This is a genomic window from Nonomuraea sp. NPDC048882, assembly GCF_040649755.1.
Taxonomy (GTDB): Bacteria; Actinomycetota; Actinomycetes; order Streptosporangiales; family Streptosporangiaceae; genus Nonomuraea; species Nonomuraea maheshkhaliensis.
The window spans coordinates 1-57,671 of sequence record NZ_JBEZGB010000030.1 but is presented as its reverse complement, the minus strand read 5'-3'; the positions used below and the strand labels follow the sequence as shown (position 1 = coordinate 57,671).

The following is a 57,671-nucleotide window of genomic DNA, read 5'->3' as shown; positions in this document are numbered from 1 at the left end:
CGGCCTTGCCATAGAACGCCGTCAGCGCACCGGTGGAGGTCAGGGATCGCACCAGGTCGGCGGCCAGGTCGGGGGTCTTCGTCCATTTCGCGACCGCGTAGCCGATGCCGCCGTCGTACGGGAGGCTCGGAACGGCCCCGTCGGTGACGACCGGCGCCCGCATGACCCCGATCTTGTCGGGCGGCAGGAACTCCTTGAAGTCGTTCCAGTGCCCGATATCCGACATGAGGCCGATGATGTGAGCGGCCTTACCGGTCTCGAAGACGCGGAACACGTCGCTGAACATCGCGGTGGAGTTGGCGCCGTCGTTGTTGAGCCCCTTGTCACCGACGTCCTTCCACAGCTCGAAGATCCGCTTCACGCCGGGAGAGTTCCAGTCGCGCTTGCCGGCGATCCAGTCGTCGTACTCCTTGGGGGTGAGGACACCGGATCCGAGGCCTGACAGGAAGAACTGGATGCCGAAGCCCTCTTTGTTGCCGAGCGCGAAGCAGGCGGCCCCGGTCGCCTTCTTGACGGCGGCACAGCCGCTGACGAACTCGCTCCATGTCTTGGGCGGGGCGGCCGGGTCGAGGCCAGCCCGCTCGTACAGCGCCTTGTTGTAGTAGATCGGGTGGCCCTGCAGGGTCACCGGCGCGGCGTAGACCTTGCCGTCCTTGCTGAAGGCGTCCCAGCCCGCCAGCCGGCTCTTGTCCTGGGCCACGTACGGGTCCAGCGGGAGGAGCGCGTCGGCCCGGTCGCGGATCTGCCCCCCTCCGTTGAAGAGCATGACGTCGGGCCCCTTGCCGGTCTGGATCGCCGTGCCGAGCAGGGTGTAGTACTGGTCGAACGGCTGGGCGACGAACTCGACGGTGACGCCCGGGTGCCGCTTGGCGAAGTCCGCCCTGGCCTGCTCGATGTAGGTGGCGGCGGCCGCCTCCCCGGACTTCCAGTCCCAGACCACCAGCTTCTGCTGCGGTTGCGACGCCTGTCCGGACGGTGACTCCGTCCGGGTGGCGCTTCCGCAGCCCGCCACGGTCAGTGCCACGGCCATCAGAGCCGACCATAACGTTCGCTGCTGCATCGTTGCCCACCTTCCGGGAGCGGCCACCGGATCCGGCCGACTCGGGCAAACATAATTCGTATGACGTCTGACGGCAAGAGAGTCTCGCGTATACTGCTTGCCGGGTCAGCGGAGGCGAAATGACGGCATCGCGGGAATCGATCGGCAGTGTCCCGGCGCAACCGGCCTGGGTACGCCGCCCGGCGAGTCTGGCCAGAGCGGTGACGGCCGAGCTGGTGGAACGCATCGTGCGCGGTGTGCACCCGCCGGGCACCTCGCTGCCGCCCGAGCCCGCCCTGTGCGAGGCGTTCGCCGTGAGCCGCACCGTCGTGCGCGAGGCGGTGAAGATCCTCCAGGAGAAGGGGCTGGTGCAGGTCCGCCAGGGCTCCGGCACCATGGTGACCCCGCCGGCGACGTGGGACATGCTCGACGAGCTCGTCCTCACCGCGACCATCGCCGAGGACGAGAGCCTGGCGATCCTCGACGACCTCGTCGTCACGCGGCGCGTGCTGGAGTCCGACATGGCCAACGTCGCCGCCCGCCTGGCCGGGCCCGACACCATCGACCGGCTGCGCACCCTGGTCGATGGGATGGACGAACTCGTGGACGACCCGGTCACGTACGCCGAGAGCGACCGCGCCTTCCACGACACGATCATGCGGGCGTCGGGCAACCGCATCGCGCGTGGCGTCGTGCGGTCGCTGGAAGGCCAGGTCGTCAACACCGCCCGTTACCTGGGCCGGACCGAGCGGGCCCTGTGCGTGGCCTCGAACCAGGGCCACCGCCGCATCTACGAGCGCGTCGCCGCCCACGATCCCGAGGGCGCCGCCGAGGCGATGTTCCAGCACATCACCGAGGCCTGGATCGTGCGCCGCGACGGCACGGCCGACCCCGTCCGCCTGCGGCGCTAGCACGATCGTCCCCGGCGCACCGGCGTGAAGGCCCGACCGACCGTCAGGAGATGATGGTCCACTGGTTGTTGGTGCTGCTGTTCGGCGCCCACATCGCCACGGTGGAGCCGGCGGCGCCGTTGCCCATCCCGTCGAGAGCGGTCCCGGTGCCCCGGTTGATGATCTGATACCGCCCTTGTGTCACCGCGTTGAGCCGCCACTGCTGGTTGTCGCCGCCGTTCCAGGGCGCCTGCCGCGCGCTCGCGCCGTTCGCGGTGGCGCCCCAGCTGTCGATGACCATGCCGTTGGTGCGGTTGACGATGCGGTACCAGCCGCCGCCCAGGTCGAGGAGCTGCCACTGCAGGTTGGTGCTGCCGTCGTAGGTCCACTGCTTGAGCACCGAACCGGCGGCGACGTTGCCGCCGCTGTCCAGGACGAGGCCGGTGGTGACGTTGGCGATGCGGACGTAGGCGGCGGGTGCGGCGGTCACCGTGACGCGGTAGGCGCGGCCGGCCGTGCCGATCAGGGTGACGACGTCCGGCTCGGGGCGGGTGACCGTGACGGCGCCGCCGGTCGTGGTGTCGGTCACCTGGACGGTTCCGGCGAACGAGCGGCTGCGGACATTGACCGTCGCGTCCCGGTCGAAGCCGATGACGACGTCGGTGGCCGCGCCGGACCTCCAGGTCGCGTCCACGGTGTGGCCGCCGCGTCCGCGCAGGCCCCGCACCGTGCCGGCCGGCCAGGCGGACGGCAGGGCCGGCAGCACGTGCAGCTCGCCGGTGTGGCTCTGCAGCAGCATCTCGGCGATGCCGGACGTGGCGCCGAAGTTGCCGTCGATCTGGAACGGGGGATGCAGGTCGAACAGGTTGGGCGCGAGCCGGTCCGTCCGGACCAGGAGGCGGAGCAGCGCGTGCGCCCGGCTTCCCTCCTCCAGGCGCGCCCAGTAGTTGATCTTCCAGGCGAGTGACCAGCCGGTGCCGTCGTCGCCGCGTAGTTCGAGGGTGCGCCGGGCGGCGGTGTGCAGGGCCGGGGTGCCGCGTCTGGTGATCTGGTTGCTCGGGTGCAGGCCGTAGAGGTGGGAGACGTGCCGGTGGTTGGTCTCGGGCTCGATCCAGTCGTACAGCCACTCCTGGATGTTGCCGCGCGAGCCGATCTTCATCGGCGGCAGCCGGTCGCGGGCAGCCAGGACCTGCGTCCTGAAGCCGGCGTCGGTGCCGAGCTTCTGAGCGGCCTTGGCGCAGCCGTCGAACAGGTCGCGCAGGATCTGGTTGTCCATCGTGGGCCCGGCGCAGACGCTGGCGTCCTGGTGATGGCCCAGCTCCGGTGAGTTCGACGGGTTCGTGACCAGGTAGCCGAGATTCGGTTCGCGTACGAGGGTGTCGAGGAAGAACTGCGCGGCGCCCTTCATGGCCGGGTAGTACCGCCGGAGGAAGTCGAGGTCGCCGGTGAAGGTGTAGTGGTCCCAGATCAGGGTGGCCAGCCAGGCGCCGCCGGTCTGCCACATGCCCCAGAACGCGCCGTCCACGACCGACGTCCCCCGCCAGGCGTCGGTGTTGTGGTGGGTCATCCAGCCGCCGGCGTCGTACTGCGCCCGGGCCGTGCGGGCGCCGCTGACCGTGAGGTCCTCGATCATCGCGAAGACCGGCTCGTAGCATTCCGCCAGGTTCGTGGTGTCGGCCGGCCAGTAGTTCATCGGCAGGTTGGCGTTGATCGTGTACTTGGAGTCCCACGCCGGCGTCAGCGAGTCGTTCCAGATGCCCTGCAGGTTGGCCGGTTGGGTGCCGGGCCGGGAGGAGGAGATCAGCAGGTAACGGCCGAACTGGAACAGCAGCGCGGAGAACTGCGGGTCGTCGGTGCTCGCGTGCTGCGCGATCCGTACGTCGGTCGGCTGGTCGGCGGCCGCGGTACGGCCGAGGTCGAGCGTCGTGCGCTCGAACAGCCGCCGGTAGTCGGCGACGTGCCGCTCGCGCAGGTCGTCGTAGGCCCGGCCGGCCGCGGCGTCGAGATGGCGCCGGGCGATGGCCTGGTGGTCGCCGCCGACGTCGCGCCAGTCGACGCGGCTGGAGCCGATGGAGATCAGCACGGTCACGCTGTCGGCGTCGCGGACCTGCAGCGTCCCGCCGGAACTGCTGACGCCGCCGCCCTCGGCGACGGCCCGGGCCAGGGCGAGGAACCTGACGGAGCCGGTTACGCCCTCCATGTCTCCGGAGACGCCCTCGAGCGCCACGGTGGACCCGTCCGGGCTGGTACGCGTCGTGCGCTGAGGGCTGCCGAACGTCGCGGAGAACGTGATCGAGCCGGGCCTGTCGGCGGTCAGGCGGATGGCGATAACCTGGTCGGGCGCGCTCGCGAGTGCCTCGCGCCGGTAGCGCACACCGTTGCGCAGGTAGGACACGGCCGTGGTGGCCGTGGTCAGGTCCAGATGGCGGCGGTACTCCGAGACGCCGCCGGCGCCGCCGAACGTCAGGCGCAGGTCGCCGACGGTCTGGTAGGCCAGTTGGCCGGCCGGGGCGCCGAGCATGTTCTGGTCGATCAGGGCCTGGGCCTGGGCCCACTGGTTCTGGAATACCAGCTCCCTGATCCGCCCCAGCGCCGCTGCGCCTCGGGGGTTGCTCTGGTCGTACGGCCCGCCCGCCCAGACGGTGTCCTCGTTGAGCTGCAGCCGCTCGGTGTCGGTGCCGCCGAACACCATGGCGCCCAGGCGGCCGTTGCCGATCGGCAGCGCTCTCAGCCAGTCCGTACCGGCGCTCTCGTCGTACCACAGGGCCAGGTCGCCGGCGGCGCGCACCTCCGCAGGGGGCGCCGGGGCGGCCCGGGCGGCGGCCGTCCAGGACAGCGGCACCATCGCGGCTCCGGCACCGGCCGCGCCGAACCTCAGCACTTGTCTTCGCGATAAATCCGACATAACGCTCTCGTTCTCCGCACGGGCGTGCGGGCTCTGGACGGGCGTGCGGGCTCTGGACGAGTGGTGCGGGATGTCGCGGCCGACTTCCTGGAGGAAGGTAAAGGCCTCTGACGCGACTCGTCAACCAGGCGCGGCCGGAAAATTAACTAAGATCATCGAGTTCGCACCAACGCTCCCCGGCCCCCGCCGCCCGCGCCGCAGAACGCGCCTCGCGGTATCGCACCCCGCACCCGGCGGGTGCCTTTCACCACGTCAGGCCTACTGCGGCAGCATTCAGGACCAGTCCAGCGGGAAGAGCTCAACCCGCCTCGCCGGCCACCGCGTCGCCCGTCCGGCCGGGCGGCCCCGCCGATGCGAGCACGACTCCTCCGCAACGTAACTTCGAATTCTTCGCAAGTTATCTCTTGCCAACCGATAACTCCTGTGAAACTTTCACTTGCACGGGCAGTGCGCCGTGATATCCCCGGAGACGAGAAACTCCAGGCAGGACGGGCGTTCCCGCGAGTTCCGCGGCGCAACCCGGGTCGGCAGGGGCTTCCCCTCGTTGACGTCAGGCCGGACCGTCGGATGTACTCCGCCACAACGCCCTCACCGGAGGAGACCCCCGTACCCCTGCAACCCGGAATGTTAGCGCTAACATCACATTGGGAAGCCAAGGAGTCCGCATGTCCTTGAGCCGCCGCCGGCTTCTGCAGGCCGCGGGCGCGACCGCAGCGCTCTCGGCCACCGGCCAGTCGACCGGCATGTCCCCCGCCCTGGCCGCGATCCCCTGGGCCAGATCAGACCTCGGCGTGTCGGCCTACGAGTTCGACCTCGGCCAGGTCCGGCTGGCCTCCGGCCGCCTCCTGGACAATCAGAACCGCACACTGAGCTACCTGCGCTTCGTCGACGTCGACCGGCTCCTGTACGTCTTCCGCGCCAACCACCGGCTGTCCACCGGCGGCGCGGCGGCCAACGGCGGCTGGGACGCGCCCACCTTCCCGTTCCGTTCCCACATGCAGGGCCACTTCCTGACGGCGTGGGCGCAGGCGTACGCGGTGCTCGGCGACACCACCTGCCGGGACAAGGCCACCCACATGGTGGCCGAGCTGGCGAAATGCCAGGCCAACAACGGCGCCGCCGGGTTCACCAGCGGTTACCTGTCCGGCTTTCCCGAGTCGGACATCACCGCCGTGGAGAACCGCACGCTGAGCAACGGCAACGTGCCGTACTACTGCGTCCACAAGACCATGGCCGGGCTGCTGGACGTCTGGCGGCTGATCGGCAACACGCAGGCCAGGACCGTGCTGCTGGCCCTGGCCGGATGGGTGGACACCCGCACGTCCCGGCTGAGCACGAGCCAGATGCAGGCCATGCTCGGCACCGAGTTCGGCGGCATGAACGCGGTGCTGACGGACCTGTACCAGATGACCGGCGACTCCCGCTGGCTGGCCACTGCCCGGCGGTTCGACCACGCGGCCGTGTTCGACCCGCTGGCCGCGGGCCAGGACCGGCTCGACGGCCTGCACGCCAACACGCAGGTGCCCAAATGGATCGGGGCGGCCCGCGAGTACAAGGCGACGGGCACGACCCGCTACCGGGACATCGCCGTCAACGCCTGGTCCATCACCGTCGGCGCGCACACGTACGCGAACGGCTCCAACAGCCGGGCCGAGCACTTCCGCGCCCCCAACGCGATCGCCGGCCATCTGACCAGGGACACCGGCGAGGCGTGCAACACCTACAACATGCTCAAGCTGACCCGGGAGCTGTGGCTGCTGTCACCCGGGCGGGCCGACTACTTCGACTACTACGAGAACGCCCTGTTCAACCACCTCCTCGGCCAGCAGCGCCCGGCCGACGCGCACGGGCACGTCACCTACTTCACCCCGCTCAACCCCGGCGGGCGCCGCGGCGTCGGCCCGGCCTGGGGCGGCGGCACCTGGAGCACGGACTACAACTCCTTCTGGTGCTGCCAGGGCACCGGGATCGAGACCAACACCAAGCTGATGGACTCGATCTACTTCCACGACGGCACCACCCTGTTCGTGAATCTGTTCGTGCCCTCCACGCTCGACTGGAGCGGTCGCGGCATCACGATCACCCAGACGACCTCCTATCCCGCGAGTGACACCACGTCGCTGCGGGTCACCGGCAACGTGAGCGGGTCGTGGTCGATGCGCGTCCGCATCCCGGCCTGGACGCAGGACGCGACGATCAGCGTCAACGGCGTCCAGCAGAGCATCGCCACGACACCGGGCACGTACGCCGACCTCACCCGGTCGTGGACGGCAGGCGACACCGTGACCGTACGGCTGCCCATGCGGGTGGTCATGAAGGCCGCCAACGACAATCCGGATCTGCAGGCCGTCACCTACGGCCCGCTCGTGTTGTCGGGCGACTACGGCGACACCGCCCTGTCGGCGGCCCCCGTCCTGACCCCTTCCTCGATCTCCCGGACCAGCGCCTCCGCCCTGACTTTCACGGCCACGGCAGGCGGGGCGCAGGTGCGGCTGGAGCCGTTCTACGACGCCCACGACCACAACTACGTCGTCTACTGGAACACTCGCGGCAGGTCCGACGCGGGCGCGGCGAGCTTCCGGCTGGTCAACACGGCCAGCGGCCTGGTACTCGGCATCGAGAGCATGTCCACCGCCGACGGGGGCCCGGCCCTGCAGTGGACCGACAACGGCACCGCCGACCACGACTGGATCCCGGTCGTCGACGGCGGCGCCCTGCGCTTCCGCAACGCCCACAGCGGCAAGGTGCTCGGCGTCGAGAACATGTCGACGGCCGACGACGCCCGTGTGCTCCAGTGGGGCGACACCGGCACCGCCGACCACCGCTGGACGGTCACCGACACCGGCGACGGCTCCGTCAAGATCCGCAACGCGCACAGCGGCAAGCTGCTCGGCGTCCGGAGCGGCTCGACGGCCAACGGCGCCCAAGTGGTGCAGGATGCCGACAACGGCAGCCCGGACAACCAGTGGCGTTTCATGCCGAACGGCGCGCGCCGCCTGCAGAACGTGGGCACCGGCATGGTGCTCGGCGTCACCGGCATGTCCACGGCCGACGGCGCGCTCGTCGTCCAGTGGGGCGACAGCGGTACCACCGACCACCTGTGGACGGCGGTCACCGACGCCGGCGGCTACCTGCGGCTGCGTAACTCCCACAGCCAGAAGGTGCTGGGCGTGGAGAACATGGGCACCGCCGGCGGCTCGCGCGTCGTGCAGTGGGCCGACAACGGCACCGCCGACCACCGCTGGCGGCTGCGCTACGGGACGGGCGCCGCCTTCCGCGTCCAGTGCGCCAACGGTGGCCGGGTCCTCGGCCTGGCCGGCGCAGCGCAGGGCGCGCAGGTCGTGCTCGCCGACGACAACGGGGCCGACACCAATCTCTGGAGGTTTCTGTGAGGCGCCTGCTCGCGATCCTGTCGTCCCTGCTCATCGTCGGGGTGTTCCTCCCGCCTCAGGCGTCGGCCGCGACGGTCGACACGAACGCCTGGTACGTCCTCGTCAACCGCAACAGCGGCAAGGCGCTGGACGTCTACAACCTGGCCACCAACGACGGCGCCCGCATCACCCAATGGAGCCGCAACAACCAGAACCAGCAGCAGTGGCAGTTCGTCGACTCCGGCGGCGGCTACTACCGCGTCAAATCCCGCCACTCCGGCAAGGTCCTCGACGTCTCCGGCTTCTCCACCACCAACGGCGGCGCCATCGTCCAATGGGCCGACCTCAACGGCACCAACCAGCAATGGCGACTCGCCGACAGCAGCGACGGCCACGTCAGACTCATCTCCCGCCACAGCGGCAAAGCCCTCGAAGTCCAAGGCGCCGCCACCACCGACAACGCCAACATCGTCCAGTACGACGACTGGGGCGGCGCCAACCAGCAATGGCAACTCGTCCGCGTGGACGGCGGCGGCAGCAGCGGCTTCAGCAACCCGGTCGTCTGGCAGGACTTCGCCGACGGCGACATCATCCGGGTCGGCGACGCCTACTACTACTCGGCCTCCACGATGCACTACTCGCCGGGCGCGCCGATCCTGCGCTCGTACAACCTGGTCGACTGGGAGTACGCCGGCCACTCGGTGCCGAGGCTCGACTTCGGGTCGGGCGCGTACGACCTCAACGGCGGCCGGGCGTACGTGAAGGGCATCTGGGCCTCGACCCTGAACTACCGGCCCAGCACCAGCACGTACTACTGGATCGGCTGCGTCGAGTTCAACCGCACCTACGTCTACACCGCCTCCGCCGTGGACGGCACCTGGACCAAGCGCTCGCAGATCAACAACTGCTACTACGACGCCGGCCTGCTGATCGACAACGACGACACCATGTACGTCGCCTACGGCAACGGCACCATCAGCGTCGCCCAACTCTCGGCCGACGGGCTCGGCCAGGTGCGGGCCCAGCAGGTGTTCCAGACCCCGAGCAGCGTCGGCACCCTGGAGGGCGCCCGGTTCTACAAGCGGAACGGCTACTACTACATCTGGCTGACCCGCCCCGCCAACGGCCAGTACGTGCTCCGCTCCACCTCGCCGTGGGGCCCGTACGAGATGCGCCAGGTCCTGCTGAACCTGCCCGGCCCCATCTCCGGCGGCGGCGTCCCGCACCAGGGCGGGCTCGTCCAGACGCAGAACGGCGACTGGTACTACATGTCGTTCGTGGACGCCTACCCAGGCGGCCGCGTGCCCGCCCTCGCACCGATCACCTGGACCGGCGACTGGCCCACCCTCCAGACCGTCAACGGCGGCTGGGGAGCCACCTACCCCAAGCCGAACATCCAGACCAGCCGCACCGTCGCCTCCATGACCGGCCCCGACACCTTCACCTCGGGCAGTCTCGGCCACCGATGGGAGTGGAACCACAACCCCGACACCAGCCGCTTCTCCACCGGTAACGGCCTGCGCCTGCAGACCGCGACCGTCACCGGCGACCTCTACAACGCCCGGAACACGCTGACCCACCGCATCCAGGGCCCGTCGTCCACGGCCACGATCGAACTCGACTACACCCAGATGGGCAACGGCGACCGCGCCGGGCTGGCCATGCTGCGCGACCAGTCGGCCTGGATCGGCGTCAAACGCGACAACGGCGTCAACCGGGTCGTCATGACCAACGGCCTGACCATGAACAGCTCGTGGCAGACCACCGGCACCGGCACCGAGGCGGCGAGCGCGACCGTCTCGGGCGGCCGGATCTGGCTGCGGGCGACCGCCGACATCCGGCCGGGGTCCGGCCGGCAAGCCCGCTTCTCCTACAGCACCGACGGCAGCACGTTCGTGAGTCTCGGCCCGGCGTTCACATTGAACAACGCCTGGCAGTTCTTCATGGGCTACCGCTTCGGGATCTTCAACTACGCCACCCAGTCCCTCGGCGGCGCGATCACCGTGCGCCGCTTCGACCTCACCACTCCCTGACCGAAAGGCACAGCCGTGAGATTCAGATTCCCGACCGTCCTGGCGGCGGTGGCCACCTTACTGGCGAGCCTGCTCATCGCCACGCAACCCGCCGGCGCCGCCACCGTCGACACGAACGCCTGGTACGTCCTCGTCAACCGCAACAGCGGCAAGGCGCTGGATGTCTACAACCTGGCCACCAACGACGGCGCCCGCATCACCCAATGGAGCCGCAACAACCAGAACCAGCAGCAGTGGCAGTTCGTCGACTCCGGCGGCGGCTACTACCGCGTCAAATCCCGCCACTCCGGCAAGGTCCTCGACGTCTCCGGCTTCTCCACCACCAACGGCGGCGCCATCGTCCAATGGGCCGACCTCAACGGCACCAACCAGCAATGGCGACTCGCCGACAGCAGCGACGGCCACGTCAGACTCATCTCCCGCCACAGCGGCAAAGCCCTCGAAGTCCAAGGCGCCGCCACCACCGACAACGCCAACATCGTCCAGTACGACGACTGGGGCGGCGCCAACCAGCAATGGCAACTCGTCCGCGTGGACGGCGGCGGCAGCGACCCCGGCACGTGCGACCTTCCGTCGTCCTACCGCTGGTCGTCGACCGGCGTGCTGGCGAACCCGCGGTCGGGCTGGGTCTCGCTCAAGGACTTCACCGTCGCCCCCTACAACGGCCGCCATCTCGTGTACGCCACCACCCACGACACGGGCACCCGGTGGGGCTCGATGAACTTCGGCCTGTTCGGCAACTGGTCGGAGATGGCCTCGGCGAGCCAGAACGCGATGTCCAACGCCACGGTCGCACCCACGTTGTTCTACTTCGCGCCGCGGAACATCTGGGTGCTGGCCTACCAGTGGGGCAGCACCGCCTTCTCGTACCGCACCTCCAGCGACCCCACCAACCCGAACGGCTGGTCGGCACAGCAGACGCTCTTCTCCGGCACCATCTCCGGCTCCGGCACGGGCCCCATCGACCAGACGGTCATCGGTGACAGCACGAACATGTACCTGTTCTTCGCCGGCGACAACGGCAAGATCTACCGGGCCAGCATGCCGATCGGGAACTTCCCCGGCAGCTTCGGCAGCACCTCGACCGTGATCATGAGTGACAGCACGAACAACCTGTTCGAGGCCGTCCAGGTCTACAAGCTCCAGGGCCTGAACAAGTACCTGATGATCGTCGAGGCGATCGGTTCGCAGGGCCGCTACTTCCGCTCGTTCACCGCCACCAGCCTGAACGGCTCCTGGACGCCGCAGGCCGCCACCGAGTCGAACCCCTTCGCCGGCAAGGCCAACAGCGGCGCCACCTGGACCAACGACATCAGCCACGGCGAGCTCATCCGGACCAGCGCCGACCAGACCTTCACCGTCGACCCCTGCAACCTGCAACTGCTCTACCAGGGCCGCAGCCCCGGCTCCGGCGGCGACTACGGCCTGCTGCCCTACCGGCCGGGCCTGCTGACGCTGCAACGATGACGGCCTGACCCGTTCCGCCCTGGTCCATCAGCGAACCGGGTCCTGGACACGGCGTCTGGGAGCTTCAGCCGTGTCCAGGACCCACGCCCCCCACTGAGGAGAGACATCGATGACCAGCAGGAGACGAACGCGCTTCTCCCTCGCCCTGACCACGATGCTGACCCTGACGGCAGCGGCCGTCGCGGTCGGCCCGTCCCTGCCGGCGCAGGCGCTGGAGAACGGCGTGGGCCGCACCCCGCCGATGGGCTGGAACACCTGGAACACCTTTGGGTGCAACATCAGCGAGACGCTGATCAAGCAGACGGCCGACGCGATCGTCAGCTCCGGCATGCGCGACCTGGGCTACCAGTACGTCGTGGTCGACGACTGCTGGTTCGACCCCAACCGCGACTCATCCGGAAACCTCCAGGCCAACCTGTCCCGGTTCCCGAGCGGCATGAAGGCGCTCGGCGACTACCTGCACGCCAGGAACCTGAAGTTCGGCCTCTACCAGGCGCCGCTGGACCGGACCTGCGCCCAGTACTTCGGCTCCTACCCGGGCGCGACCGGCAGTTTCGGCCACGAGGTCCAGGACGCCCGGCAGTTCGCCGCCTGGGGCGTCGACTACCTCAAGTACGACTGGTGTTCCCCCACCGGCACCATCGACGACCAGGTGCGCACCTTCGCGAAGATGCGCGACGCGCTGGCCGCCACCGGTCGGCCGATCCTCTACAGCATCAACCCCAACAGCATCCACGAGAAGACCGGCCCGCAGCGCGACTGGGGCGACGTCGCCAACATCTGGCGCACGACCGAGGACATCACCAACGCCTGGAACACAGGGCAGACCAACGGGTACCCGATGGGCATCCAGAACATCGTCAATGTCAACGTCCCGCTCGCCGGCCGCGCCCGGCCGGGGCAGTTCAACGACCCCGACATGATGGTCGTCGGCCGGGGCAACATGAACGACACCGAGATGCGCAGTCACTTCGCCCTCTGGGCCGTCATGGCCGCCCCGCTCATCGCCGGCAACGACGTCCGCAACATGGACAACGCCACCTCGGCGATCCTCAAGAACACGAACCTCGTCGCCATCAACCAGGACCCGCTCGGTCTGCAGGCCACCCAGGTCAGCAATGACGGCACCCGCCGCGTCCTGGCCAAACGGCTGAACAACGGCGACGTCGCGGTCGCCCTGTTCAACCAGGGCGGCAGCACCACCACGATCAGCACCACCGCCTCCGCCATCGGCCTGACCGGCGGCCCGTTCACGCTCCGTGATGCCTGGACGAACGCCGTCACCACGACGACCGGCGCCATCTCGGCGAGCGTCCCCGCACACGGCACCGCCGTGTACCGGGTCAGCGGCGGCACCCCCGCCCCGTCCGCCACCCGCCTCCAGGGCGCCGGCTCCGGCCGGTGCCTCGACGTGACCGGCGCCTCCCAGGCCAACGGCACCCAGGTGGTCATCTGGGACTGCCACCAGCAGACCAACCAGCAATGGACGAGCACGGCCGCCGGTGAACTGCGCGTCTACGGCACCAAGTGCCTGGACGTCGACAACGCCGGCACCGCCGACGGCAGCGGCGTCATCATCTGGGACTGCAACGGCCAGAGCAACCAGAAATGGCGCTTCAACACGGACGGCAGCATCACCGCGGTCGGCGCGAACAAGTGCCTGGACGTAGCGGGCAACGCCACGGCCAACGGCACCAGACTGCAAATCTGGACCTGCACAGGCGCCGCCAACCAACGCTGGTCCCGGACGTAGAGACCGCCCGCAGGCGAAGTGGGCCGGTAGCTCCTTCATCAACGGTAGGTACCGTGATGGTCCTCCGGAGATCAGCTGTCCGCCGAACCGGGCCAATGCCGCGTCGGAGGTGACAGCAGTTCTTGGAAGAGGCTGAGCGGCACCGGCCCACGGTGCAGAACGTGTGGCACGTCGCCCCAAGGCAGCAGCGGTTCGTCTGAGCCGAGGTTTCGGAGCCGCTCAAGAGCGCGGTTGGTCACCTCGGAGACCGCCCGCAGCGTGGCGGTGGTCAGCGGGAGGTAGTCGTCTTCGCTGCCGGGATCGGCGGTCCGGGCTCCCGGTGTGACACGCATGAGCCGGATGCAGCATCGCGCCGGGTCAAGCTGCGAGGCGTCGAGTGTCCAGAGCGGCACGTCGCCCATGCGCCGCCCGAACTCCGTACCGCGTCGAACAACACCGTGGGGTCGAGCGGCGAAAGGAAGACCACATCAGCCCCAGCTGTCGAGCTGTTCATCGTCGTCGTGGCCGCCTCCATTGCCATCCAGCTGCGGACCGCCCGCCTCGGCCGAACCTGACCGGGCTTCAGAGGGTGAGTTCGCGCAGGTGGGTGATCTCCCTGGCGGTGGTGACCCCCTCCATCCGGGCCAGCGGGTCCGCGTCGGAGAGGGTGCCGAAGGACAGCCGGGTGAGGTCTTCGATCCGCCGGATCGGCACCTGGTACGTCTTGTAGGCGCCGTAGGAGAACTCCCCGGGAGCGGCTTCCAGGCCGTCGATGAGGTGGTCCTGGCTGAGCAGGTAGCCGGTGGCCGACAGCTCGCCGTCGTGTTTGACCATCGCCACGACCTTCCAGTACTGGCGGGGCAGCTGGACGCCTCGGTACGGGTCGTCATCGGCCGCCAGGGCCGGGCCGGTGAAGACGCTGACCTTCAGGTCGCGGTTGTCGGCGTTGTCCAGGATGTAGTCCTCCAGGCCGGCCCAGGTGGTCTGGTTCTGGTTGAAGTCCTTGTGCTGCGGCGTGCAGTTGGTGAAGTGGAAGGTGTCGTCGTTGCCGCCTTTGGCGACCGCGAGGCTGGCTCCCCACGCGGGGTCCAGGCGGCGGACCAGGTGGCCCCGGTCGAGGGGGTTGTCGCGGTAGACGTCCTCGCCGGTCTGCTGGCTGTCGGGCAGGCGCGGGTCGAAGATCCAGCGGTCGGGGTCGCGGCGGATGCGCAGGCTGGTCGGGCCGTCAATGTTGACCGCGGTGAAGAAGGCCAGCCGCCGCTGCCGGTTCATCACCACGCTGAAGTGGTGGTAGTTCAGCACGTGCGACTGCCCGTCGCCGGCCTGCCGGGTGACTGCCGCCAGCGAGAGGAGATCGGGGGGCAGCGTGGGCAGCGCGACCCGATGCCCGCCCGGCAGGAAGTCCGGGTCGTAACCGCGGCGACCGGAATAGTCCGGATCTATCTGGATCGCCTCCGGCGCCGCCATGGACGGGCCGTCCACGGCGATCGGCCCGGCGAGGTGAACGGTGACGGGGGCGGTCAAGGTGAGCGTCAACGGCGCCTGCCCCAGCGCCGGCTCGGCCGGCCGGCTGAGCGAGCCGTTCATCGAGCCGTTCATCGAGCCGTTGGTCGAAGCGGGCGGAGCCGATGGAGCCGACGGAGCCGACGGGAGGGGCATGCGTTCGGCGAGCAACCGGTCGAGCAGGGCTCGCTGCTCCGGCGGGAACGGCTGGCGGCGCAGGACGTCCAGCAGGCGGCTGATGCGCACCCCTTCGTTGATGAACCCGCCGAACTCGTCGTGCTCAGGCGCGGGAACGGCGGCGTGGTGCAGGGCCACGAGCTCCCACTGGTCGTTGAAGACCGGCGAGCCGGATGAGCCGGGCTCGGTGTCGGTCTGGTAGTGCAGGAACGACTCCAGGACGTCCACGATCCGGTTCTCCCGCAGCGCGACCTGCTTCTTCTCCCCGCCCGGATGCTGGATGATCGTGACGAAGTCGCCGACGATGGCCTTGCCCTCAGGAGCCACCAGCCGGTTGAACCCGAACCTGGCCAGCTCTGCCGGGGCGGCCTTCACCGCCACCAGCGCGAAGTCCAGCTCCCGGTCGGCGAAGAAGAACCGGCCCGGATCCAGCGGGAATGCCTGCAGCGGCCGTGGGCTGCCGTCGACGCCGTCCTGGTAGTCGAACTCGATGCTGCTGCTGCCCGCCGTACCGGCATCGCCCAGTACGTGGTGGTTGGTGAGCAGCAGTTCGGGGCAGACCAGCGATCCGGTGCCGTACCCGTCCAGCCGCCCGCGCTCGTCGCGTACGACCACCCGCCCGACCGCTCGCGCCGCCGCCGCCCCGCCTTCGAGGTAACCGACCGGAAGCAGGTCGTTGGTCTGGATGATCCGCTCCAGCACCGCCACCGCCGCGCTCACGGCGGCCGGGTCCGCGGCGGTGAGCGCGGCGGGATCGATCGGGTGGACGTCACGGTAGTGGTGGCTGAGCCGATCGATGCGGGTGGCCACCCGTACCGGCTCATCTGCCCGGGCGATCCCGCCCGGCTCGGCGAGCAGGGCGGTCTGCCGCCGGCGCTGCTCGGTCCTGCGGGCCACCCGCGCCGCCGCGTCCTCCCGCACCCCGGCGGGCGCTCCATCGATCACTACCATGCCCTGCCCCTGTCCCCCGATGCACGGCCGGCGCTTCCCGGCCGCGGGCGTTATGCCCCGGCCAAGGTCATGGAAGTCTCCCCAACCCCTCTGACCTGCATATATATCCCATCTCACAGGTAGGCGAGTGCTTCCCTGACGGTGAGGCGGGAGGCGCGGGCAGCGGCGGCGTCGGTGGCCAGCGCCGCGCCGAGGAGGGCGAGCACGACCCAGATCACCGCCCCGAGAGCCGAGATCCGGAACGGGATGGGCACGTTCATGAACAGGTTGCCCAGCCCGGCGCCGAGCAGCCAGGTGAGCACGACCGCCGGCACGACCGCGGCCACGCACCCGGCGACCGCCAGGAGGAGCCCCTCTGCGGCGACGATCCGGCGTACGGTGCGCGGCCGGGCCCCGATGGCGTGCATGATGCCGAACTCGCCGCTGCGCTTCCGCTCGGTGAGCATCGCCGACGACTCGGCGTAGGAGACCCGCCTGCCTTCCAGGTTGTAGGCGCGGGTGCGCTCTTCGAGGGCTTTGTTGTAGACGAGGCGGACGCAGCCGAACGTCCGGGCAAGCTCTCCGGCCTGCTCGGGGGTCGGGTAGAAGCGGTACTTGTAGGCCCGCTTCACGATCTGCGCCACGCCTGGCATCCTACCGAACGATCAAGGAAAATTCGCGCACTTGTTCGATGCGGCGGTTCAGCTGGCGGCAAATCGCCTGTTCCTGCCCTGCCCCGCAGGGGGCCGATTCCTCCCCGCCTGAAGGCGTGGGTTTCCTCGGAGGTTTCTGATGAAACTCGGTCTCCGCGACCGCGTCCAGGCCGTGAGCTTCGCCTACGAGACCGGCATCAACCGCCCACGGCCGTAGGCTCCGCGCAAGCGTGCGTCGGGACGGAGCCTGCGCCGGCGTGCGGCGGGCGCGGGGCCTCGTCCGGACGTAGCGCCACGCGTACACCGGGAGTCACAGCCGCGCGGAAGGCGGCGTCCAGCTCGGCGGGCGAGGCGCCGGTCTCGCCGTCCACCCACGCCCGCATCAGCCCCATGAACGCCCCCACCACGCAGACCACCAGCAGGTCGAGCCCCGGCGACGGACGGGCGCCCGCGGCGACGAGCTCGTCCCTGACGACGGCGGCGAGCAGCTCCTCACCCCGCGCCTGCACCAACCCGCCGCTGCGCCGGCCCAGCAGCGCCCGCACCAGCCGTTCCTGCTCCCGCACGTGCTCGAACATCGGCCGGCTGAACGCGAACAGCTCCTCCGCCTCCCGCGCCGCCGGCAGCCGATGCAGGAAGGCCAGCTCGCCGAGGTTGCTGAACAGCACGTCCTGCTTGTCGGTGAAGTGCGCGTAGAAGGTGGAGCGGCCGACGTCCGCGCGGACGATGATGTCGGTGACGGTCACCGCGTCGTAGCCCTTCTCCAGGATCAGCTCCACCAGCGCCTGCTGAACGAGCCGCCGCGTGCGTCGCACCCTCCGGTCTCCGGACACTTTCCCACCCTCTGTTCGGTACGGCACACCACGTCCGATCTGCTCGTTGACCGCGCTCTACGGGGAACGCATGCTTCATACCGAACACATCGTACGGAAACGGAGCCAACCACCATGGGACTCGGCAAGCTGCTGCACGGCCACCACGAACATGCCGACGAGGGCGGCACCATCGACCGGCCGCGCGCCTACGACGCCTTCGCCACGATCGGTTTCCTCGGCGCCCGCCGCGCCACCTTCACCCGCCTGGCCACCGCCGCCCGGCCCCACGCCGGCGACCGCGTCCTCGACGTCGGCTGCGGCACCGGCTACCTCACCCGCATCCTCTCCCCCGTGGTCACACCCACCGGCCACGTCACCGGCCTCGACCCGTCGCCCGCGATGATCGACCACGCCCGCGGCCGCGCCTCGGCGAACTGCACGTATGTCGTCGGGGAGGGCCAGAGCCTGCCGTTCCCTGACGGCTCGTTCGACCTGGTGGTCTCCAGCCTGGCCGTGCACCACATGCCCGCCGGCGCCAGGCCCGAGGCGCTGCGGCAGATGTTCCGCGTGCTGCGCCCGGGCGGACGCCTGCTCATCGCCGAGTTCCGCCCACCGGTGAACCCGCTCGCCCGGCGCGTCATCGGCCTGCTCTCCGGCCCCGCCATGCGCCACGACCCACGGGACCTGCTCGGCACCATGATCCCCGACGCCGGCTTCCAGGTGGAGGCCGAAGGCGAACTCCCCCACCTGCTCTACTACGTCCGCGCGACCCGCCCGCAGTGACCGGCCCGCAGTGACCGGCCCGCTGCGCGAGCTCCATCGAGCCACGAATGTTCCTGGACCCCGAGCGGGCTACAGCTCCCGGGCCGTGATCTGGGCCGCGGCTTCGAGCAGGCGTTTGGCTGTGCGTTCGACCTCCAGGTCCACCATCGACACGATGCCGAGGCTGGCGTCCAGCGGGTGGCCGTCGCTGTCGTACAGCGGCACCGCGACGCCCACCGCGCCCGGGGTCAAGGTGCCGCGGGAGACCGCGTAGCCGAGCTCGCGGGCCTCGACCACCGCAGGCGGGTCGCCGGCCTGGGCGGGGCGGGAGAGCATGATGGCCAGGCCGCTGGCCCCCTGGTCGAGGGGGTGGCGGGCGCCGCTGCGCTGGGAGAGGTGGAAGATGGCGTCGGGTGGCTCGACGACCGCCAGGACGACGGCGTCGGCTCCCTCCGCCACGACGCACTGCGTGGTGGCACCGAGCTCTTCTGCCAGAGTGCGCAGGTAGGGGACGACGGCACGGCGGAGCTGCGGGTTGGCCTGCCTGGCGAGCTGGATCACGCCCAGCCCGAGCCGGTAGCGCCCCGAGCTGCCCTCCGCGGCCAGGCGGTGCAGGCGCAGCGTGGTGAGCAGGCGGTAGACGGCCTGCCGGTGCATGCCCAGCGACGTGGCCAGCTCGGCGACGGTCATGTCGCGGTCTTCGGAGGCGAGCAGCTCCAGCAGCCGCAGGCCCCGATCCAGGGTCTGCGAGCCACTGCCCTGACTCCCGCCCTCGCCGGCGCGATCACCAGTGCTCACGTCAAGCCATCCCTACCGCCGTCGGTGCCACGGACATCTGCTGTGTCTGCATGGAGCCGGCCTGATCTCACTTCGAGCGTCAACTTCCACCTACCCGGTCGGCTGCCGCGTTGCGTCCAGCGATCCGGCCGAATGCCAGGCACTCGGCGATGCTGCCACCGCCGGTCGGATAGAGCAGGCCGTGTAGTGATCCTAGCTCTCCGGCGGAGTAGAGATGGCTGATCGAACCTCCCCGTATCGACGCGACCCGAGCGTTCGCGTCACGGCGTGGACCGCCGACGGTGTGGGACCCGCCGGGCCAGAGCGGGACCGCGTAGTAGCGGTCGCCGCCGAGGGGGGTCAGCGTGACGGGATCGCGGCCGAAGTCGGCGTCGAGGCCGTTCGCGCAGTGCTCGTTGTAGCGCGCTACGGTCTGCTCCAGCACGGCGGCGTCGAGGCCGCAGACTTCGGCCAGCTCCTTGACGGAGCCGGCCGATCGGATCCAGCCTTTGCGCAGCTCGGCGACGTTGTCCTTGCTCCAGGTGTAGTCGCCGACCGGCCCGGCCGGGCCCGAGTACGTCGGGACGAGCGTCGCCCGTTCGAAACGCTCCTGGTCGAAGATCCACCAGGTGGGGATCCTCGGGTACGTGAGCGAGTCGGCGTCCATCGCCAGCAGCTCCAGGTTGGCGGCGTGCTGGCGGCCGGGCTCGCGGATGAAACGCCGGGCCGTGCCGTCCACGAAGATCGAACCGGGCGCTCGCTCGTCCCCCGGCCCGAACCGGCCAGAGCCCCACAGGTCGATGCCCGTTCCTCCGGTGTAGCCGTCGCCGGGGAACCTGGCCACGAAATGCCCCGGCCAGACGTTCATGTGCCACAGCTCCGCGCCGGCCTCGATCGCCATGGTGATGCCGTCGCCGGTGTTGTGCTCGGTGCCGTAGAAGTGCGCGGGGGTGATCGGGAGGTACTGCGTCTTGAGTCGTTCGCTGGACTCGTAGCCGCCGACGGCCAGGATGACGCCGCGGCGTACCCCGATCCGCTCAATCCCGCTGTCATGCTCGGTCTCCACGCCGATGACCGCGCCCGTCGCGTCCGTGAGGAGCCATCGGGCCGCGGTCCCGTACCGGACCTCGATGGCGCGCTCGGCGATCAGGCCGCGCAGGAAGCCGTGCATCGGGCAGCCGGTGTAGCCCTCCGGCTCGCCCGCGGGCCGCGCCTTGTAGACCCTGATCGACTCGTGGCCGGGCAGCGACGGGTGCTCGCCGCGGATGTCCATCTTCACGTAATCGCCGCCGTGCCGGTCGAGCCAGGCCGGGTTGGCCGCCGTCTCCTCGGCCCAGGCGCGGATCAGGGCGGGATCGACCGTGGACAGCTCGCCGTTGACCGCGTACATCGCCGACAGATACTCCACCGCGCCGTCCACGTCCTCGGGCACGAGGAAGAAGCCGGCGGCGTAGCGGCTGTTGGGCCGGTGCCCCGCGGCCTGCTGCTTCTCGACGACGAGCACCTCGGCACCCGCGTCGTGGGCGGTCACCGCGGCGACCGCGCCGGCGTCGCCCAGGCCGAGCACGACGACGTCGACGGTCCGGTCAAAGGGACCGGTGTAGTGCATGGCGACCTCCAGGACCGGGTTTCATGCCTTGCCGGTGAGTCCGAACAGCCGGGCCGCGTTCTCCTTGAGGATCTTCGGCCGGACCTCGTCGCGGATGCCGATCTTGGCGAAGTCGGCCAGCCAGCGCTCCGGGGTGATCATCGGGAAGTCGGACCCGAAGAGCACCTTGTTCTTGAGCAGCGTGTTCGCGTACTGGATGAGCTGCGGCGGGAAGTACTTCGGCGACCAGCCGGACAGGTCGATGTAGACCTCCGGCTTGTGCATGGCGACCGCGAGCGCCTCGTCCTGCCAGGGGAACGACGGGTGCGCCAGGATGATCTTCAGGTCGGGGAACTCGGCGGCCACGTCGTCGATGTGCATCGGGTTGGAGTACTTCAACCGCAGCCCGCCGCCGCCCGGCGTGCCCGCCCCGGCTCCGGTCTGGCCGGTGTGGAACAGCGCGACCAGCCCGTGCTCGGCGATGACCTCGTACAGCGGATAGGCCATCCGGTCGTTCGGGAAGAAGCCCTGCGAGGTGGGGTGGAACTTGAAGCCGCGCACCCCGTGCTCCTCGATCAGCCGCCGGGCCTCGCGCACGCCCGCCGCGCCCCGGTGCGGGTCGATGCTGGCGAACGGGATGAGCACGTCGGCGTGCAGAGCCGCCTGCTCGGCGATCTCCTGGTTGCCCGGCACCTGCTCCCGCCCGCTGACGTGCATGGAGTCGACGCCGAAGACGATCGCGGCCATGTTCCGCTCGCGGTAGTACTCGGCGATCATCGGGACGGTGAACTTCCTGACCTCGCCGGCCTTGAAGTAGTCGGCCATCGCGGCGAACCGGTCGTTGCCGTCGCCGGGCTCCTGGGCCTCGTGGACGGACGTGTGCACGTGGGTGTGCACGTCGACCGCGTCCAGCGAGGTGACGTCGATGGTCATCGCTCTCCCTCGCCTTCGTCGATCCTCATCGCTCCTCCGCGCTCCGCCTCGTCGATGATCGCGGTGGCGGTGCCGGACAGCACCTCCACGCCGTCGGCGTTCACCGCCGTGAGGGTGAGCTCGGCGCGCCGCTGCCCGTCGACCGTCTGGACGTCGGTGACGACCGCCGTCGCGGTGATGGTGTCGCCGGGCCAGACGGGGGCCTTGAACCTGGCACGGTAGCGCCGTACGTTCTCGTGCCCGAACCAGTCGGTCAGCACCCGGCCGGCCAGGCCCATGGTGAGCATCCCGTGGGACATCACGGTCGGATGCCCGGCGATCTCGGTGGCGAACGGCTCGTCGGTGTGCAGCGGGTTGTAGTCGCCGGAGGCGCCGGCGTACATGACGATCTGGGTGCGCTTGAGGTCCGTCACGACGACCTGGGACACCTGATCGCCTGCCTTCACCGTCATGAGGGTTCCTCCTGGGTGATGCGCACCGAGACCGAGGTGGAGCGGGCCACCAGGTTGCCGTCGGCGTCGTGGAAGTCGACGTGCCGCTCGGCGAAGTTCAGCACGCCGGCCCGGCCGCTCTTGTGCCAGGTGCGGCCCTGCCACTTGCGGGCCGTCAGCGTCTCGCCGACGCGGATCGGGCGGAAATACTCGAACTCCTGCTCCGCGTGCAGGCCGCCGGTTCCGCCCGACGAGCGGCCCGCGTCGGCTCCTGAGCCGTTCCAGGGCTCGCCGGGCTTCATGCGCAGCGGCCAGTCCGGGTCGAACTGGGAGAAGGCGATCGGGAAGGTGGGCACGACCACGTCCGCGTCCTCCCCCACGGCGCGGGCGAACGCCCGCACGTGGCCCTGCTCGATCGGGAAGGGAACATCAGTCACTGCGTCGCCTCCTTGGTGGCCGGGCGCAGGTGGCCGACGGCCAGCTCCCGCGCGGACGGCCGGTTGATCTTGCCGGCCGGGCTGCGGGGGATGGCCTCGACCCGGACGATGGCGCGCGGGCGTTTGTACCCGGCCAGCCGCTCGCCCACGTGCCGGCTCAGCTCTTCGTCCTCGACCTCGGCGAGCGCGTCCGCCGGCGCGACGACGGCGACCACGATCTGCCCCCAGCGCGGGTCGGGCACGCCGACGACCACGGCCTCGGAGACGCTCGGGTGGGTCACCAGCGCCTCCTCGACCTCCTCGGGGAAGACCTTCTCGCCGCCGGTGTTGATCACGCCGTCGCCGCGGCCGAGCAGGATCAGCCTGCCGTCCGCGTCCAGCGAGGCGAGGTCGCCGGGCACCGCGTACCGGACGCCGTCGATGGTCCGCCAGACCCTGGCGGTCCGCTCCGGGTCCTTGAGGTAGCCGACCGGCTGCGGCCCGGCGCTGGCCAGGACCCCGACCTGCCCGGTGCCGGGCTTGATGTCCTGGTCGTTCTCGTCCAGGATCCGGGCGACGGGGGCCAGCGTGAACCGTCCGTCGGCCACGTCGGCCTCCGAGCGGGCCAGCGCCTGGCCGAAGGGCCCGCCCTCGGAGGCCGAGATGTTGTCGATCAGGGTCATCCCGCCGCGCCGCAGCAGCTCCCGCTTGACCTCGGCGCTCCAGATGACGCCCGAGCTGGTCATCGAGCGCAGGCTGCCGATGTCGTACGGCCGCCCCGCCCGCTCGGCGGCGGCCAGCGCGTCCACCAGCGGACGGCCGAACGCGTCCCCCACGATCACCATCTCGGTGACCGCGCGCCGCTCGACGGTCCGCCACACCTCGTCCGCGTCGAGGGAGCGCGAGGTGCAGAAGCAGATCGTCCCTCCGGCCAGCAGGGTGCGCAGCGCGTGGAACAGGCCGGTGCCGTGCATGAGCGGCGACATCGGCAGCACGACCGGCGTGCCGCCCTTCTCGCGCAGCTCGCGGACCCGCGTGCGCACCTCGTCCGGTGTCCGCGGCGGTTCGAGCCCGGCCTGGCGGAAGACGCCGCGCAGGATGCCGAGCAGGCCGTCACGGTCCCAGATGACACCTTTGGGGCGCCCTGTCGTGCCCCCGGTGAGCAGGATGATGCCGTGCGGCGAGCCGGCGGCGGCGTCGCGGTGGACCGGCTCGTGCTCGACGGCCCGCTCGAACGGCACGACCGGCGCGTCCGGCTCCGCCTCGGCGCCGACCTCCAGCAGCAGGCGGTCGCCCGGCACCTCGCGAACGTGGGCGGCCAGGCTCGTGTCGTGCACGAACGCCGCCGCGTCGGTGTAGTCGAGCACGTAACGCAGCTCGGGGGCGCGGTAGCGGTAGTTGATGTTGACCGGCCGCGCGCCCAGCTTGAACGCCGCGACGATGGTCTCCAGGTACGCGAAGGAGTTGTACAGGCCGATGGCGACGGTCGAGCCGGGACCGACCCCGCGCGCGGCCAGCGCCCCGGCCAGCCGCGCCGCGCGACCGTCCAGCTCGGCGTAGCTGACGGCGCCGTCGCCCTGGATCATGGCGGGCCGATCGCCCGCCGCCTGCGCCGCGGCGCGCAGGGCGGTCGCGACGCTCATCTTCAGCTCGGCGGGTTCGGGCAGGTCGTTCGGCTCGTGAGCCATCCGGTCTCCTTCGATGCGGTACGCGGCCAGCCGCTCATCCGGCGCGGGGTGGGAGGTCATGGGTCCGTACATTGGAGATCATCGCAGCGTCCATCATCCAGTCGCGCGCCCGCTGCGGAGCCGCCGCGATCTCCGACATCTGGCGCTGGTACTTGCGCCGCTCCACCTCGTCCTGCTCGGCCATGGCGGTGGTGGTGCGGTGGGTGAGCTCCTTGACCGCCTCGATGGCGGCCTTGCGTCTGCGGTGCGCCCAGGCGTCCAGCACGTCCGTACCGGCCTCGCCGGTCAGCACCGCGCCGAGCTGGATGGACAGGTCGAACGCGTCGTGGATGCCGCCGTTGAGCCCCATGCCGCCCATCGGGCTGTTGACGTGGGCGGCGTCGCCCAGCAGCAGCACCCGGCCGTGGCGGAAGGCGTCGGCCACGCGCTGGTGCACCGAGTAGATCTTCCGCTCGCGCAGCGGCAGCTCGGGGTGGTCGCCGAACAGGCCGCGCAGCCGTTCGGCCACGTACTTGTCGGAGACCGCCTCGTCGCTGGTGACGTGGGGCGGCACCGAGATGACGACCCGCCACAGGTCGGGCACCCGCAGCACCAGCAGGTGCTCCTCGGGGTCGGCGATGTAGTTGACGTCGCAGATGCCGGGCAGCAGGGTCTCCACCGGGTAGTCGATGCTCAGCACGAGATACCGGTGATCGTAGGTGAGCCCTTCGAACGGCGTGCCCAGCGCCTTGCGGATGGTGCTGCGCGCCCCGTCGGCGCCGAGCACCCAGCGGGCCGCGACCCGCTCCCCGGCGGCGGTGGTCAGCGCGGCCTCGCCGTCGCTCTGGCTCACGCCGACGACGCCGGTCCCTAGCCGGATGTCGACCTGACCGTGCCGCTCCTCGATGGCGTCCTTGATGATCTGGGTGTACTTGTACTGTTCGAGCTGCAGCCTGAACGGGTACGCGGTCTCGTCGGCCAGCAGCCCGAAGTCGAACTCCGCGATCAGCCCGTCGCGCCGGTCGCGCACCTGGTACTTCCTGGCCACGATGCCGCTCGACAACATCGTGCCGACGACGCCGAGGTCGCGGGCGATCTCGATGGTGGGCGGGTGGAACGTGGAGGCCCGCCACTCGGTGCTGAGCCGCTCGCTCTCCTCCAGGACGACGACCGTCGCGCCGCGCCGGGCCAGGGCGAGCGCGGCGGTGAGCCCGACAGGGCCGGCGCCGACCACGGCCACGTCGTGAACGGCCATCATCGGCTCCACTCGGCGAGGTGGTCGCACATGGTCCTGGCCAGGTCGGAGCGGCCCTGGAAGTAGTGGTCCGCGCCCTTGATCTCGACCAGCTCGCGGCGGTCGTGGGCGACGGCCTCGTACATGGTGCGGGCGTGGCTGGGGAAGGCCGCGCAGTCCGCCGACCCGTAGACGACCATGACCGGCGCCTTGACGTTGGGAAGGGCGCGGTAGGCGTTGGCCCGGCTGCGGTCGTAGCTCCACTGGCTCAGCCAGGAGCGCAGGCTGGTGAGGTGGCCCAGCGACGCCGGCTGGAAGTTGGCCACCCACGGGGAGCCCCACAGGGTGCCGGTCTTCCTGTCGGACGGGTCGAGGGCCAGGTCCAGGAAGCGCGGGTCGGCGGCGGTGCCGTGGACGACGAAGGGCAAGTCGTCGGGCGCCTCCTTCCGGCCGTCCTGCGACTCCCTGGTGTGCTCGCGCAGCGCCTCGATCTGCTCGGCGGCCCAAGCGGTGATCCGGCGGTTGCGTTCGATCTGGGCGGCGCGGTAACGCTCGACGAACTCCTCGCCGTACGCGGGCCCGTTGGCCGGGTCGAACATGTCGAGCGAGCGGTCGCGGTCGAAGGGCCGCTGCTCGTCGGTGATGGCCGGGTCGAGCCCTTCGGTGTAGACGATCGCCCGGCCGGGGTGCGCCATGGCCATCACGATCTTGTCGGCCGGGATCAGATCGGCACCGGTCAGGTCCACGGGGTCCCCGGCCGGCGTGTGGGTGATGGTGGGGTGCTCGGCCTGCTCCTGGTAGAGCGCGGCCAGGCCGCCGCCGCCGGAGTTGCCGACCAGGACCACCCGCTCGTAGCCCAGCTCGCGCAGGCGCCGGATCGCCGCGCCGACGTCCAGGACGCAGTTCTCCATGATCAGCGCGGAGTCGTTGCCGACGTACCGGGTGGCCAGGCCGACCGCGGCCACGCCTCGGGAGGCCAGCTCCTCCAGCGCGTAGTGGCCGATGAAGTTGGAGGCGGGGTGCACGATCAGCACGGCGGTCGTCGGCTGCCGCCGGTCGTCCTTCCAGAGGGTGGCCCAGATCTTCCCGCTCATCCGGGCGACGCCGGAGTTGATGTCCAGGCGTCCGCCTTGGGACATCGGGATGGGCAGTAGTTCGCGGGACAGCACGGGCGGCTCCTGATCAGCGCGAGTAGGGCAGGTGGTGGGTCGGCGACGAGCGCGCTACCCGCGTGCGGTCCACTTCCGCAGCGTCTCGACGCCCGCTTTCGCGTCGTCGTCGTTCAGCTCGCGGGTCTGGTACGTCAGCTCGATCCGCACGCCGTTGGGGTCGAAGATGTAGAGGGACTCCCAGACGCCGTCATGGTCGACGATGCCCACGGTCTCCACGCCCTTGGCGGCGAAGTGCGCCTTCCACTCGTGCAGCTCCTCCATCGAGTCGACGTTGAGCGCGATGTGCCGCACCCACGACGGCACCGAGTCGGGGCCGGGGTCGGGCATGTCGTCGACCTCGAAGAAGGCGATGGCGCTCCCGTCGCCCAGCCCGAAGAAGGTGTGCAGGTACGGCGTCCTGGCGCCGTTCGACGGGACCTCGTCGAGCTGGATCGCGGTGAGCAGCTCACACTTCAGCACCTCGGTGTAGAAGTCGTGCGTCGCTTGGGAGTTCCAGGTCGGATAGGCGATGTGGTTGAGCGAGCGCGGAGTGCGGAGATCGGCTGTGGCCATCATCTGATCCTGTCTGTGTCAATTATCGGACAAACAGTCCGAAATTTGAGTTGATTGTCGGTTGGTGGATGTCTGCTTGTCAACTGCCCTGAGGATCGGACGTTCAGATGACCACCACGCTGCGCAGCGCCTTTCCGGCCAGCAGCCGGTCGAAGCCCTCCTGCGCGTCGGTCAGGCCGAGCGATCCGGAGACGTACTCGTCCAGCGGGAGGCGGCCGTCCAGGTAGAGGCTCGCCAGGAGGGGCAGGTCACGGGAGGCGACGCAGTCTCCCCAGATGGAGACCCTGATCGAGCCCGCGTTCAGGAACAGCCGGCGCAGCGGCAGCTCGACCGTGTCGCCCTGCCGGGGCGCGCCGACGATCACCAGCCGCGAGCCGGGCCCGCGCAGCCCGTCGGCCGTGGCGAAGGTGGCGGGGCCGCCGACCGCGTCCAGGACGACGTCAGCGCCCGCGCCGCCGGTCAGCTCCCGCACCCGTTCGCTCAGGTCCTCGCCGAACGCGTCGATCACGTGGGTGGCGCCGAAGCGCGCGGCGACGTCTAGCTTGTCCGGGTTGGTGTCCACGGCGATGATCCGCCGCGCGCCCGCGTACGCGGCCCCGGCGACGGCCGCGATCCCCACACCGCCGCACCCGATCACCACCACGTCGTCGGCCGGGCCGACCCGCGCGGTGTTCACGGCGGCACCGAACCCGCTGGGCACGCCGCAGCCGAGCAGCGCGGCGATCTTCGGCGGAACCCTCGGGTCGATGACGATCGCCTGCCTGGCGGGCACGATGACCCGTTCGGCCAGGCCGCCGACGCCGAGCACGGGGGTCGCGGCGGCGCCGTCGCCGAGGCCCACCTTCGGCCGGCGCGGCAGCCTCGACGGACACGCCTCCGGCCGTCCCGCGAGGCAGTGACGGCACTCGCCGCAGGCCACCATGGGCGCGACGACCACGCTGTCCCCCACCGCGACGCCCGTCGCGTCCGGCCCCAGGGCCTCGATCACGCCGGCCACCTCGTGCCCGACCAGGTACGGGAAGTCCGTCCCCGAGGTGCCGTGCATGAAGTGCACGTCGCTGTGGCACAACCCGCAGGCGCTCACCCTGATCAGCACCTCGTCGCCGGTCGGCGCGCGCAGGGGGATGTCCTCGAAACTCAGCGGGCCGAGCGGCTGCCGGACGACGGCGCCTCGGTAGTGTGCTGCGGGCATGGGCGGCTCCTCCAGATCGGTGCGGGTCAGATCGGTGCGGGTAGCAGGGTTCGGGTCAGTACCAGCGGGGCGCGTCGGCGGCGGCGGTGTCCACGATCACCGTCTTGAGCTCCGTGTAGGCCTCGTGGCCCACCCGGCCGAGCTCCCGGCCCACCCCTGACAGGCCGACGCCGCCGATCGGGGCGTCCAGCGCCAGCGCCCCGTAGGAGTTGATCCAGAAGTAGCCCGACCGCACGGCTCTGGCGGTGGTCAGCGCGCGGTCCAGGTCACGGGTCCAGCAGCCGCCCACCAGCCCGAACGGCGAGTCGTTGGCCAGGTCGACCGCCTGCCGGGCGCCGCTGAAGCGCTGCACGGTGAGCACCGGCCCGAAGACCTCGTCGTAGACGATGTCGGGCACCCGCGACAGCCCGGCGGGGATCTCCAGCACGGTCGGCGCGACGAAGGCGCCATCGGGGTGGACGCCGGGCGGCCGGTCCCCGCCGGCCAGGACCCGGACCCCCTGGCCGACCGCCTTGTCGATCATCGCCCGCACCCTGGCGGCCTCCTCGGCCGAGATCAGCGCGCCGAGCTGGGTATCGGCCGCGAACGGATCACCGACCCTGATCGAGCGCGCCACCTCGACCACCCGCGCGGTGAACGCGTCCGCGACCGGCTCCTCGACCAGCAGCCGCGAGCCGGAGAAACATCGCTGCCCGGCGTTGCGGAAGACTCCGCCGACGGTGGCGTGCAGGGCGGACTCAAGGTCGGCGTCCGCGTAGACGATGTTCGCCGACTTCCCGCCCAGCTCCAGCAGCACGCGCTTCATCCCGTACGCCGCCGAGCCCATCACCCGCCGGCCGACCGCCGTACTGCCGGTGAACGACACCATGCTCACCCCGGGATGCTCGACCAGCCGGCGGCCGACGTCCCCCGTGCCCTGCACCACCTGGACCAGCCCGGCGGGCAGGCCGGCGGCCGTGAGGATCTCGGCGAACACGGGCACCGCCAGCGGGCTCAGCTCGGGCGCCTTGATCACGATCGCGTTGCCCGCGGCCAGCGCCGGCCCCGCCTTCTGCGCCGCGAACATGAACGTGGTGTTGAACGGGATGACCGCCGCCACCACCCCCACCGGCTCGCGGAACGTCATGCGCAGGGTGGACCCGTCGGCCGGCAGCGTGACGCCTTCGAGCGTGGCCGCCCATCCGGCCGCGGCGCGCAGGTGGGCCGCGGCGACGAAGACGTCCCCGCGCGCCTCGGCCGGTGTCTTGCCGTTGTCCAGCGCGACGAGGTGGATCAGCCGCCGCGCCTGCGCCTCGATGAGGTCGGCCGCCGCGCGCAGGATCCGCGCCCGCTCGTGCGGGGAGGTGCGCGCCCAGTCCGGCTGGGCCGCGGCGGCGCCGGCGACGGCCTCGTCCACGAAGGCGTCGGTGGCCGCCTCGACCGTCGCGATCACCGAGCCGTCACCGGGGTGGCAGGTCGTGAACGTAGCCCCGCCGCCACCGCGCAGGGCTCCGGCGAGGAAGCTGTGCGTGGGCGGGAGGTCCGCGACGGCGATGTGATCGGACAGGTCTGGGCTCATGGAGCAACCTCCTTGGCAATGCCCGAGCGACCAGCGCTCTTTACCTCGCCTACGCGCCAACGCTACCATCAGTATTCACATATAGGACTCATAGTCCGATAAATGGAACTCCTAACGTCAGGAGACCCTCGTGGAATTCACCCACCTCGGCCGCAGCGGCCTGACGGTGAGCCGGCTTGTCCTCGGCACGGACAACTTCGGCACGCAGACGACCGAGGAGGACGCGTTCGCGATCATGGATCGGGCCCACGAGCTGGGCATCAACCTGATCGACACGTCCGACGTGTACGGCTGGCAGTTCGGCGAGGGCCTGACCGAGCAGATCATCGGCCGCTGGCTGGCCACCGGCGGAGGGCGCCGCGAGCGCACCGTGCTGGCCACCAAGCTCTACGGCCGCATGTCCACGTGGCCGAACGACGCGGGCCTGTCCGCCCTGCACATCCGGCGCGCCTGCGAGGCGTCGCTGCGGCGGCTGCAGACGGACCACATCGACCTGTACCAGATGCACCACATCGACAGATCGACCCCCTGGGAGGAGATCTGGGAGGCGATGGACGTGCTCAAGACCCAGGGCAAGATCGTGTACGTGGGCTCGTCCAACCACCCCGCCTGGCACATCGCCGGCGGGCAGGAGAGGGCCGCCCGGCGCGGCCACACCGGCCTGGTCAGCGAACAGACCATCTACAACCTGCTCGAACGGACTGCCGAGCTGGAGGTCCTGCCCGCCTGCGCGCACTACGGCGTCGGCTTCATGCCGTGGTCGCCGCTCGACGCGGGCCTGCTCGGCGGCATCCTGCGCAAGGAACGGGAGAACGCGATGGGCACGCCGCTGCCCGGCGCGAAGGTGGCCACGCACCGCGGCAAGCGGCTGATCAAGCTGGACCGGCACCGCGCCCAGATCCAGGAGTACGAGGACCTGTGCGACGAGCTCGGCCACAGCCCCGCGGACGTGGCCATGGCCTGGCTGCTGAGCCGGCCCGGCGTGACCGCGCCGATCATCGGGCCGCGCACGCTGGCGCAGCTCGACGCGGCCACCCGCGCCTTCGAGGTAAGCCTGGACGACAAGACGCTGGAGCGGCTGGACACCATCTTCCCCGGCCCTGGACCGGCGCCGGAAGCCTACGCCTGGTAGGCCCCCGGCCTGGGGCTCAGCGAAACGTCTGCTGGAGCCCCAGCAGCCGCCGGGCGCCCAGCTTGTCCAGGTATCCGAGGTGGTCGTCCACCGAGTACACGTACTTCTCCAGGTACTCCTTGGTCCGGTCCTGGGCCGCGAGATCCCGGTACTCCACAAGCTGCTCCCGGTCGTAGCCGTAGTGACCCGGCGAGGACAGCGGGTGCGAGCCGTACGGCGCGTGGGCGACGCACTCGACGATCGCGCCGGGGATGGACACCAGGCGCGGATCGGGGGCCGGGGCGTACTCGTCCAGGATCTCGTCCGAGCTGATGATGACGTGGTCGCTCGCCTTGGCCATCACGTCCTCGAAGCGCCGCTGGCCGAAGATCTGCGCGTTGCCCTTCCTGTCGGTGACCTGGGCGTGGAACAGCCCGTAGTCCGCGCGCAGGGCGGGGATCGTGGTCACCGTGTTGCCGGTGTACGGGTCCGTCGTGGTCCTGATGCCGTCGTTGACCTTGGGCAGGTCGGTGCCCTCGTAGAGGGCGGGCAGCGGCAGGAACGGCAGTTTGCTGGCCCCCGCGCGGAAGCCGTAGACGATCCACGCCTCGTCCGCCTCGACGATCTCGATGGCCTTCCCCTCGGCGGCCCGCCGGTAGTTCGGCGCCATGCCGAGGAACTCCAGCCCCACGTACGACACGTGCAGCCGCCGGACGCAGCCGGCCGCGATCAGCATGTCCACCGGCGCGCCCGCGCTCGGCGTCGGGATCAGCTCCAGGTCCTTCACCCCGCGCCGGATCAGCGCGTTGACCAGCGCCATCGGGCCGTTGTGCGAGTGCACGCCGCCCAGCGCGATCGTGGCTCCGTCCGGGATGCCGGCGACCGCCTCCTCCGGGGTCGTCACCTTGCTCGCGCTCATCGCCTGAGTCCCTCACCCTCGCTGGTCGTCGCCTCTCCGAGCAGGCGCGTACCGGTGACGCGCTTGAGCTCGGCCCTTCTGATCTTGCCGCCCTCGTCGACCGGCAGCCCGGTCACGAACTCCACCTCGCGCGGCCGCTTGTACCCGGCCAGCCGCTCGGCGCAGTAGTCGAGGACCTGCTGCTCGGTCAGGTCCGCGCCGGGCACCCGCTGCACGAGCGCCTTCACCGACTCCCCGAACCGCTCGTGCGGGACGCCGATCACGGCCGCGCGCTCGACGCCCGGGCAGGCCTGCAGCACGGCCTCGACCTCGCCGGCGTACACGTTCTGCGCACCCGAGCGGATGACGCCCTGCGCGCGGTCGGCGAGGTAGATGTAGCCGCGCTCGTCGCGCCAGGCCATGTCGCCGAGCCGGAGCCAGCCGTCCTTGAGCACGGCGCGGGTCGCCTCGGGCTGGCTCCAGTAGCCGGAGAACACGCTGGCCGCCCTGATCCGCATCTCGCCGGTCTCCCGTACGGCTGCCTCCCTGTCCTCCGCGTCGAAGATCTTGACGTCGGCGAACGCGGCCGGCCGGCCGACCGGGACGATCGAGGCGGTCTCGGTCCGCAGGAAGTTGCGGTGGTCGTCGGGGGTGAGCAGCGCGACGAATCCGCCCGCCTCCGTGGCCCCGAACGCGTGGTAGAACTCCAGGTCCAGCGCCTCGGCCAGGGAGCGGATCAGGCTCCACGACACCGACGCGCCGCCGTAGCCCACCAGCTTGAGCGGGCTCGCCCGGGTCAGGTCGAGCTCGGGCAGCGCGCGTACGAGGTCGACCAGCATCGTGGGCACCAGGAACGCGTGCTCGACCCCGTACTTGCCGACGTCGTCCACGAAGCCGGCCGCGTCGAACCGCCTGCGCAGCAGCAGCGGGACGCCCAGGTAGGCGGTGGTCGTCACGAAGGACGCGCCGACTCCCAGCGTCAGCGGCACCGAGATCCAGGTGGGGCCGCCGCGCGGGACATTGACCTCGCACAGGTAGTTGGCCGTGCTGGCGACCTGCTGGTCGTGCGTGGCCATGCAGCCCTTGGACGCGCCGGTGGTGCCGCTGGTGTAGCGCAGCGAGCGCAGCTCGTCGCCGGTGCCCGTCTCCGGCACCTCGTCAGGGGCGCCCGAGGCGACCAGGTCCGTGAACGACTCGCCGTCCAGGCCGATGGTGTAGACGCCGCGGACGCCGGGCACCGTGCTCGCCGCCTCGGCCGCGGCGGGCGTGTCGCAGATGAGCAGGGAGGCGCCCGAGTGGGCGAGGATCCTGGCGATCTCGGGCGCGGTCAGCCGGGTGTTGATCCCGACGGTGACCAGGTTGGCCTTCCACGCGCCGTGGAAGGCCGTCACGATGTGGTGGCAGTTGGACAGCACGAGCGCGACCCGCTCCTGGGCGCGGTAGCCGAGCGCGATCAGCGCGTTGGCCAGGCGGTTGGACTCGACGTCCAGCTCGGCCCAGGACAACTGGGTCTGGTCGCAGATGACGGCGGTCATCGGGCCGCGCCGCACCGCGTTCTGGCGCAGCAGTCGCTCGATTCGCATGATGGGTTCCGTTCGTCAGCGGCTGAGTGCCCGCTCGACCAGGTCGGCGACCAGATCGGGGCGTTCGATGTGGACGTTGTGCCCCGCGCCGGGCAGCACGGTGACGGGGTGGCCGAGGACCTCGGCCAGGTCCGCCGGGTCGATGCCGGGGTCCTGGTCGCCGCAGGCGAGCTCGACGGGGCAGGTCACCCGGCGCATGCGCGTGGCCAGCTCGGGGGCGCCTGCGGGGGCGGCCCCGGTGATGCCGGGGTCGGCCGACAGCCGGTAGCCGCCGTCCGAGCTGATGATCCCGCTGGCGCGGTCCTCGTCGGTGAAGGCCGGCCCGCGCATCCCCGACACCCGGCCGAACAGGTCGCGGGCCTGCTCCTCGTCGGCGAAGATCCGGGACGGCTTGGCGGCCAGGGCGGAGCGCCGGGACAGCTCCTCCTCGGTCCAGGCCACCTTCATCGCGATCACGGTCAGGGAGGCGACGGCGAGTCCGCGGGTGCCGTCCGCGAGGGTCATGCCGACCAGACCGCCGAGCGAGTGGCCGATGACGGTCAGCGGGGAGCCAGAGGGCAGCGCCTTGGCCACGGCGTCGGCGTACCCGTCGGGCGAGTAGTCCTGGCGGTGGGCCGAGCGGCCGTGCCCCGGCAGATCGGCCACCAGCCACCGGCACGGAGTGCGGCGCTCGCGCAGCTCGTTCAGCACCGGTCTCCAGACGGCGCCCGAGGCGCCCGAGCCGTGCAGGAACAGCACCGCGGGCCCGTCGCCGCCGGCTTCGACGTGCACCTCGCCCATCACGCCTCGCCTCCGGCCGTGCCCTTGAGGCTCGCGTCCTCGGGGGCGGGGTCCTTGAGGAAGTCCAGCACCGCGTCCAGGAACGCGCCGGCCCGCTCGATCTGCGGGTAGTGGCCGCTGCCGCCGATCGTCACCGTACGCGCGCCGGGGATCTGCCCGGCCAGCTCCTGCCACGTCTCCGGGGGCACCAACTGGTCGTGCTCCCCCCGCACGAGCAGGGTGGGCACGGCGACGCCGCCGTAGTCGCGGGCGGGCGGGCGGACGTGCGAGCGCCGCTCCCCGCCGTCCCGCCCAGGAGCGCGCAGGCCCGCCGCCGCGGCGGTCTCCCACGCGCCGGGGACCAGGCACGACTCGTGGCGGCGGCGCAGGTAGTCCTCGCTGTCGCGCCAGCGCGGGTCGTGGAAGAGCACGTCCATGGAGGGCCGCAGGCCGTCGAGGGTGCCGTCGAACTTCTCCAGTGTCAGGCGGGCCGCCTCCACGGGGGCGGCCAGGCCGGTGCCGACCACGGCCATCGCCCGGATCGGCCACTCGGGCGGGCGCCGGTTGGCGATGTCGAGCAGCATCCGCCCGCTGAGCGACGTGCCGATGAAGTACGCCGGCTCGGCGCCCAGCGTGCGCAGTACCGAGGCGATCTGCCGGCGCATGAGCCGCCGCTGACCGCCGCCGAAGTCGCGCAGCTTGTCGCTGAGGCCGAAGCCGACGAAGTCGATCGCCAGCACCCGGTGCCGCTCGGCCAGCGCCTCGATGCAGTTCTCCCAGGTGAGCAGGGCCGAGGCGCCGTACTCGCCGCCGTGCAGCAGGACCAGCGGCGGCCCGTCGCCTGCCTCCAGGTAGTGGGTGGTGCAGCCGTCGGCGCGGACGTACCGATCGGCCCAGCCGCAGGGGGTGCCCACGCTCAGGCCGCGGACGGGTAGCGGCGCAGCACGCCGTCGCGATCGACCTGGGTCCTGAGCAGGTCGAGCTCGTGCTCGTCCGGCGCCTCGACGATCTGCAGGTCATCGGCGATCAGCAGCTCGAACCCGGTCGCCGCCTGGATCTTCTCCACGCTGGTCCACGGATGCACCTTGATCAGCCGCATCCGCTTGCTCTCCGGCTCGAAGTCGAAGACGCCCAGCGGGGTGAACACCCGGCGCGGCCCGTCGGACTCAGGGCGGAAGACCTTGCTGCGGGCGTCGCCGCCGTCGAGCCAGCCGGCGCCGCTGATGAAGTCGACCTTGTCGACGAAGATCTTCGGCGAGTGGTGCTCGGTGTAGATGTAGCTGGTCTTGAAGCCGCCGAGGAAGATCAGGCCGATCGTGCCAGGACCACGCACCTTCGGCTTGTCCCAGTCGCCGATCATGGCCATGTTCAGGTTGCCGTGCTTGTCTATCTGCATGCCGCCGAGGAACGCGAAGTCGAAGCGCATCGCGGTCTCGAAGTCCACCACGTCGTCGAGGCTGAAGTGATACTCACTGGTCACCAGGTTGCGGTAGTCGGCCGACGACTCGGTCAGCCGCTGGATCCTGGGGTTCATCGCGCCGCTGCCGCCGCAGAAGAAGGACAGATTGGGCGCGTGGGTGAGCTGCGCGAGGCGCAGCGCGGCGGCGGGAATGTGCGACGCGGCGCCCACGGAGCCGAAGTCGCCGTCCTGCATCTCGTGCGAGATGGAGATCGCCATCATCTCGGCCCAGGTGTAGCTCGGCTCCGGCACGTGGCCCCCTCTTACTTCTTGTCAGACCATCGATTCGCAATTATCGTACAGTAAGTCCGTAATTTGTAACAATGCTCTCGCAGCGGGGTCCATGTCAAGGGTCGCCGCCCGTGGCCGCGCAGGAGGAACAACCATGACCCGACCCGCCATCGAGCGTGTCCTGCACGGCCTCGTGGACCTGCACTGCCACTCCGGGCCCAACCCGCTGCCGCGCCGCTTCGACCACGTCGAGGCCGCCCGCGACGGCGAGCGCCTGGGGATGCGGGCCTTCCTGGCCAAGTCGCACCACCACAACACCGTGATGGACCTGCTGGCCATGGCCGACCGGCTGGCCGGCGTGAGCACCGCCGTGTACGGCGGCATCGCGCTGAACGCCCAGGTCGGCGGCATCAATCCGTACGCGGTGGAGATGTCCCTGCGCATGGGCGGCCGGTGCGTGTGGTTCCCCACCATCTCCTCCAGCGCCCACATCGACCACCACAACTCGGGCGGCGGCTTCCCCAAGCCGACGATCCCGCTGACCATGTCGCAGGTGGACGTGCGCGGCCCGGACGGCGCGCTGCTGCCCGAGGTCGGCCGGGTCATCGAGATCATCGCCGAGAGCGGCGCGCTGCTGTCGGCCGGCCACATGGCTCCCGACGACATCCGGGCGGTGTTCGGCGCCGCCCGGGAGGCGGGCGTGCGCCGGATGGTGGTCAGCCACCCGAACTTCGTGATCGGCTCCGACCCCGCGCAGTGCCGCGAGTTCGTCGAGCTCGGCGCCTACATCGAGCACGAGACCAGCATGTACGACCCCGAGGTCGCGCAGAAGAAGTGGGGCCCGGAAGTGCTGATGGACTGGATAGAGAAGGTCGGCCCCGAGCACACCGTCCTCGCCTCCGACCTCGGGCAGGCCGGCCGCCCGTTCCCCGTCGACTCCTTCATCCGGGTCGGGTCCGCGCTGCTCGACCTCGGACTGCCCGAGAAGGACCTGCGACAGATCGTCCGCGTCAATCCCTCGTACCTGCTCGGCCTGGACGACTGACCTTTTTCACCCAGTTTCGCCCAGGACAGGCCAACTGAAGGACGCATCGTATGTACAGCCCCACCGACCCCCGCTCCGCGCTCAACACCACCACGACCAAGACCGACCTGAACGCCCCCGTGGCGGCCTTCGCCACCTTCGAGTTCCTGACGCTGCCGCCCACCGAGGAGAGCGAGCTGGGCAGCAGGACCTGGTACGTCCGCGGCCAGAACTTCGTGCTCGCCTTCAGCCGCCTGACCGCCGGCGACACGCTCCGGCGCGGTGCGGCCGAGCAGCGCGACGAGTACGTGATCGTCCTGCCCCACGACGGCGCCACGGTCGAGGTGACGGCCGGCGCCGACAGCCAGAAGGTGAGCGGGGCCGGCGTGGTCATCGTGCCGCCCGGCGACAGCGCCGTCACCGCCCACACCGACGCCGAGGTGGTCAGGCTGTTCGACGTCAGGACCGCCGACGTACTGCCGCGCTGCGTCAACGCGGACGACTACGCCGAGCCCCACCCGCGGGTCGCGCTGCTGGAGCCGTGGCCCGACCCGCCCGCCGGGCACCGCCTGCGGGTCTACCGCAACGCCGACTATCCGCTGGACAAGGGCCGGTTCGGCCGGATCTTCCGCTCCAGCGCCTTCATGGTCAACTTCGGCGACCCCAGGAACGGGCCGCGTGACCCCGACCGGCTCTCGCCGCACCATCACGACGACTTCGAGCAGTGCTCGCTGACCGTCGCCGGCGACTACGTCCACCACGTCCGCACGCCCTGGACCTCGAAGCTGTCGCAGTGGCGCGACGACGACCACGTGAGCGTCGGCAGCCCCGCCGTCGCGATCATCCCGCCGCCCACCGTGCACACCAGCCAGGCCCTCGGCGAGGGCGCCCACCTGCTCATCGACATCTTCAGCCCGCCGCGCGCGGACTTCTCCGCCAAGCAGGGATGGGTGCTCAACGCCGACGAGTACCCCGCCCCCGATCACGTCACGGTCGGCTGAGCATGGGTTTCTTCGACACCGCGACGGCGCGGACGCCGCGCCTCGGCACGTGGATCAAGCTGGCGACCGTCGAGAGCGTCGACATCATGGCCAGCGCCGGGTTCGACTTCGTGGTCATCGACCTGGAGCACTCGCCGCTCGACCTGTCCATGACGGCGCGGATGATCAGCGCGGCCTCGGCGTACGGCGTCGACCCGCTGGTCCGCGTGCCCGACCACCAGGGCTCCACCATCGGGCGGATCCTGGACGCCGGGGCCAGGGGCATCCTGGTGCCCCGCGTCGACTCCGCGGCCGACGCCGAACGCGTCGTCGCGGCCACCCGCTTCCCGCCCCTCGGCCAGCGCGGGGCGGGCGGCACCAGCCGGGCGGGCCGGTGGGGGCTGACCCCGCGCGCCGAGTACGTCAGGACCGGCAACGAGGACGTCGTCTGCGTCCCGCAGTTGGAGAGCCCGGCCGCCATCGACGCCGCCGCCGAAATCCTGGCCGTGCCCGGGGTGGACGCCGTCTTCCTCGGGGCCGGCGACCTGTCGCTCGCGCTGGGCGTCGGCATGACCGACCCCACGGTGCAGGGCCTGCTCGACCGGGCCCGTACTGCGGCCGCTGCGGCGGGCAAACCCTGCGGCGCGGCCGTCGTGGACGCGGCCGGAGGCCATCGGGCCGCGGCGCTCGGGCACCAGTTCCTCATCATGGGCAACGACGCGACCATGCTCGCCCGTACGGCCCACTCGATGACGGAGGCGTTCAGGAAGCAGGCGACCGAGTGATCGTCGGCACCTGGCGGCTGGCGGACTATTACATGGAGGGCGCGCCTGGCGAGGCCGTCCGCCCGCTCGGGGACACCCCGCTCGGCCTGCTCATCTACGGCCCCGACGGCTACATGTCGGTCCAGTACATGGCCGGCGACCGTCCGCCCCTGGCGTCGGAGAACTGGCGCTGGACCACCGACGAGGAGAAGCTCGCCGCGGTGCGGACCTTCGGCGCGTACGCCGGCCGCTACGAATGGCTCGGCGACCGCATCGTCCACGAGGTGGAGGCCGGAATCTACCCCAACTGGATCGGCACCAAGCTGGTCCGCCTGGCGGTCGTGGAGGGCGACCGGCTGACCCTGCGCGCCGACCGCGCGGACGGTCGGCCACCCACCCCCGTCCTGCTCTGGGAGCGCATCCGATGATCGACTCACACGCGCACCTGGTGACCGATGACCCGGCCTACCCCTACGACCCGCCCGGCGGCACGGTCAGCGCCGCCGTGCGCGACGACCCGATGACCGCCGAACGGCTGCTGGCCGCGCTGGACGCCAACGGGCTGTCGGCCGCCGTCGCGGTCCAGCGCGCGCACGTGTACGGCTACGACAACAGCTACGTCGTGGACGCGGCGGCCCGCCACCCCGACCGGCTGCGCGCCATGTGCGTCATCGACGCGCAGGCTCCGGACTCGGCCAAGACCGTGCGGCGCTGGGCCGAGCGCGGCGCCGTGGCCATGCGCCTGACCTCGCCCGGCGGCAACCAGCACGGCGGCACACCGGGCGCCGGCTGGTTCGCCGGGCCGCGGGCGCTTGAGGTGTGGCGGCAGGTGAGCGAACTGGGCCTGTCGATGTGCCTGCACCTCTACCGCTGGAACCGCGACGAGTGCCTGCGCGCCCTGCCCGCGATCGCCCGCGCGTTCCCCGGCACGCCGGTCGTCCTCGACCACGTCGCCAGCGTCGAGGCCGACCGCGCCGAGCCCTTCTCCGGCGCCACCGGGCTGCTCGCGCTGACCGACCTGCCGCAGGTGCACGTCAAGGTGACCACCTTGAACTTCGCCCGGATCATCGCCGCCGGCGTCGCGCCGTCGGGGGTGGTGGAGTGGCTCGTGTCCCGGTTCGGCGCCGAACGGGTGCTGTGGGGGTCCGACGTCACGCAGACCGCCGGCACGTACGCCGATATGGCGCGGATCGCCCGGGAGTCGGTCGCCGGCCTGCCCGGACGGGACGCCGCCCTGGTCCTCGGCGGGACGGCCGCCGCGCTCTACGGCCTCCCCGCGCTCGCGGAGACCGATGACCAGGCCCGGTGACGACGTGCCGCCGAGGTCCGGTGACGACGTGCGGGTGATCGGGTCCGGGGACGACGTGCCGGTGAACCTGCCCGGTGCCGAGGTGCCGCTGGTGGACGCGCACGTGCACCTGTTCACCAGCGCGCTGCCGCTCGCGGCACGCGCCTGGACCCGCCCCGACGTGGACCTGCCCGTCGGAAAGTTCCTGACGACGATGGACGAGCACGGCGTCGGGCGCGCCGTGATCTCGGCGATGAGCCTGCTCGGCGACCTGAACGACTACACGATCGACGCCCTGCGCGAGCACGACCGGCTGCGCGGCACCGTCATCGTCGAGCCCGGCGTGGACCGGTACGTCCTCGAACGCATGCGCTCCGACGGCGTACGCGGCATCCGGTTCCAGTGGCGGCGCCTCGCGGAGCTGCCCGACCTCGACGACCCGGCCTACCGCAGGCTGCTGTTCCGGGTCGCGGACCTCGGCTGGCACGTCGAGCTGAACATCGAGGGCGAACGACTGCCGCCGGTGCTCGACCGGCTCGTCCGCTCGGGGGTGCAGGTCGTCGTCGACCACTTCGGCGACCCCGACCGCCGCGCCGGATACGCCGGAAAGTCAGGGGCGGCGCTGCTGCGCGCCCTGGAGAGCGGCCGGGTGTGGGTGAAGCTGTCGGCGGGCTACCGCTTCGGCGTCGGCACGGACACGCTGGCCCGGTACGCGGCGACACTGCTCGCCGCCGCCGGGCCCGAGCACCTGTTCTGGGGCAGCGACGCGCCGTTCGTCGGGGCGCGGCAGCCGGTCACCTATCGCGACGCGGTGGAGTCCTTCGCCCGGATCGTCCCGGACGCGGCTTTGCGCGGGCGCATCTCACAAGCCGCGAACACGTTCTACTTCGACTGACCGGCGCCCGGCCCACGCTGATCCGGCGCCCGGCCAATGCTGATTCGGCGCGGGGCCGGCGCCATGTCCACGCTGATCCACGCCAGGCTAGCGCCGATCCACGCCAGGCTCGCGCGGGACGCGCGTGCGTCGCTTCGCGGGCACGCCTGAGCCCACCCCGGCCGTCAGAGCCGGGGTGGGCCTCAGCGTGCGGTCACCGGCCGGGCGGTGTGTGGCTCTGCAGGTGCTCCGTGAACCCGGCGAAGTCCTCCGCCAGCTGGTCGGCGCTCCACCCGCCGTCCCGATGCGTCACGAACGCCTCCTTAGGATGCGCCCAGATCGCGAACTTGTCGCCGCCGAAGCCGAGGTACTGCCCGGTGACCCCGGCCGCCTCGTCCGAGGACAGGTAGACCACCAGGGGCGCCACGTCCTCCACCGTGCCGATCCCGCGCCGCCGCAGGTCGGCCGGGACCGGGCCGCCGGCCTCGACCGCGGCGACGGCTTCGGTCAGCGCGGGGATGGTCGCGGCCATCCTGGTCAGGGCGGTGGGCACGATCGCGTTCACGGTCACGCCCAGCTTCGCCGTCTCGACCGACCACACCCGGACCATCGCGATGATGGCCGCCTTGGACGCGGCGTACGCGGTCTGCCCGAAGCCGCCGTACTGGCCGGCCGGCGAGCCGACCAGGATCAGCCGGCCGCCGCCACCCTGCTCGCGGAAGCGGCGCACCGCCGCCCGGCCGCAGGTGAACGTGCCGCGCACGTGGCTGTCCACCACGAGGTCGAACTCCTCGTCCGTGACCTTGACCAGCGTCCGGTCGCGCAGCGCGCCGGCGTTGGTGCACATCACGTCCAGGCGGCCGAACTCGGAGACGGCCCGTCCCACCAGCGCGTCGGCCGACTCGGCCGAGCCGACCGCGCACACCTCGGCGACGGCCCTGCCGCCCGCGCCTCTGATCTCCTCGGCGGTCTTCTCGGCGACGTCCGCGTCGATGTCGTTGACCACCACGGCGGCTCCCGCGGCGGCCAGCGCCTGCACGTACGCGCGCCCGAGCCCTCGTCCTGATCCGGTGACGATCGCCACCTTGCCGTCCAGCCGCACTGGATTCCTCTCCGTCATGCGCTTATATCCCGTTATGTGCTGACGTCCGTCACGTGCTGATGTCCCGTCACGTGCCGTTGCCCGTCACGTGCCGTTGCCCGTCAGGTGCCGTTGTCCGTCAGGTGCTGATCTTGATCGAGGCGAAGTCGTAGTCGCCCATCACCGGCGGCTCCATCCCGGTCACGCCCTTGCGGAAGGCCGCCACGTACGTCACGCCGCAGACCGGGATCACCGGCGGCCCCGCCTCGAACACCTTGGTGACGATCTCCCGCATGGGCGCGGAACGCTCGTCGTTCACGTCACTGACCCGTGCCTTGGCCAGCAGTTCGGGAACCCCAGCCAGGGTGAATCCCCCGGGGTTGTACGCGCCGCCCTTGGTGTAGAAGTCCTTGACGAACTGGGTCGGGTCGGGCCGTCCCGCCTGCAACAGCGCCACCGTGGCGGAGAAGTTGCCGGTCCTGCGGGCGGTGATCATCTGCTGGAACTCGAGGACCTTGATCTTGACCCTGATCCCCACCTTCTGCAGCTGCGCCTGCAGCGCCTGGGCCAGCGTCTGGAACTGGGTGTTGGGCCCGACCTCGACCTGGAGGTCCAGGCCGTTCGGCAGCCCGGCCTCGGCCAGGAGCTGCTTGGCCTTCTCCGGGTCGTAGTAGGGCTTGACGTCGTTCAGCTCGGGCACGTTCGCCCAGAAGCCGTTCTGGAACGGCTGCACCGCCGGTGCGCAGGCGCCCGCGTACAGGCTCTTGCTGATCGACTCGCGGTCGATCGCGTACAGCAGCGCCTGCCTGACCTTCGGGTCGGCCAGCTCCTTGACCTTGGTGTTCACCAGGATCGCGTTGAACTGGGTGTTGGGCGCCTGGATGATCGTCATGCCGGCCGCCTGCGCCTCCTTGATCTGCCCGGGGGTGATCGAGGTGCCGTCGGCCTGCCCGGACTTCACGGCCCGCAGGCGGGTCGCCTCGTCGGAGTAGACCGCCATCTCCAGGCCGCCGATGCCGGTCCGCGCGACGTCCCAGTACCCGTCGAACTTCTTGAAGGTCACCTTGTCCTGGTTGAACGCCGTGAGCTGGAACGGCCCGGTGCCGGCCGGCTTGGTGCCGAGGTCGGGGTCGTTCAGCGCGCCGGGCGCGACCACGATCCCGGGCTCGCCCGCCAGCACGTTGATCATGTAGCCGGCGGGCTCGGAGAAGGTCAGCTTCACCTCTGACGGGCTGACCGCCTCGACCTTGTCCAGCGTGGCCAGCGTCGTCACGAGGGCGCCGCTCTTCTTGTACGCCTCCAGCGACGCCTTGACCGCGTCGGCGTTGAACTCCTCGCCGTTGTGGAACTTCACCCCCTGCCGCAGCTTGAAGGTGATCACCTTGTTGTCGTCCGAGAGCTTCCACTCGGTGGCCAGGCCCGGCTTGATCTCACCGGCGGCGCTCCTCGCGACCAGGCTCTCGTAGACCACGTCGAGGAAGACCGGGTCCAGCGGCGCCGCCTTGCGCGGGTCGAAGGAGGTCGGCATTCCCGGCACGGCCCATTTCAGTACGGCCGAGCCGTCGGTGGTGCCGGTGCCGCCCTGCTGCGGGGCGGCCGTACCGCCGCCACAACCGGCGAGGGCGAGGCCGACGGCGAGGATCGCGCCGGCCGATCTGACTGCTGCTCGTTTCACGGCTTTGCCTCCATGTTTCAGAAGCGAGCTGATGTCGTTGGTGACCTGGCTTCAGCCGTGACGCTGAACTGTGCCCCGTCAGGTCGTGGTGCGGTGTTGAGTGGTGCGGTGGTGTTATGGCGCTGTGGTGCGGGTCAGTCGGCCCACAAACGATTGCTGGCGAGCCGGGCGCCTTCGGCGAGAGCGGAGAGCTTCGCCCAGACGATCTCCTCGTGGCCCACCCGGGACCCGATCCCGCAGTCGGTCCCCGCCTGGAGGTTCTCCTTCCCGACGACACTGGCGAAGTTGGTCAGCCTCTCGGCGATGAGCTCGGGATGCTCGACCAGGTCCGTGGCGTGGCTGACCACGCCGGGGATGAGGATCTTGCCCTCGGGCAGCTTCACGTCCTCCCACACCCGCCACTCGTGCGCGTGCCGGACATTTCCGGACTCGATGGCGTAGCCCTGCGCGTTGACCTTGATCAGCAGGTCCGCGATGTGCTCAAGCCCGATGTCCTGCGTGTGCGGACGGTGGCCGCTGCCCCAGCAGGTGTGCATCCTGATCTGCTCGGCGGGCAGCCCGTCGATGCTGTGGTTGATGATCTCGACGGCGGACTCCAGGTAGCGGCGCAGGTCCTCGACCGTCCAGGTGGGGTGGAACTGCCAGGTGGTGGCGAACTCCGGCTCGTCGATCTGCACGATCAGCCCGGCGTCGGTGATCGCCTTGTACTCCTCGCGCAGCGCCTCGGCGACGGCGATCATGTACGCCTCCTCGCTCGGGTAATGCGCGTTCCTGGCTCCCGCGCCCAGGCTGAGCGGGCCGAGCGCGGCGATGAAGCCGTCTGCCTCGTGACCGGCCGCCTCCTTGTCCGCCACCGCCTTCTTCAGCGCGGCGATGTCGGCCGCGATGGCGTCGTGGCCGATGTAGGTGATCGGGGAGGTGCACACCCGGCCCTTCGTCGGCGGCTTGGGCGCGGCGCCGGGGGTCGCGAAGCCCGGCCTGACCGGCCCTCCCGATCCGGACAGCCAGAGGCCGGAGACGTACGTGCCGGGGAAGTCGGCCTTGTCGCGCGCCGCGACGTACTCGCGCTTGGGCGGGACGTCCGGGTCGATGGGCAGCGTCTCCCAGCCGGTCACGCGGGCGTGGATGTAGCCGGCGTAGCCGGCCATGTTCGCGGCCTTGACGTACTCGCCGTCGTTGACCGTATCCAGGCCGCAGGCGAGCTGCCGGTCCACGACCTCGCCCACGGCGCCGGGCAGGCGCGCGTCGATCGCCTCCCGGTCCCCTTCGGCGATCAGCTTGTCGAGATCGGACGGGCGCGGCAGGTTGCCGCCGTGTGTGGTGAGGATCCGCCGGTTTCCGCGCCTCATGCGTGTCTCCTAGCCGAGGTTTCCGCTCCCGCGCCGACGCGCGGGAACTTCTGCAGTTGGTGCCGGCCGCACGACCGCGCGACCCGGCCGGGTCTGATGGCGAAGCTGTAGGTGACCTCCGCGACGTACAGGTCGCCGCGGGAGTCCAGGGCGATGCCGTGCGGGGCGATGAAGTAGCCCGGCTCGGCGCGGTGCTCCGAGGAGTCGCCCCACCGCTCGATCACCTCGCCGTACGGGTTCAGCACGGTCAGCCGGCCGGGCTGGTCCCGCTCCGCCGTCCCGCGCGTGAAGGAGCTCTGGCCCTGCGGCCGCCACAGCTCGGCGACGTACACCGAGCCGTCGGGGGCGATGGTGAGGTCGCACGGCCGGCGCACATCGGTCCATTCCTCGATGAACGTGCCGTCCGGGGTGAAGATCTGGATCCGGTCGTTCTCGCGGTCGCCGACGAACACCCGCCCGTCAGGGGCGATGTCCAGGCAGTGGGGCAGGTGGAACCGGCCGGGGCCGGTGCCGGGCTCGCCCCACGAGCCGATCAGCTCGCCGTCGGGGGTGAACCGGTGGACGCGGCTGTTGCCGTACCCGTCGGTCACGTAGAGGTCGCCGTCCGGTGCGACGGCCAGGTTGGTGCACCGGTTGAACGGCGGCCCGCCGTACCGGACGCCCTCCACGCTGTGCACGCGCACGGGTTGTCCGGAGACGTACCCGGTGTCCGACGCCGCCCCTGGCGTGCCCAGTGTCATCAGCAGCTCGCCGCCGGGGGTGAACTTGCGCACGGTGTGGTCGCCCGCGTCCACGCAGTAGACGCTCCCGTCCGGCCCGACGGTCAAGCCGTGTGGGGTGGTGAAGACGCCCTTTCCCCAGCTCCGTACGTACGTGCCGTCGCGTTCGTACACGATGACCTGGCCGTCGAAACGGGTGAACAGATAGACGCGGTCGTCGGCGTCCAGGTCCACCGCGGCCACGTCCGCGTGGACCAGGCCGTCGGGCAGCCGCTCCCAGTCGGCGTCCACCTCGAACCGCCCGCGGGTGATCGTCATGATGCCGCCCCCGACCGGGGTGCGGGCAGCCAGCCCCACGGATGTGTCCCCCACACCGGCGGGACCAGGACACCGGCCCGCACGGTGTGGACCGGCCGCAGGCCGAAGCCGCCGTGGAAGACGTCCTGCGTGGTGTCCACGAACTCGAAGTCGCCCTCGACCAGGTCGATCACGGTCAGGTCCGCCTCCCTGCCGACCGCTATGGCGCCCAGCTCGTCCGCGGCGCCGATCGCACGGGCGGCGTTCGCCGTGGTCATGCGGACCACCTCGGCCAGGTCGTAGCCGACGGCCATGAACTTGGCCATGCACTCCAGCAGGGAGTGGAAGCTCTCCCCCGCCGCGGTCAGGTCGCTGCTGATCGTGTCGGGGGCCAGGCCGAGCGCGCGTTGCTCGCGGGCGACCTGGTAACCGAAGTTGCCCCGGCCCAGGGCGGAATCGAGGACGACCCCGCGCTCGCGGGCGGCGAGCAGGGCGGGCAGCATGCGGTCCGCGGCGTCGGTCACGCCGCCGTGGTTCGGGGTGCACAGATGGGTGAGGATGTCCCCGGCGTCGAGCTGCTCGATGGCGTACCGGGTGGCGGGCTCCAGCAGGTGCGGGTCGGGGCGGCGGCGCGCGGACAGGTCGCCGATGTGCACCATGAGCGGCACCCCGTGCTCGCGGGCCACCGCCTTCGCCGCGGCGACGACGTCTTTGCCCTTGTCCGCGATCAGCGGCCCGACCAGCCGCAGCTTGATGCCCTGGACCAGGCCGGGGTTGGCGGCGACGCACCTGGCGATGGCGATCGGGTCGATCTCGTCCATGCCGGCGACATCGACCATGGTCGGCATGGTGTGGGCGAAACTGCCGATGTTGAGGAACGGGATGACTCGGGTGCGGGCGTTCGGCTGGATGTAGGCGGAGAAGACCCCGATGTTCGCCACCCCGACGGACCCGGCGTCGACCAGCGTCGTCACCCCCGACCCGACGCCGATGACGTCCGGGTCGCAGCCCTCCATGCCCACGCCCGGGGTGATCGCCCCGTGCGCGACGTGCGTGTGGACGTCGATCAGCCCGGGAACGACGTAACGCCCGGCGCCACTCACGTCGATCACCCGGCGCGCCGCGCCGGTCGGCAGGTCCGCGCCGATCGCGCTGATCCGCCCGGCGGTGACGGCGACGTCCATGACGCCGTCGAGCCCTTGATCGGGGTCGAGAACCCGTCCGCCTTTGATCAGCAGATCGCACCGGGTGGCCGGGGCGTCGTCCATCAGTCCTCCTGTCGGGGATCCCGCTCAGCGAGCCGGGGGGTGCTGTCGGTTGCTCGTCGCGCGGTCAGAAGTGGTCCCAGCCCCCTGGCAGAGCGGTCAGTTGCACGGCCCAGGCCCGTTCGAGCGCGTCGGCGGAATCGGCCAGCCCGATCCCGGCCAGCACCTCCCGCCCGTCGGCGCCCGGGCGGCGCACCGGGTGTCCCAGGCGGGGTGGGTGGTGGCGGGCCCGGATGGCGATCCCGGGCATCACCACCTCGCCGGCCTCCTCGGAGACCTGGGTGACGGCCAGCCCTCGGGAGCGGGCGTACGGGTCGGTCATCAACTCCGCGAGCTTTGTGACGGTGTGCGCGCCCGCCCCGGCCGCGGTCAGGCGCTCGACCCACTCGTCCGCGTCGCCGGTGCGGAAGACGGCCTCCAGGGCTGCTTCCGCGTCGTTCTCCGCCAGGGCCCGCTTGAGTGCGGGCAGCGCCGAGAGCTGCGCGCGGGTCGCCCCGACGAAGAACCAGCGGTCGGCGGCCCGGTAGAAGCGGTGCCACGGGTCCGTCCCGAGTGCTTCGGGGCCGCACGGTTCAGCGCTCGTCGCGGTCCCGGCGCGCACCGCGTAGCTCGCCTGCTGGTAGAGGCCCGTCTGGGTGAGAGAGGCGTGCACGTGCCCGCCCTCGCCGGTGACCTCGCGGTGGTGGAGGCCCAGCGCGGCGGCGAAGGCGGCCAGGGTGCCGGTGCCGTAGTCGAGCAGGTTGTACGGGCCGAGGACGGCCGGGGGGCCGTCGCCTCCGGTCCTGGTCATGATGCCGGTCGCGGCCTGGCCCTGGGTCTCGTATCCTCGGCGGCTCGCCCACGGGCCGCCGGGCCCGTAGCAGCTCACCGAGACGTAGACGATGCCGGGGCGGCGGGCCCGTACGTGCTCGTGGCCGAGGCCGTAACGTTCGGCCGTCCGCTCGGGGAAGTTGCAGGTCAGGACGTCGGCCTCGTTGATGAGGCGCCACAGGATCCGCTGCCCCTCGCCGGACTTCACGTCCACGAGGACCGTGCGCTTGCCGCGGTTGACGAAGCCGTGCGCGCCGACGCGCCGCTGCGGTGCGTTGATCTTGACGACGTCGGCGCCGAACTCGGCCAGGATGCGGCCCGCGCTCGGGCCGGCCAGGATCTGAGTGAGGTCCACCACGCGCAGGCCCTCGTACGGAAGCCGGCCCGCCTCGGGCGGAAGCGTCTGGGGACCGGCCGCCTCGCCAGGGGACGCTTGGGAACCGCCGACCTCGCCAGGGGACGCTTGGGCACGGCCGGCCTCGGCAGGAGGCGGCGTGTCCAGCTCCGCCAGGATGTCGGCGCGGTCGGCGTCCGGCAGGTGGCGCGCCCTCCCCCGGAGCGGAGGCGCCGCCGGCACGCACACCGCCGAGCCCGGCATCACCGTCGTCCCGAGCAGCGGATCCTCGACCTCGACGACCTGCCCGGCGGCGCGGGCGTGCACGTTGTCCAGCCACTCGCCCGTCGTCCGCACCGCGGCGAGCGGCACGCCGGCCGCGTTCGCCACGTCCTCCCACTCGTGCGCGGTCCTGGTGCCGAACAGCGCGATCAGCCGCTCCCGCAGCAGCGACCGCAGCTCCGGCTCACGATCCAGCCGGGACCGGTCGGTCAGCCCCTCCCCCGCCCAAGCGGTCATCCCGGCCGCGTCGAGGAACCAGGTGAGGAAGCGGGTCGTCGCCCCGATCGGGTTGAACTGGACGTACCGGCCGTCCGCGCAGCGGTAGGTGCCGCTCCCGTTGGCGCTGATCGCCCGTTCCGGCGGCAGCCCGCGCTCGACCGGGTATGCGCCGCTCCCGCCGATGGCCTCGAACATGGCGTCGAACAGCGGGACCTCGATGCGATCACCACGGCCGCTGCGGTGCCGGGCGGTGAGGCTCGCCACGATCCCGAAGGCCCCGCAGAACGCCGCGAAGTTCGACGCGACGGGAATTGCGGTATATGTCGGGCGGGTGGCGTCCCAGCCGTCAGGCGCGTGCCCCGCCCGGATCCGGCAGTTGCCGGTCGCGGCCGCGATGACACCCTCCCAGCCCGGCACCCCGGCCCGCGGGTCGTCGGCGGCGAAGCCCGGCATCGAGCAGTAGACGAGCCGCGGATCGGCCGCGCTCAGGTCCGCCCAGCCCAGGCCGAGCCGGTCCATCGCCCCCGGCCGGAAGTTCTCGACGAGGACGTCGGCCCGCCGGACGAGGTCACGCGCGATCCTCAGGTCCCGCCCGCTCTTCAGGTCGAGGGTGATGCGCCGTTTGCCGCGGTTGAAGAACGCGTCCTCGACCGGCGGCTCGACCCCGGGGCGATCGACGTGCACGACGTCGGCCCCCTGGTCGGCGAGCAGCAGCGCGGCCAGCGGCCCGGCCACGTGATGGCCGAAGTCGACGACCCTGATGCCGCGCAGGGCCCCCGCGGAACCGGTCATCGTGCCGTCTCCTGGGGGTCCGACGAGTACTCGCTGAACATCGCGCCGTCCTCCACTGACCGCGAAGGCGCGGCGGGTGTCGGACGGTGCAGGACGCACGCGACGCTGTGATCCCCGTCGATCCGCAGCAGCGGCGGGTCCAGGTGCGCGCACTCGTCCTGCGCGACCGGACAGCGGGTACGGAAGCGGCACCCCGACGGCGGGCTCGCCGGATCAGGCAGGTCACCGTGGAGCACGATGCGCCGCCGCGCGCGCTGCGCGTCCGGATCGGGAACGGGCACCGCCGACAGCAACGCCTTGGTGTAAGGGTGCCGCGGGCTCTCCGCGATCTGCGCCGCGGGCCCCTCCTCGACGATCCGGCCCAGGTACATGACCGCGATCCGGTGCGACAGGTGCCGTACGGTGGCGAAGTCGTGCGACACCAGCACCAGCGCCTGCCCGGTCTCCTCCTGGATCGACAGCAGCAGGTTGAGGATCTCCGAGCGGGTGGACAGGTCCAGCGCGGACGTCGGCTCGTCGGCGACCAGCACACTCGGCGAGAGCGCCAGCGCGCGGGCGATGCAGGCCCGCTGACGCTGCCCGCCGGACAGCTCGTCCGGGTACCTGTCCGCGAACGCCGGATCCAGCGTGACCCGGCCGAGCAGTTGGGCGGCCCTCTCGCGCATCTCGCCCCGGCTGATCCGGCCGTGGACCAGCAGCGGCTCGGCGACGGCGTGGCCGACCGTCTTGGTCGGGTCGAGCGCGCCGTACGGGTCCTGGAAGATGACCTGGAGCCTGCTGCGCATCTCCTTCAACTCCCGGCCGCGCGCCCGGCTGACGTCCTTGCCCTCCACCTCGACCGTTCCGGCGTCCGGCCTGAGCAGCCTGGCCATCAGGCGGCCGACCGTGGTCTTGCCCGACCCGGACTCGCCGACGATGCCGACCGTGGTGCCGGCCTTGACCTCCAGGTCGACGCCGTCCACGGCCCGTACGCTCTCCAGCGTCCTGCCCAGCAGGCTGCGGCGCAGCGGGAACGACTTGGTCAGGCCGCTCACCCGCACGACCACCTGATCCTCAGCCACGGACGGCCCCCTTCAGAGTCAGGTCACCGCCGGCGACCCGGCCGCACCGCGTCCTGCGGTCATCGGTCAGGGCCGTGTCGGCCTGTGGTCGCGTGCAGAAGGAGTCGACGCTGTGCTCACAGCGGGGCTGGAACCGGCAGCCGGTCGGGAACTGTCCCGCCGACGGGACCCGCCCCCGGATGACGGTCAGGCTGGTCCGTGCCCGGCCCGACTGCGGCACGGCGCTGAGCAGAGCGCTGGAGTACGGGTGCTTCGGCTCGTAGAAGAGTCCGTCCACGGGGGTCCGTTCTGCGATGTGGCCGGCGTACATGACGACCACGTCGTCGCAGAAGTCCGCGACCACGCCGAGGTCATGGGTGACCAGCAGGACGGCCAGGTCGAGGTCGCGGCGCAGGTCACGCAGCAGTTCGAGGATCTCGGCCTGGATCGTGACGTCGAGCGCCGTGGTCGGCTCGTCGGCGATCAGCAGCTTCGGCTCGCAGGCGATGGCGGCGGCGATCATGACGCGTTGCTGCATGCCGCCGCTCATCTCGTGCGGGTAGGAGCGCAGCCTCTTCTCCGCCTTCGGGATACCGACCCGCTCCAGCAGCTCACGCGCCTGCTTGAGCGCCACCGAGCGCCGCTCGCCCAGGTGCAGCCGGCGTACCTCGGCGATCTGGTCGCCGACGGTCATCGTCGGGTTGAGACTGCTCATCGGCTCCTGGAACACCATGCCGACCGGCCCGCCGCGGATCCGGCGAAGCTGGCGCTTGGTGCAGGTGAGCAGGTCCACGCCGTCGAAGAGGACCGAGCCCGCGACGACCCCTACGGCGGCGGGCAGCAGCCCCAGGATGGCCATGGAGGTCAGCGACTTGCCGCAGCCCGACTCGCCGATCAGCGCGACCGCGCGGCCCTTGTGCACGTCGAACGTGACGTCCTCGACGAGTCCGCGCTGCACGGCGCCGCCGGGAAGATCGATGGTGAGCCCTTTGACGGCCAGCAACGGCTCGCCGCCCGGTCTCGGCTGGTTGTCCGGCCGCGATCGGGCCGTGGCGCCTCCGGCGCCGTTGTGCTGTTCCGGTCCCGGGGTCATGTGCGCCTCCTGAGGCCGACGGCGTCACGGATCGAGTCACCGATCGTGTTGAACGCGAGGACGGTCAGCACCATCGCGACCCCGGATGGCACCACCGAGAAGGGAGAGTCGAACTGGTTGGTGTACGCGGCCTTCAGCATCGATCCCCAGCTCGCGTCCGGCGGCTGGACCCCGAGGCCGATGAAGCTCAGGCTCGCCTCGGCCAGCAGCGCGACCCCCATCAGGATCGTCACCTGGACCAGCAGCGGAGCGGCGATGTTGGGCAGGATGTGCACCCAGAGGGTGCGCCGGGTGGAGGAGCCGATCGCCACCGCCGACTCCACGAAGGTCTCCTCCGCGACCGCCAGCGTCGCGCCGCGCACGACGCGGAACAGGCCGGGCGCGAAGATGATGCCCACCGCGAGCATGGCGTTGACCAGCCCGGGGCCGAGCACGGCGACGATGGCCAGCGCTCCGACCAGCGCGGGCAGGCTCAGGATCGTGTCGGCCAGCCGTCCCGCGACGGCGTCCACGACACCGCGGCGCAGCCCCGCCCACAACCCGAGCGGCAGCCCGATGAGCAACGCGACGCCCACCGAGATGAGCGGGGCGATGACGGCGATGCGCGAGGCCTGGATGATCCGGCTGGCCACGTCCCGGCCGAACTCGTCGGTCCCGAGCAGATGCGTCGAGCTGAGGCCGGCGAACCGGTTGCCCAGGTCCTGGACCTCCGGGTCGTGCGGCGAGACGAGCGGCCCGGCGACCGCGAGAAAGACAAGGAGCAGAACGAATCCGACGGCGACCGCGCTGGCCGGGCGGCGCACGATCGAGCGGACGACGTTGAGCGGGCGGGACCGCCGTGTGGCCGCCGTGGTCATCGTGGTCATGTGGTACGCACCTTCGGGTTGATCCAGCCGTAGGCCAGGTCCACGATGAGGTTGATCAACACCACGATCAACGCGCTGAGCAGGACATATCCCTGGATCATCGGATAGTTCCGTTGCAGCACCGAGTTGATGGCCAGGGAGCCGAGGCCGGAGATCCCGAACACCGCCTCCACCACGATCACTCCGCCGAACAGCCGCCCGGCCTGCAGGCCGAGCACGGTCACGACGGGGATGGCCGAATTACGCAGGATGTGCCTGCGGACCAGCCAGGCGCCGGAGGCTCCCCGCGCCCGCGCCGTGCGTACGTATGGGCGGGTGAGCACGTCGGCGACGCACCCCCGGGTGTGCCTGGCGAGCTCGGCGGCGGTGGCGAGCCCGAGCGCCGTGGATGGGAGTATGACGTGCGAGAGCCAGACCCCGAACCCCTCCCTGATGTCGACGTATCCGGTCGCCGGCAGCCAGGGATTGGTCAGCGCGAACAGCGACACCAGCACCATCGCCAGCCAGAAGCTGGGCATCGCGATGCCCAGCGTGGCCAGGGTCGACACCGCGCGGTCCATCCAGCTTCCCTGGGTCAGCCCCGCGACGACCCCGGCCGTGACACCGACCACGACCGCGACCAGGAGCGCCATCGTGGTGATGACCAGCGTCGCCGGCGCCGCCTCCGCGATCGTCGAGACGACGGATCGGTTGGTGGACAGCGAGCGGCCGAGGTCTCCGTGCAGGACGCCGGTGAACCAGTTGAAGTACTGCTCCAGCACCGGCTTGTCCAGGCCGAGCTCGGTGCGGATCCGGGCCACCTCTGCCACGGTGGCGTTCTCACCCGCGATCACCTCGGCCGGATCGCCGGGGATCAGCTGTACCAGCAGGAAGGTGAGTATCGACACAAGCCACAAGACCAGCAGACTGCCGCCGAGCCGGCGAATGATCATGCGTGGGCTCACCGTCACCTCCGTCCACCATGGGCGGAACGAAGTTCGCACTACTTCGATCCACAGGACTTTGTCCGATAATGGGACAAATTGTGCAATAGTTGTAAACGCCATGCTGCCCTGCGGGTAAGTTGGCGTCAAGAGGGGGCCGTAGCGTAAATGGCCGGTTTCAGGATCGTTACTCGGCCCCTGCCACAGGGCGCTGACCACATGAAACGCCGCCGTGTCAGACGCCGGCGGCAGGCGGGGCAGAGGTGGGGGCAAGTTGGGGGGCAGGTGAGGAGCAGGTGGGGGTCACCCCACGTAGCGGACAGTGCCAGGCAGCGCCTCGGGGTCACGGCGCAGGAGGCCACCGTACTCTCCGCCCCCGGACGCACGGCAGGGCCGTCGCGTCGCCCCCGGACGCACGGCAGGGCCGGCGTGGCACCTCAGGACGGGCTCATGGCCGGGCCCCGCCACACCCGACCGGGGCAGCCGGACCACCACGGCCGCACAACGCAAAAACCAGCCGACCCTGGAGTTGATCTACTCCAAGACCGTCTGGCCTTTTACAACCGTCGGGACGACAGGATTTGAACCTGCGACCCCTTGCCCCCAGAACGTGGAAGTATGCGTTTCCGCAGCTCAGCCACTATCTGGGAGAGCGGCAACACGTTCATCGACCTGCAGCTTGTTCAGGTGCGCGCACACCGTGTGGTCCCAATCTGGTCCCAACACCGCTGGGCTCACCATGGCCGTCAAGCTCATCGAGACGGCGAAGCCCCCTTGCGCAGTCAACGCCCCCGTCTCTCGCTCTGGTCCGAGCCGGAGCGAAGTTCCGCGAGACCAAGCTCATCGAACGCCCCGAGGAATCATCGGCCGTCGAGGAGCAACCCACAGCTGCATGAAAATGATCCACAGGTATCGGCGATGGGTGCAGCTCGTTCTCAGGAACTGCCTCACCTGCCAGACAACTGTTCTTGTGCGGCCCGCTGGCCCTGGTCAGCGGTGTCTCCGGTGTCGGCTGGGACCAGTCCGCGACGATCCGGCTGTCCTCCGGCGAGACCTGGCACGGCCTGGTGCTGGAGGTGAACCGCGACCTCGCGCTGGTCCAAGTGCTGGAGGGGTCCAAGTGCTGGAGGGCACCTCGGAAATGTCCAGAGACGGTACGCGCGTCACCTTCGCCGGCTCGCCCCTGCGCGTGCCGGTCGGTCCCGGCTGGCTGGGCCGGGTCTGTGACGGCCGCGGCGCTCCGCTGGACAGCGGCCCTCCCGTCTTCGGCACATCCACCGCTCCTGCGGGCGGCTTGCCGCTCAACCCCACCTGGCGGGTACCGCCCGCCGAACCCGTGCTGACCGGGGTGTCGGCCATCGACCTGCTGACCACGTTCGTCCGCGGCCAGAAGATCGCACTGTTCTCGGCGGCGGGCCTGCCGCACCTAGAGCTGGCCGCTCAGCAGCAGCCCGGCACCCAGGGATGCGACGACTTTGCCTGCGAGTGAAACCATGGCGATCTTCCTCTCTTTGCACATCGAGGATTCTAACTTTAAGTAGCAGACCGATTACGCCAAGGAGATAGGTGAGACCAGTCATATTCCGCGCGGTAGCCGCACAGGGATTCGGACATCGCAGTCGATTCACACAGATCGCTAGATGCTCTGCGAAACACCCTTGGATTATCTATCTGCGGGCATTTGTGCGTACGCATTCATTGCGCACAGAACGCTCCGACTCGTGGCGCGTCAGCTGTCGAATGGGTGATCATCACAGCCGTGGTCGCTGGAATCGCACTCGGCCTCGCGCTCCTTATCAAGAACTTCGTGACTGAATGGCAAGGAAAACTCGAGGACGTAGGCTCAGATAAGGCCGCAAAGTAGCGCTATGCACGTTTGCCATAAGCGTGCTGTTCCGGAACGTCTTGGTTCAACGTCGATATCCTCTCCACGCACCGCACAACCAGGAGACCGCTATGGGTGCCCCCGGCCCGGCAGTCCGGACGAGCGTCGTCCTCGCCCTTGTGCTCGCATCGCTCACCCCTGACCCTGCACCGCTTCCCCCGAATTCAGCGACGCCAGAGGTTCACGACCTTCAGCACCGGCCGGCGCGGGCTTGTGTGTGTTCGAAACCAAGGGCGACTACATCCACGTCTCATCCTCCGTATGGGAGGCATCGGGGCACGGCTGGTGGGTCAACGTCAACTGCAACGCCACGGCGGCGATCGTCACCGTCCAGTTGCAGCAGCACGTCAACGGCGGATGGACCGACGCCGGCTCGGCCGGCAAAGCCACCGTCAGGTCCGGCGGTGGTACAGGCAGCCGCTCGACCGGCCGAGCGGCATGTAACACCAATGCGGTCACCGCGTGGCGTAGCGTCATCGATGTCGATGTCCTGAACGTGCTCGACTCGCCGAGCACCCTCACCACGGGCAGCCGGAGCATCCGCTGCAGGCATTAGTACGAGAGGCGCCCATGACCAGCGCACCCGACACCACCTTGTACGTCGCCCTGCACGGCGAGCTGACCCCGCACCCATGGCGCGACCCCTCCACCGCCGCCTCGGACGCCTACAGCCTCTTCGTCGCGCGATCGTCAGCGATGGGCTGGCTCCGCGACCCGCCACACGACGGGTGCGGTCTTTGGGGGATGAACGACGCCGCCTACGAGCCAGCCGCCACCCGGGTGGCCTGGTTCCAAGCCTCACTACCCGCGCACCCCTCCCCCAGCGGCACATCACCGGTCCAGCCGTTCCTCGCCTGCGTACGTGACGTCGTCACCCGCCTCGGAACCCTGCACCTGAAAGCCGCCCAAATACTGCTGCCCCCCACCACCCACGAAGGAACCCCACGCACGGAAGCACGACTGCTACAAGAGGCAGGCTGGTTCACCGACCTGCCCCCACAGGCGAGAACCGCCATCCGCGTGACACTGGACAGCGGTCAGAACCCAGCCATCCGATCAGCAGCACCCCACCTGCTCGCATGGCTACGAGACCTAAAACAGGACGTCCTCACCGACCTCTCCCTCACCCATGACGACCCCATCACCCTGCGACCCGCCATCACCGACACACTGTGGCACGGCCCCGCCCACCACCACATCACCCTCAACGCCACCCTGCCCGAATGGTCACTAGACGCCATCGCCTGGCTCGCCACCCTCCTCACCGACGCCAGCCACCAGCACAACATCAACACCCCGCTCCTACTCTCCACAGCCCGCGACGCAGCGCCACCTCTTCTCATGGGTAAGCCCTGAAGCCACACTCAGTGCCGCACCAGGGACTGTACGGTCACTGGCTCTGGCCCGTAATCGGTGGTCGCGCTGAGTGATCTTCACTGCAGCAGGATGCGGTGGCGCAGGAGATCGAACCCGGCGCGGCCGTGCATCTGGCGCATGATCCTCTTCGTGCGGGTGTTGACGCCTTCGGTCCGGCCGTTGTGGTGCGGAAGGGTGAGTGCGGCGTTCACGGCGTCGCGGTCGAGTTCAAGGCCGTTGGCGAAGCCGTGCAGATGGGGCAAATCAGCGGCGCGGACGGTGCTGATCCACGCGGTGAGCTTGATGTCGTTGCCGTCGGCCGGGGCGAGAAGTGCGGCGAAGATGTGGACATGGTGGGCGAGTGCGGCCAGTTCGGGGCAGGCGGCGGTGAGCTCCTGCACCAGCTGGGTGTCGCTATCGCGTAGCCGGTCGGGGTGGGTGAGCAAGAGGCGTGCCAGGCGGCGCGGGGTGGTGACGGGCCGTTCTCCTTCGGCCCGGCCCTGGGTGATGTAGCGGTAGAGCAGATTGAGACTGCCGGTGTAGCCGCGCTCTTTGATTTCGCGGAACAACTGCTGCACAGGAACGGCCGGGTCGGCGGCGCGCCGCTGGCGCAGGTGATCGCGGTAGGGATCGACGAGCGTGGGCCGGTAGCGCGGAGCGCGGCGTAGAGCCTCGGGCTTGTGAGTGCGGGCGTAGCGCTTGATGGTGTTGAGGGACAGGTTCAGGCGGCGGGCGCATTCCAGGAGGCCGACGCCCTTGTTCAGCAGGTCGTGGATCTGCTGCCAGCGCTCGCGGGTGGTCTGTTCGTGGACGCCGGCGGGCCGGGTCGGGTTGACCGTGGCCCAGCAGGCGCTGTGGGAGCGAACCTCGGCGAGGACCTTGTCGCAGGAATTCGCCCATAAGGCACTGGTGGGCCG

General features: G+C 70.6%; 49 protein-coding genes (1 of these 49 running past the window's edge). 16 read left to right on the top strand and 33 right to left on the bottom strand.

Annotated elements, in window-relative coordinates; genetic code table 11:
* Positions 1 to 1,030: the 5' portion of an extracellular solute-binding protein gene (locus AB0C27_RS52590; RefSeq protein ID WP_357862243.1), read on the bottom strand. It extends 218 nt beyond the left edge of the window; only the first 1,030 of its 1,248 coding nucleotides appear in the window; it begins with the start codon at positions 1,028 to 1,030; its stop codon lies beyond the left edge, outside the window.
* A 149-nt stretch (positions 1,031 to 1,179) separates the two neighbouring features.
* Here AB0C27_RS52590 and AB0C27_RS52585 point away from each other — a divergent pair, with 149 nt between their 5' ends.
* Positions 1,180 to 1,950: a FadR/GntR family transcriptional regulator gene (locus AB0C27_RS52585; RefSeq protein ID WP_357862241.1), complete on the top strand. Its 771-nt coding sequence runs from the start codon at positions 1,180 to 1,182 to the stop codon at positions 1,948 to 1,950.
* Between the two features lie 43 nt (positions 1,951 to 1,993).
* Here AB0C27_RS52585 and AB0C27_RS52580 read toward each other — a convergent pair whose 3' ends face one another.
* Complete coding sequence (locus AB0C27_RS52580) at positions 1,994 to 4,810, bottom strand: glycoside hydrolase N-terminal domain-containing protein (protein ID WP_357862239.1); 2,817 nt, start codon at positions 4,808 to 4,810, stop codon at positions 1,994 to 1,996.
* A 689-nt stretch (positions 4,811 to 5,499) separates the two neighbouring features.
* Between AB0C27_RS52580 and AB0C27_RS52575 the strand changes: the two genes are divergently transcribed.
* The 4 genes from AB0C27_RS52575 (at position 5,500) to AB0C27_RS52560 (ending at position 13,458) form a co-directional block, all read left to right on the top strand.
* Complete coding sequence (locus AB0C27_RS52575) at positions 5,500 to 8,226, top strand: beta-L-arabinofuranosidase domain-containing protein (protein WP_357862237.1); 2,727 nt, start codon at positions 5,500 to 5,502, stop codon at positions 8,224 to 8,226.
* A complete protein-coding gene (locus AB0C27_RS52570) occupies positions 8,223 to 10,238 on the top strand; it encodes an RICIN domain-containing protein (RefSeq protein WP_357862235.1) in 2,016 nt (671 codons plus the stop codon). The genes AB0C27_RS52575 and AB0C27_RS52570 overlap by 4 nt, the downstream gene beginning before the upstream one ends.
* Positions 10,239 to 10,253: 15 nt before the next feature.
* Entirely contained in the window at positions 10,254 to 11,705 is a 1,452-nt protein-coding gene (locus AB0C27_RS52565) for a non-reducing end alpha-L-arabinofuranosidase family hydrolase (protein ID WP_357862233.1), read from the top strand.
* 109 nt (positions 11,706 to 11,814) lie between these two features.
* Positions 11,815 to 13,458 (top strand): ricin-type beta-trefoil lectin domain protein, encoded by a 1,644-nt coding sequence (locus AB0C27_RS52560; RefSeq protein ID WP_357862231.1) that lies wholly within the window; start codon positions 11,815 to 11,817, stop codon positions 13,456 to 13,458.
* 71 nt (positions 13,459 to 13,529) lie between these two features.
* Here AB0C27_RS52560 and AB0C27_RS52555 read toward each other — a convergent pair whose 3' ends face one another.
* From AB0C27_RS52555 to AB0C27_RS52540, 4 genes are all read right to left on the bottom strand, one after another.
* Positions 13,530 to 13,859 (bottom strand): hypothetical protein, encoded by a 330-nt coding sequence (locus AB0C27_RS52555; protein ID WP_357862229.1) that lies wholly within the window; start codon positions 13,857 to 13,859, stop codon positions 13,530 to 13,532.
* 160 nt (positions 13,860 to 14,019) lie between these two features.
* Positions 14,020 to 16,068, bottom strand: coding sequence for a DNA/RNA non-specific endonuclease (locus AB0C27_RS52550; RefSeq protein ID WP_357862227.1), 2,049 nt, complete (start codon positions 16,066 to 16,068; stop codon positions 14,020 to 14,022).
* Between the two features lie 113 nt (positions 16,069 to 16,181).
* Positions 16,182 to 16,691 carry a helix-turn-helix domain-containing protein gene (locus tag AB0C27_RS52545; protein WP_357862225.1) on the bottom strand — a complete coding sequence of 170 codons (510 nt, stop codon included), beginning with the start codon at positions 16,689 to 16,691 and terminating at the stop codon, positions 16,182 to 16,184.
* Between the two features lie 206 nt (positions 16,692 to 16,897).
* Positions 16,898 to 17,515 (bottom strand): TetR/AcrR family transcriptional regulator, encoded by a 618-nt coding sequence (locus AB0C27_RS52540; RefSeq protein ID WP_357862223.1) that lies wholly within the window; start codon positions 17,513 to 17,515, stop codon positions 16,898 to 16,900.
* A 132-nt stretch (positions 17,516 to 17,647) separates the two neighbouring features.
* On the opposite strand from AB0C27_RS52540, the gene AB0C27_RS52535 reads away from it, so the two are divergent.
* Positions 17,648 to 18,298: a class I SAM-dependent methyltransferase gene (locus AB0C27_RS52535; protein WP_357862221.1), complete on the top strand. Its 651-nt coding sequence runs from the start codon at positions 17,648 to 17,650 to the stop codon at positions 18,296 to 18,298.
* 69 nt (positions 18,299 to 18,367) lie between these two features.
* Here the strand turns inward: AB0C27_RS52535 and AB0C27_RS52530 are convergent, their stop codons facing one another.
* From AB0C27_RS52530 to AB0C27_RS52480, 11 genes are all read right to left on the bottom strand, one after another.
* Complete coding sequence (locus tag AB0C27_RS52530; protein WP_357862219.1) at positions 18,368 to 19,075, bottom strand: helix-turn-helix domain-containing protein; 708 nt, start codon at positions 19,073 to 19,075, stop codon at positions 18,368 to 18,370.
* A 79-nt stretch (positions 19,076 to 19,154) separates the two neighbouring features.
* A complete protein-coding gene (locus tag AB0C27_RS52525; protein ID WP_357862217.1) occupies positions 19,155 to 20,663 on the bottom strand; it encodes an FAD-binding protein in 1,509 nt (502 codons plus the stop codon).
* A gap of 21 nt (positions 20,664 to 20,684) precedes the next feature.
* Positions 20,685 to 21,575, bottom strand: coding sequence for an amidohydrolase family protein (locus AB0C27_RS52520; protein WP_357862215.1), 891 nt, complete (start codon positions 21,573 to 21,575; stop codon positions 20,685 to 20,687).
* On the bottom strand, positions 21,572 to 22,027 hold the full coding sequence (locus tag AB0C27_RS52515; protein ID WP_357862213.1) for a MaoC/PaaZ C-terminal domain-containing protein: 456 nt from the start codon (positions 22,025 to 22,027) through the stop codon (positions 21,572 to 21,574). The genes AB0C27_RS52520 and AB0C27_RS52515 overlap by 4 nt, the downstream gene beginning before the upstream one ends.
* On the bottom strand, positions 22,024 to 22,443 hold the full coding sequence (locus tag AB0C27_RS52510; protein WP_357862211.1) for a MaoC family dehydratase N-terminal domain-containing protein: 420 nt from the start codon (positions 22,441 to 22,443) through the stop codon (positions 22,024 to 22,026). Before AB0C27_RS52510 ends, AB0C27_RS52515 begins: the two co-directional genes overlap by 4 nt.
* Positions 22,440 to 24,170, bottom strand: coding sequence for an AMP-binding protein (locus AB0C27_RS52505; RefSeq protein WP_357862210.1), 1,731 nt, complete (start codon positions 24,168 to 24,170; stop codon positions 22,440 to 22,442). The genes AB0C27_RS52510 and AB0C27_RS52505 overlap by 4 nt, the downstream gene beginning before the upstream one ends.
* Positions 24,145 to 25,344: an FAD-dependent oxidoreductase gene (locus AB0C27_RS52500; protein WP_357862208.1), complete on the bottom strand. Its 1,200-nt coding sequence runs from the start codon at positions 25,342 to 25,344 to the stop codon at positions 24,145 to 24,147. Before AB0C27_RS52500 ends, AB0C27_RS52505 begins: the two co-directional genes overlap by 26 nt.
* On the bottom strand, positions 25,344 to 26,492 hold the full coding sequence (locus AB0C27_RS52495) for an alpha/beta hydrolase (RefSeq protein ID WP_357862206.1): 1,149 nt from the start codon (positions 26,490 to 26,492) through the stop codon (positions 25,344 to 25,346). Before AB0C27_RS52495 ends, AB0C27_RS52500 begins: the two co-directional genes overlap by 1 nt.
* Before the next feature lie 54 nt (positions 26,493 to 26,546).
* On the bottom strand, positions 26,547 to 27,047 hold the full coding sequence (locus AB0C27_RS52490) for a VOC family protein (protein ID WP_357862204.1): 501 nt from the start codon (positions 27,045 to 27,047) through the stop codon (positions 26,547 to 26,549).
* 103 nt (positions 27,048 to 27,150) lie between these two features.
* On the bottom strand, positions 27,151 to 28,239 hold the full coding sequence (locus AB0C27_RS52485) for a zinc-binding dehydrogenase (RefSeq protein ID WP_357862202.1): 1,089 nt from the start codon (positions 28,237 to 28,239) through the stop codon (positions 27,151 to 27,153).
* Positions 28,240 to 28,294: 55 nt separating this feature from the next.
* Entirely contained in the window at positions 28,295 to 29,797 is a 1,503-nt protein-coding gene (locus tag AB0C27_RS52480) for an aldehyde dehydrogenase family protein (protein ID WP_357862201.1), read from the bottom strand.
* Positions 29,798 to 29,927: 130 nt separating this feature from the next.
* On the opposite strand from AB0C27_RS52480, the gene AB0C27_RS52475 reads away from it, so the two are divergent.
* A complete protein-coding gene (locus AB0C27_RS52475; RefSeq protein ID WP_357862199.1) occupies positions 29,928 to 30,929 on the top strand; it encodes an aldo/keto reductase in 1,002 nt (333 codons plus the stop codon).
* Between the two features lie 16 nt (positions 30,930 to 30,945).
* On the opposite strand, the gene AB0C27_RS52470 is transcribed toward AB0C27_RS52475, so the two are convergent.
* The 5 genes from AB0C27_RS52470 to AB0C27_RS52450 are packed head-to-tail and all read right to left on the bottom strand — an operon-like array spanning position 30,946 to position 35,859.
* On the bottom strand, positions 30,946 to 31,827 hold the full coding sequence (locus AB0C27_RS52470; protein WP_357862197.1) for a CoA-transferase: 882 nt from the start codon (positions 31,825 to 31,827) through the stop codon (positions 30,946 to 30,948).
* Positions 31,824 to 33,389, bottom strand: coding sequence for an AMP-binding protein (locus AB0C27_RS52465; protein WP_357862195.1), 1,566 nt, complete (start codon positions 33,387 to 33,389; stop codon positions 31,824 to 31,826). The genes AB0C27_RS52470 and AB0C27_RS52465 overlap by 4 nt, the downstream gene beginning before the upstream one ends.
* A gap of 15 nt (positions 33,390 to 33,404) precedes the next feature.
* The gene (locus AB0C27_RS52460) at positions 33,405 to 34,169 is read right to left on the bottom strand and encodes an alpha/beta hydrolase (RefSeq protein WP_357862193.1); all 765 of its coding nucleotides are present in this window, start codon (positions 34,167 to 34,169) and stop codon (positions 33,405 to 33,407) included.
* Positions 34,169 to 35,062, bottom strand: a complete 894-nt coding sequence (locus tag AB0C27_RS52455; RefSeq protein ID WP_357862191.1) for an alpha/beta hydrolase — start codon at positions 35,060 to 35,062, stop codon at positions 34,169 to 34,171. Before AB0C27_RS52455 ends, AB0C27_RS52460 begins: the two co-directional genes overlap by 1 nt.
* 2 nt (positions 35,063 to 35,064) lie before the next feature.
* Complete coding sequence (locus tag AB0C27_RS52450; protein WP_357862190.1) at positions 35,065 to 35,859, bottom strand: CoA-transferase; 795 nt, start codon at positions 35,857 to 35,859, stop codon at positions 35,065 to 35,067.
* A 133-nt stretch (positions 35,860 to 35,992) separates the two neighbouring features.
* Here AB0C27_RS52450 and AB0C27_RS52445 point away from each other — a divergent pair, with 133 nt between their 5' ends.
* From AB0C27_RS52445 to AB0C27_RS52420, 6 genes are read left to right on the top strand one after another with little or no spacing between them, the layout of a single operon-like run.
* Positions 35,993 to 36,883, top strand: coding sequence for a DUF6282 family protein (locus AB0C27_RS52445; protein WP_357862189.1), 891 nt, complete (start codon positions 35,993 to 35,995; stop codon positions 36,881 to 36,883).
* Between the two features lie 50 nt (positions 36,884 to 36,933).
* A complete protein-coding gene (locus tag AB0C27_RS52440; protein WP_357862187.1) occupies positions 36,934 to 37,863 on the top strand; it encodes a hypothetical protein in 930 nt (309 codons plus the stop codon).
* A gap of 2 nt (positions 37,864 to 37,865) precedes the next feature.
* Entirely contained in the window at positions 37,866 to 38,627 is a 762-nt protein-coding gene (locus tag AB0C27_RS52435) for an aldolase/citrate lyase family protein (protein ID WP_357862185.1), read from the top strand.
* Positions 38,624 to 39,034 (top strand): lipocalin-like domain-containing protein, encoded by a 411-nt coding sequence (locus AB0C27_RS52430; protein ID WP_357862183.1) that lies wholly within the window; start codon positions 38,624 to 38,626, stop codon positions 39,032 to 39,034. Before AB0C27_RS52435 ends, AB0C27_RS52430 begins: the two co-directional genes overlap by 4 nt.
* Positions 39,031 to 39,915 (top strand): amidohydrolase family protein, encoded by an 885-nt coding sequence (locus AB0C27_RS52425; protein WP_357862181.1) that lies wholly within the window; start codon positions 39,031 to 39,033, stop codon positions 39,913 to 39,915. Before AB0C27_RS52430 ends, AB0C27_RS52425 begins: the two co-directional genes overlap by 4 nt.
* Positions 39,899 to 40,789: an amidohydrolase family protein gene (locus AB0C27_RS52420; protein WP_357862179.1), complete on the top strand. Its 891-nt coding sequence runs from the start codon at positions 39,899 to 39,901 to the stop codon at positions 40,787 to 40,789. The genes AB0C27_RS52425 and AB0C27_RS52420 overlap by 17 nt, the downstream gene beginning before the upstream one ends.
* 193 nt (positions 40,790 to 40,982) lie before the next feature.
* On the opposite strand, the gene AB0C27_RS52415 is transcribed toward AB0C27_RS52420, so the two are convergent.
* The 10 genes from AB0C27_RS52415 to AB0C27_RS52370 all read right to left on the bottom strand — a co-directional run bounded on the left by AB0C27_RS52415 (position 40,983) and on the right by AB0C27_RS52370 (position 53,522).
* Complete coding sequence (locus AB0C27_RS52415; RefSeq protein ID WP_357862177.1) at positions 40,983 to 41,888, bottom strand: SDR family oxidoreductase; 906 nt, start codon at positions 41,886 to 41,888, stop codon at positions 40,983 to 40,985.
* A 100-nt stretch (positions 41,889 to 41,988) separates the two neighbouring features.
* Positions 41,989 to 43,524, bottom strand: coding sequence for an ABC transporter substrate-binding protein (locus AB0C27_RS52410; protein WP_357862175.1), 1,536 nt, complete (start codon positions 43,522 to 43,524; stop codon positions 41,989 to 41,991).
* Between the two features lie 134 nt (positions 43,525 to 43,658).
* Positions 43,659 to 44,873, bottom strand: a complete 1,215-nt coding sequence (locus tag AB0C27_RS52405) for a cobalamin-independent methionine synthase II family protein (RefSeq protein WP_357862173.1) — start codon at positions 44,871 to 44,873, stop codon at positions 43,659 to 43,661.
* Positions 44,870 to 45,910, bottom strand: a complete 1,041-nt coding sequence (locus AB0C27_RS52400; protein WP_357862172.1) for a peptidyl-alpha-hydroxyglycine alpha-amidating lyase family protein — start codon at positions 45,908 to 45,910, stop codon at positions 44,870 to 44,872. Before AB0C27_RS52400 ends, AB0C27_RS52405 begins: the two co-directional genes overlap by 4 nt.
* Entirely contained in the window at positions 45,907 to 47,157 is a 1,251-nt protein-coding gene (locus AB0C27_RS52395) for an amidohydrolase family protein (protein WP_357862170.1), read from the bottom strand. The genes AB0C27_RS52400 and AB0C27_RS52395 overlap by 4 nt, the downstream gene beginning before the upstream one ends.
* Before the next feature lie 64 nt (positions 47,158 to 47,221).
* On the bottom strand, positions 47,222 to 49,591 hold the full coding sequence (locus AB0C27_RS52390) for a CoA transferase (RefSeq protein ID WP_357862168.1): 2,370 nt from the start codon (positions 49,589 to 49,591) through the stop codon (positions 47,222 to 47,224).
* A complete protein-coding gene (locus tag AB0C27_RS52385) occupies positions 49,588 to 50,652 on the bottom strand; it encodes an oligopeptide/dipeptide ABC transporter ATP-binding protein (RefSeq protein WP_357862166.1) in 1,065 nt (354 codons plus the stop codon). The genes AB0C27_RS52390 and AB0C27_RS52385 overlap by 4 nt, the downstream gene beginning before the upstream one ends.
* Complete coding sequence (locus AB0C27_RS52380; RefSeq protein ID WP_357862164.1) at positions 50,645 to 51,724, bottom strand: ABC transporter ATP-binding protein; 1,080 nt, start codon at positions 51,722 to 51,724, stop codon at positions 50,645 to 50,647. Before AB0C27_RS52380 ends, AB0C27_RS52385 begins: the two co-directional genes overlap by 8 nt.
* Positions 51,721 to 52,590 (bottom strand): ABC transporter permease, encoded by an 870-nt coding sequence (locus tag AB0C27_RS52375; protein WP_346105082.1) that lies wholly within the window; start codon positions 52,588 to 52,590, stop codon positions 51,721 to 51,723. The genes AB0C27_RS52380 and AB0C27_RS52375 overlap by 4 nt, the downstream gene beginning before the upstream one ends.
* Positions 52,587 to 53,522 (bottom strand): ABC transporter permease, encoded by a 936-nt coding sequence (locus tag AB0C27_RS52370; RefSeq protein WP_357862162.1) that lies wholly within the window; start codon positions 53,520 to 53,522, stop codon positions 52,587 to 52,589. The genes AB0C27_RS52375 and AB0C27_RS52370 overlap by 4 nt, the downstream gene beginning before the upstream one ends.
* A gap of 1,111 nt (positions 53,523 to 54,633) precedes the next feature.
* Here AB0C27_RS52370 and AB0C27_RS52365 point away from each other — a divergent pair.
* From AB0C27_RS52365 to AB0C27_RS52355, 3 genes are all read left to right on the top strand, one after another.
* Positions 54,634 to 55,002 (top strand): hypothetical protein, encoded by a 369-nt coding sequence (locus AB0C27_RS52365; protein ID WP_357862161.1) that lies wholly within the window; start codon positions 54,634 to 54,636, stop codon positions 55,000 to 55,002.
* 613 nt (positions 55,003 to 55,615) lie between these two features.
* The gene (locus tag AB0C27_RS52360; RefSeq protein WP_357862159.1) at positions 55,616 to 55,954 is read left to right on the top strand and encodes a hypothetical protein; all 339 of its coding nucleotides are present in this window, start codon (positions 55,616 to 55,618) and stop codon (positions 55,952 to 55,954) included.
* Between the two features lie 14 nt (positions 55,955 to 55,968).
* A complete protein-coding gene (locus AB0C27_RS52355; protein WP_357862157.1) occupies positions 55,969 to 56,754 on the top strand; it encodes a hypothetical protein in 786 nt (261 codons plus the stop codon).
* Between the two features lie 77 nt (positions 56,755 to 56,831).
* On the opposite strand, the gene AB0C27_RS52350 is transcribed toward AB0C27_RS52355, so the two are convergent.
* Positions 56,832 to 57,671: transposase (locus AB0C27_RS52350; protein WP_357862155.1), on the bottom strand; the 840-nt coding region annotated here is incomplete at its 5' end.

Excerpts from the sequence above, each read along its gene's own strand:
- AB0C27_RS52585 (WP_357862241.1), top strand. The coding sequence starts at position 1,180 with ATGACGGCATCGCGGGAATCGATCGGCAGTGTCCCGGCGCAACCGGCC.
- AB0C27_RS52575 (WP_357862237.1), top strand. The coding sequence starts at position 5,500 with ATGTCCTTGAGCCGCCGCCGGCTTCTGCAGGCCGCGGGCGCGACCGCA.
- AB0C27_RS52560 (WP_357862231.1), top strand. The coding sequence starts at position 11,815 with ATGACCAGCAGGAGACGAACGCGCTTCTCCCTCGCCCTGACCACGATG.
- AB0C27_RS52555 (WP_357862229.1), bottom strand. The coding sequence starts at position 13,859 with ATGGGCGACGTGCCGCTCTGGACACTCGACGCCTCGCAGCTTGACCCG.
- AB0C27_RS52550 (WP_357862227.1), bottom strand. The coding sequence starts at position 16,068 with ATGGTAGTGATCGATGGAGCGCCCGCCGGGGTGCGGGAGGACGCGGCG.
- AB0C27_RS52535 (WP_357862221.1), top strand. The coding sequence starts at position 17,648 with ATGGGACTCGGCAAGCTGCTGCACGGCCACCACGAACATGCCGACGAG.
- AB0C27_RS52525 (WP_357862217.1), bottom strand. The coding sequence starts at position 20,663 with ATGCACTACACCGGTCCCTTTGACCGGACCGTCGACGTCGTCGTGCTC.
- AB0C27_RS52520 (WP_357862215.1), bottom strand. The coding sequence starts at position 21,575 with ATGACCATCGACGTCACCTCGCTGGACGCGGTCGACGTGCACACCCAC.
- AB0C27_RS52515 (WP_357862213.1), bottom strand. The coding sequence starts at position 22,027 with ATGACGGTGAAGGCAGGCGATCAGGTGTCCCAGGTCGTCGTGACGGAC.
- AB0C27_RS52505 (WP_357862210.1), bottom strand. The coding sequence starts at position 24,170 with ATGACCTCCCACCCCGCGCCGGATGAGCGGCTGGCCGCGTACCGCATC.
- AB0C27_RS52500 (WP_357862208.1), bottom strand. The coding sequence starts at position 25,344 with ATGGCCGTTCACGACGTGGCCGTGGTCGGCGCCGGCCCTGTCGGGCTC.
- AB0C27_RS52490 (WP_357862204.1), bottom strand. The coding sequence starts at position 27,047 with ATGGCCACAGCCGATCTCCGCACTCCGCGCTCGCTCAACCACATCGCC.
- AB0C27_RS52485 (WP_357862202.1), bottom strand. The coding sequence starts at position 28,239 with ATGCCCGCAGCACACTACCGAGGCGCCGTCGTCCGGCAGCCGCTCGGC.
- AB0C27_RS52480 (WP_357862201.1), bottom strand. The coding sequence starts at position 29,797 with ATGAGCCCAGACCTGTCCGATCACATCGCCGTCGCGGACCTCCCGCCC.
- AB0C27_RS52470 (WP_357862197.1), bottom strand. The coding sequence starts at position 31,827 with ATGAGCGCGAGCAAGGTGACGACCCCGGAGGAGGCGGTCGCCGGCATC.
- AB0C27_RS52465 (WP_357862195.1), bottom strand. The coding sequence starts at position 33,389 with ATGCGAATCGAGCGACTGCTGCGCCAGAACGCGGTGCGGCGCGGCCCG.
- AB0C27_RS52460 (WP_357862193.1), bottom strand. The coding sequence starts at position 34,169 with ATGGGCGAGGTGCACGTCGAAGCCGGCGGCGACGGGCCCGCGGTGCTG.
- AB0C27_RS52445 (WP_357862189.1), top strand. The coding sequence starts at position 35,993 with ATGACCCGACCCGCCATCGAGCGTGTCCTGCACGGCCTCGTGGACCTG.
- AB0C27_RS52440 (WP_357862187.1), top strand. The coding sequence starts at position 36,934 with ATGTACAGCCCCACCGACCCCCGCTCCGCGCTCAACACCACCACGACC.
- AB0C27_RS52435 (WP_357862185.1), top strand. The coding sequence starts at position 37,866 with ATGGGTTTCTTCGACACCGCGACGGCGCGGACGCCGCGCCTCGGCACG.
- AB0C27_RS52425 (WP_357862181.1), top strand. The coding sequence starts at position 39,031 with ATGATCGACTCACACGCGCACCTGGTGACCGATGACCCGGCCTACCCC.
- AB0C27_RS52420 (WP_357862179.1), top strand. The coding sequence starts at position 39,899 with ATGACCAGGCCCGGTGACGACGTGCCGCCGAGGTCCGGTGACGACGTG.
- AB0C27_RS52415 (WP_357862177.1), bottom strand. The coding sequence starts at position 41,888 with ATGACGGAGAGGAATCCAGTGCGGCTGGACGGCAAGGTGGCGATCGTC.
- AB0C27_RS52405 (WP_357862173.1), bottom strand. The coding sequence starts at position 44,873 with ATGAGGCGCGGAAACCGGCGGATCCTCACCACACACGGCGGCAACCTG.
- AB0C27_RS52400 (WP_357862172.1), bottom strand. The coding sequence starts at position 45,910 with ATGACGATCACCCGCGGGCGGTTCGAGGTGGACGCCGACTGGGAGCGG.
- AB0C27_RS52395 (WP_357862170.1), bottom strand. The coding sequence starts at position 47,157 with ATGGACGACGCCCCGGCCACCCGGTGCGATCTGCTGATCAAAGGCGGA.
- AB0C27_RS52390 (WP_357862168.1), bottom strand. The coding sequence starts at position 49,591 with ATGACCGGTTCCGCGGGGGCCCTGCGCGGCATCAGGGTCGTCGACTTC.
- AB0C27_RS52380 (WP_357862164.1), bottom strand. The coding sequence starts at position 51,724 with ATGACCCCGGGACCGGAACAGCACAACGGCGCCGGAGGCGCCACGGCC.
- AB0C27_RS52375 (WP_346105082.1), bottom strand. The coding sequence starts at position 52,590 with ATGACCACGATGACCACGGCGGCCACACGGCGGTCCCGCCCGCTCAAC.
- AB0C27_RS52370 (WP_357862162.1), bottom strand. The coding sequence starts at position 53,522 with ATGATCATTCGCCGGCTCGGCGGCAGTCTGCTGGTCTTGTGGCTTGTG.
- AB0C27_RS52355 (WP_357862157.1), top strand. The coding sequence starts at position 55,969 with ATGACCAGCGCACCCGACACCACCTTGTACGTCGCCCTGCACGGCGAG.